Source organism: Bacillus paramycoides (genome assembly GCF_038971285.1).
GTDB lineage: Bacteria > Bacillota > Bacilli > Bacillales > Bacillaceae_G > Bacillus_A.
The window spans coordinates 3,162,729-3,220,399 of record NZ_CP152427.1 but is presented as its reverse complement, the minus strand read 5'-3'; the positions used below and the strand labels follow the sequence as shown (position 1 = coordinate 3,220,399).

57 protein-coding genes, 4 pseudogenes and 1 riboswitch (1 of these 62 only partly in view) are annotated in these 57,671 nt (G+C 34.9%); of the genes and pseudogenes, 41 read left to right on the top strand and 20 right to left on the bottom strand.

What is annotated here, in order from left to right:
* Window positions 1-29 precede the first annotated feature (29 nt).
* Both AAG068_RS16535 and AAG068_RS16530 read left to right on the top strand, forming a co-directional pair.
* Window positions 30-788: an SDR family oxidoreductase gene (locus tag AAG068_RS16535; protein ID WP_342715034.1), complete on the top strand. Its 759-nt coding sequence runs from the start codon at window positions 30-32 to the stop codon at window positions 786-788.
* A gap of 337 nt (window positions 789-1,125) precedes the next feature.
* On the top strand, window positions 1,126-1,836 hold the full coding sequence (locus AAG068_RS16530; protein ID WP_342715033.1) for a hypothetical protein: 711 nt from the start codon (window positions 1,126-1,128) through the stop codon (window positions 1,834-1,836).
* 50 nt (window positions 1,837-1,886) lie between these two features.
* Here the strand turns inward: AAG068_RS16530 and AAG068_RS16525 are convergent, their stop codons facing one another.
* Both AAG068_RS16525 and AAG068_RS16520 read right to left on the bottom strand, forming a co-directional pair.
* The gene (locus AAG068_RS16525; protein ID WP_342715032.1) at window positions 1,887-2,819 is read right to left on the bottom strand and encodes a hypothetical protein; all 933 of its coding nucleotides are present in this window, start codon (window positions 2,817-2,819) and stop codon (window positions 1,887-1,889) included.
* Window positions 2,820-2,889: 70 nt separating this feature from the next.
* Complete coding sequence (locus AAG068_RS16520; protein WP_342715031.1) at window positions 2,890-3,366, bottom strand: XoxI protein; 477 nt, start codon at window positions 3,364-3,366, stop codon at window positions 2,890-2,892.
* Between the two features lie 265 nt (window positions 3,367-3,631).
* Here AAG068_RS16520 and AAG068_RS16515 point away from each other — a divergent pair, with 265 nt between their 5' ends.
* Window positions 3,632-4,705, top strand: a complete 1,074-nt coding sequence (locus AAG068_RS16515) for a pyruvate kinase (protein WP_342715030.1) — start codon at window positions 3,632-3,634, stop codon at window positions 4,703-4,705.
* A 43-nt stretch (window positions 4,706-4,748) separates the two neighbouring features.
* On the opposite strand, the gene AAG068_RS16510 is transcribed toward AAG068_RS16515, so the two are convergent.
* Entirely contained in the window at window positions 4,749-5,027 is a 279-nt protein-coding gene (locus AAG068_RS16510; protein ID WP_342715029.1) for a DUF1292 domain-containing protein, read from the bottom strand.
* Between the two features lie 150 nt (window positions 5,028-5,177).
* On the bottom strand, window positions 5,178-5,858 hold the full coding sequence (locus AAG068_RS16505; RefSeq protein WP_342715028.1) for an NAD(P)H-dependent oxidoreductase: 681 nt from the start codon (window positions 5,856-5,858) through the stop codon (window positions 5,178-5,180).
* 128 nt (window positions 5,859-5,986) lie between these two features.
* Here AAG068_RS16505 and AAG068_RS16500 point away from each other — a divergent pair, with 128 nt between their 5' ends.
* A complete protein-coding gene (locus AAG068_RS16500; protein WP_342715027.1) occupies window positions 5,987-6,367 on the top strand; it encodes a winged helix-turn-helix transcriptional regulator in 381 nt (126 codons plus the stop codon).
* A 58-nt stretch (window positions 6,368-6,425) separates the two neighbouring features.
* Here AAG068_RS16500 and AAG068_RS16495 read toward each other — a convergent pair whose 3' ends face one another.
* The 4 genes from AAG068_RS16495 to AAG068_RS16480 all read right to left on the bottom strand — a co-directional run bounded on the left by AAG068_RS16495 (window position 6,426) and on the right by AAG068_RS16480 (window position 11,115).
* Complete coding sequence (locus AAG068_RS16495; RefSeq protein ID WP_087984158.1) at window positions 6,426-7,025, bottom strand: hypothetical protein; 600 nt, start codon at window positions 7,023-7,025, stop codon at window positions 6,426-6,428.
* Between the two features lie 262 nt (window positions 7,026-7,287).
* Complete coding sequence (locus AAG068_RS16490; protein WP_342715026.1) at window positions 7,288-7,599, bottom strand: hypothetical protein; 312 nt, start codon at window positions 7,597-7,599, stop codon at window positions 7,288-7,290.
* A gap of 163 nt (window positions 7,600-7,762) precedes the next feature.
* The gene (locus AAG068_RS16485; RefSeq protein ID WP_342715025.1) at window positions 7,763-9,040 is read right to left on the bottom strand and encodes a histidine--tRNA ligase; all 1,278 of its coding nucleotides are present in this window, start codon (window positions 9,038-9,040) and stop codon (window positions 7,763-7,765) included.
* Window positions 9,041-9,321: 281 nt separating this feature from the next.
* Window positions 9,322-11,115, bottom strand: a complete 1,794-nt coding sequence (locus tag AAG068_RS16480) for a hybrid sensor histidine kinase/response regulator transcription factor (RefSeq protein WP_342715024.1) — start codon at window positions 11,113-11,115, stop codon at window positions 9,322-9,324.
* A gap of 268 nt (window positions 11,116-11,383) precedes the next feature.
* On the opposite strand from AAG068_RS16480, the gene AAG068_RS16475 reads away from it, so the two are divergent.
* From AAG068_RS16475 to AAG068_RS16465, 3 genes are all read left to right on the top strand, one after another.
* The gene (locus AAG068_RS16475) at window positions 11,384-13,546 is read left to right on the top strand and encodes a serine hydrolase domain-containing protein (RefSeq protein WP_342715023.1); all 2,163 of its coding nucleotides are present in this window, start codon (window positions 11,384-11,386) and stop codon (window positions 13,544-13,546) included.
* 323 nt (window positions 13,547-13,869) lie between these two features.
* A complete protein-coding gene (ybaK, locus tag AAG068_RS16470; RefSeq protein ID WP_342715022.1) occupies window positions 13,870-14,346 on the top strand; it encodes a Cys-tRNA(Pro) deacylase in 477 nt (158 codons plus the stop codon).
* 468 nt (window positions 14,347-14,814) lie between these two features.
* Entirely contained in the window at window positions 14,815-15,642 is an 828-nt protein-coding gene (locus AAG068_RS16465) for an endonuclease I family protein (protein WP_098345556.1), read from the top strand.
* 147 nt (window positions 15,643-15,789) lie between these two features.
* On the opposite strand, the gene AAG068_RS16460 is transcribed toward AAG068_RS16465, so the two are convergent.
* Window positions 15,790-17,220: a YfcC family protein gene (locus AAG068_RS16460; protein ID WP_342715021.1), complete on the bottom strand. Its 1,431-nt coding sequence runs from the start codon at window positions 17,218-17,220 to the stop codon at window positions 15,790-15,792.
* Window positions 17,221-17,420: 200 nt separating this feature from the next.
* On the opposite strand from AAG068_RS16460, the gene rraA reads away from it, so the two are divergent.
* From rraA to AAG068_RS16425, 7 genes are all read left to right on the top strand, one after another.
* Window positions 17,421-17,900: a ribonuclease E activity regulator RraA gene (rraA, locus tag AAG068_RS16455; protein ID WP_342715020.1), complete on the top strand. Its 480-nt coding sequence runs from the start codon at window positions 17,421-17,423 to the stop codon at window positions 17,898-17,900.
* A gap of 338 nt (window positions 17,901-18,238) precedes the next feature.
* Complete coding sequence (locus tag AAG068_RS16450) at window positions 18,239-20,026, top strand: DUF4430 domain-containing protein (RefSeq protein WP_342715018.1); 1,788 nt, start codon at window positions 18,239-18,241, stop codon at window positions 20,024-20,026.
* Between the two features lie 57 nt (window positions 20,027-20,083).
* Window positions 20,084-20,920, top strand: coding sequence for a DUF4430 domain-containing protein (locus tag AAG068_RS16445; RefSeq protein ID WP_342715017.1), 837 nt, complete (start codon window positions 20,084-20,086; stop codon window positions 20,918-20,920).
* Between the two features lie 22 nt (window positions 20,921-20,942).
* Window positions 20,943-21,821: an energy-coupling factor transporter transmembrane component T gene (locus AAG068_RS16440; protein WP_342715016.1), complete on the top strand. Its 879-nt coding sequence runs from the start codon at window positions 20,943-20,945 to the stop codon at window positions 21,819-21,821.
* A complete protein-coding gene (locus AAG068_RS16435; protein ID WP_342715015.1) occupies window positions 21,794-23,455 on the top strand; it encodes an ABC transporter ATP-binding protein in 1,662 nt (553 codons plus the stop codon). The genes AAG068_RS16440 and AAG068_RS16435 overlap by 28 nt, the downstream gene beginning before the upstream one ends.
* Window positions 23,428-24,129 carry an ECF transporter S component gene (locus tag AAG068_RS16430; protein ID WP_306182465.1) on the top strand — a complete coding sequence of 234 codons (702 nt, stop codon included), beginning with the start codon at window positions 23,428-23,430 and terminating at the stop codon, window positions 24,127-24,129. Before AAG068_RS16435 ends, AAG068_RS16430 begins: the two co-directional genes overlap by 28 nt.
* 184 nt (window positions 24,130-24,313) lie before the next feature.
* Window positions 24,314-25,036 (top strand): YwiC-like family protein, encoded by a 723-nt coding sequence (locus AAG068_RS16425; protein ID WP_342715014.1) that lies wholly within the window; start codon window positions 24,314-24,316, stop codon window positions 25,034-25,036.
* Between the two features lie 32 nt (window positions 25,037-25,068).
* Here the strand turns inward: AAG068_RS16425 and AAG068_RS16420 are convergent, their stop codons facing one another.
* Window positions 25,069-25,260, bottom strand: coding sequence for a hypothetical protein (locus tag AAG068_RS16420; protein ID WP_000544998.1), 192 nt, complete (start codon window positions 25,258-25,260; stop codon window positions 25,069-25,071).
* A 122-nt stretch (window positions 25,261-25,382) separates the two neighbouring features.
* A riboswitch (SAM riboswitch) is annotated at window positions 25,383-25,481 on the top strand.
* Window positions 25,482-25,581: 100 nt separating this feature from the next.
* Here AAG068_RS16420 and AAG068_RS16415 point away from each other — a divergent pair.
* The 4 genes and pseudogenes from AAG068_RS16415 to AAG068_RS16400 all read left to right on the top strand — a co-directional run bounded on the left by AAG068_RS16415 (window position 25,582) and on the right by AAG068_RS16400 (window position 27,037).
* Window positions 25,582-25,839 carry a hypothetical protein gene (locus AAG068_RS16415; RefSeq protein ID WP_000171478.1) on the top strand — a complete coding sequence of 86 codons (258 nt, stop codon included), beginning with the start codon at window positions 25,582-25,584 and terminating at the stop codon, window positions 25,837-25,839.
* Between the two features lie 253 nt (window positions 25,840-26,092).
* Window positions 26,093-26,482, top strand: coding sequence for an SWIM zinc finger family protein (locus tag AAG068_RS16410; RefSeq protein WP_342715011.1), 390 nt, complete (start codon window positions 26,093-26,095; stop codon window positions 26,480-26,482).
* Window positions 26,483-26,505: 23 nt separating this feature from the next.
* A pseudogene (locus AAG068_RS16405) lies at window positions 26,506-26,673 on the top strand (NAD(P)H-dependent oxidoreductase); the annotation flags it as partial.
* Window positions 26,674-26,683: 10 nt separating this feature from the next.
* Window positions 26,684-27,037: a group-specific protein gene (locus AAG068_RS16400; protein ID WP_342715010.1), complete on the top strand. Its 354-nt coding sequence runs from the start codon at window positions 26,684-26,686 to the stop codon at window positions 27,035-27,037.
* A 40-nt stretch (window positions 27,038-27,077) separates the two neighbouring features.
* Here AAG068_RS16400 and AAG068_RS16395 read toward each other — a convergent pair whose 3' ends face one another.
* On the bottom strand, window positions 27,078-28,424 hold the full coding sequence (locus tag AAG068_RS16395) for a short-chain fatty acid transporter (protein WP_342715009.1): 1,347 nt from the start codon (window positions 28,422-28,424) through the stop codon (window positions 27,078-27,080).
* Window positions 28,425-28,831: 407 nt separating this feature from the next.
* On the opposite strand from AAG068_RS16395, the gene alo reads away from it, so the two are divergent.
* The 4 genes from alo to AAG068_RS16375 all read left to right on the top strand — a co-directional run bounded on the left by alo (window position 28,832) and on the right by AAG068_RS16375 (window position 31,971).
* Window positions 28,832-30,370 carry an anthrolysin O/cereolysin O family cholesterol-dependent cytolysin Alo gene (gene alo, locus AAG068_RS16390; protein ID WP_342715008.1) on the top strand — a complete coding sequence of 513 codons (1,539 nt, stop codon included), beginning with the start codon at window positions 28,832-28,834 and terminating at the stop codon, window positions 30,368-30,370.
* Between the two features lie 241 nt (window positions 30,371-30,611).
* Window positions 30,612-31,169: a TetR/AcrR family transcriptional regulator gene (locus AAG068_RS16385; RefSeq protein WP_342715007.1), complete on the top strand. Its 558-nt coding sequence runs from the start codon at window positions 30,612-30,614 to the stop codon at window positions 31,167-31,169.
* A 14-nt stretch (window positions 31,170-31,183) separates the two neighbouring features.
* A complete protein-coding gene (locus tag AAG068_RS16380) occupies window positions 31,184-31,546 on the top strand; it encodes a DMT family transporter (protein ID WP_342715006.1) in 363 nt (120 codons plus the stop codon).
* Window positions 31,543-31,971 (top strand): YvaD family protein, encoded by a 429-nt coding sequence (locus tag AAG068_RS16375; protein WP_342715005.1) that lies wholly within the window; start codon window positions 31,543-31,545, stop codon window positions 31,969-31,971. Before AAG068_RS16380 ends, AAG068_RS16375 begins: the two co-directional genes overlap by 4 nt.
* Before the next feature lie 154 nt (window positions 31,972-32,125).
* On the opposite strand, the gene AAG068_RS16370 is transcribed toward AAG068_RS16375, so the two are convergent.
* Window positions 32,126-32,671: a transcriptional regulator gene (locus tag AAG068_RS16370; protein ID WP_342715004.1), complete on the bottom strand. Its 546-nt coding sequence runs from the start codon at window positions 32,669-32,671 to the stop codon at window positions 32,126-32,128.
* Window positions 32,672-32,796: 125 nt separating this feature from the next.
* On the opposite strand from AAG068_RS16370, the gene AAG068_RS16365 reads away from it, so the two are divergent.
* The 3 genes from AAG068_RS16365 to AAG068_RS16355 are packed head-to-tail and all read left to right on the top strand — an operon-like array spanning window position 32,797 to window position 34,723.
* A complete protein-coding gene (locus tag AAG068_RS16365) occupies window positions 32,797-33,036 on the top strand; it encodes a PLD nuclease N-terminal domain-containing protein (RefSeq protein WP_342715003.1) in 240 nt (79 codons plus the stop codon).
* A complete protein-coding gene (locus AAG068_RS16360) occupies window positions 33,033-33,938 on the top strand; it encodes an ABC transporter ATP-binding protein (RefSeq protein ID WP_342715002.1) in 906 nt (301 codons plus the stop codon). The genes AAG068_RS16365 and AAG068_RS16360 overlap by 4 nt, the downstream gene beginning before the upstream one ends.
* Window positions 33,935-34,723, top strand: a complete 789-nt coding sequence (locus tag AAG068_RS16355) for an ABC transporter permease (RefSeq protein ID WP_342715001.1) — start codon at window positions 33,935-33,937, stop codon at window positions 34,721-34,723. The genes AAG068_RS16360 and AAG068_RS16355 overlap by 4 nt, the downstream gene beginning before the upstream one ends.
* Window positions 34,724-34,777: 54 nt before the next feature.
* On the opposite strand, the gene AAG068_RS16350 is transcribed toward AAG068_RS16355, so the two are convergent.
* The 3 genes from AAG068_RS16350 to AAG068_RS16340 all read right to left on the bottom strand — a co-directional run bounded on the left by AAG068_RS16350 (window position 34,778) and on the right by AAG068_RS16340 (window position 37,771).
* On the bottom strand, window positions 34,778-36,037 hold the full coding sequence (locus tag AAG068_RS16350; RefSeq protein WP_342715000.1) for a serine hydrolase domain-containing protein: 1,260 nt from the start codon (window positions 36,035-36,037) through the stop codon (window positions 34,778-34,780).
* A gap of 102 nt (window positions 36,038-36,139) precedes the next feature.
* Window positions 36,140-37,339: an MFS transporter gene (locus AAG068_RS16345; RefSeq protein ID WP_048525207.1), complete on the bottom strand. Its 1,200-nt coding sequence runs from the start codon at window positions 37,337-37,339 to the stop codon at window positions 36,140-36,142.
* A gap of 15 nt (window positions 37,340-37,354) precedes the next feature.
* On the bottom strand, window positions 37,355-37,771 hold the full coding sequence (locus AAG068_RS16340) for a MarR family winged helix-turn-helix transcriptional regulator (protein ID WP_139365427.1): 417 nt from the start codon (window positions 37,769-37,771) through the stop codon (window positions 37,355-37,357).
* A gap of 189 nt (window positions 37,772-37,960) precedes the next feature.
* Between AAG068_RS16340 and phaZ the strand changes: the two genes are divergently transcribed.
* The 5 genes from phaZ to AAG068_RS16315 all read left to right on the top strand — a co-directional run bounded on the left by phaZ (window position 37,961) and on the right by AAG068_RS16315 (window position 41,441).
* Entirely contained in the window at window positions 37,961-38,863 is a 903-nt protein-coding gene (gene phaZ, locus AAG068_RS16335; RefSeq protein WP_342714999.1) for an intracellular short-chain-length polyhydroxyalkanoate depolymerase, read from the top strand.
* A gap of 60 nt (window positions 38,864-38,923) precedes the next feature.
* Window positions 38,924-39,151 carry a hypothetical protein gene (locus tag AAG068_RS16330; RefSeq protein WP_342714998.1) on the top strand — a complete coding sequence of 76 codons (228 nt, stop codon included), beginning with the start codon at window positions 38,924-38,926 and terminating at the stop codon, window positions 39,149-39,151.
* A gap of 114 nt (window positions 39,152-39,265) precedes the next feature.
* Window positions 39,266-40,462, top strand: a complete 1,197-nt coding sequence (locus AAG068_RS16325; RefSeq protein ID WP_342714997.1) for an MFS transporter — start codon at window positions 39,266-39,268, stop codon at window positions 40,460-40,462.
* Window positions 40,446-40,646 carry an NETI motif-containing protein gene (locus tag AAG068_RS16320; RefSeq protein WP_342714996.1) on the top strand — a complete coding sequence of 67 codons (201 nt, stop codon included), beginning with the start codon at window positions 40,446-40,448 and terminating at the stop codon, window positions 40,644-40,646. Before AAG068_RS16325 ends, AAG068_RS16320 begins: the two co-directional genes overlap by 17 nt.
* Before the next feature lie 336 nt (window positions 40,647-40,982).
* The gene (locus tag AAG068_RS16315) at window positions 40,983-41,441 is read left to right on the top strand and encodes a VOC family protein (RefSeq protein ID WP_342714995.1); all 459 of its coding nucleotides are present in this window, start codon (window positions 40,983-40,985) and stop codon (window positions 41,439-41,441) included.
* Window positions 41,442-41,562: 121 nt separating this feature from the next.
* On the opposite strand, the gene AAG068_RS16310 is transcribed toward AAG068_RS16315, so the two are convergent.
* Window positions 41,563-42,663 (bottom strand): S-layer homology domain-containing protein, encoded by a 1,101-nt coding sequence (locus AAG068_RS16310; RefSeq protein ID WP_342714993.1) that lies wholly within the window; start codon window positions 42,661-42,663, stop codon window positions 41,563-41,565.
* A gap of 401 nt (window positions 42,664-43,064) precedes the next feature.
* On the opposite strand from AAG068_RS16310, the gene AAG068_RS16305 reads away from it, so the two are divergent.
* A complete protein-coding gene (locus AAG068_RS16305; RefSeq protein WP_098668444.1) occupies window positions 43,065-43,397 on the top strand; it encodes a DUF3895 domain-containing protein in 333 nt (110 codons plus the stop codon).
* 79 nt (window positions 43,398-43,476) lie between these two features.
* Here AAG068_RS16305 and AAG068_RS16300 read toward each other — a convergent pair whose 3' ends face one another.
* Entirely contained in the window at window positions 43,477-44,184 is a 708-nt protein-coding gene (locus tag AAG068_RS16300; protein ID WP_342714992.1) for a DNA alkylation repair protein, read from the bottom strand.
* A gap of 349 nt (window positions 44,185-44,533) precedes the next feature.
* Here AAG068_RS16300 and AAG068_RS16295 point away from each other — a divergent pair, with 349 nt between their 5' ends.
* Window positions 44,534-44,992: a hypothetical protein gene (locus tag AAG068_RS16295; RefSeq protein ID WP_342714991.1), complete on the top strand. Its 459-nt coding sequence runs from the start codon at window positions 44,534-44,536 to the stop codon at window positions 44,990-44,992.
* 52 nt (window positions 44,993-45,044) lie between these two features.
* On the opposite strand, the gene AAG068_RS16290 is transcribed toward AAG068_RS16295, so the two are convergent.
* Window positions 45,045-45,518, bottom strand: coding sequence for a hypothetical protein (locus AAG068_RS16290; RefSeq protein ID WP_342714990.1), 474 nt, complete (start codon window positions 45,516-45,518; stop codon window positions 45,045-45,047).
* A 634-nt stretch (window positions 45,519-46,152) separates the two neighbouring features.
* On the opposite strand from AAG068_RS16290, the gene AAG068_RS16285 reads away from it, so the two are divergent.
* The 5 genes and pseudogenes from AAG068_RS16285 to AAG068_RS16265 form a co-directional block, all read left to right on the top strand.
* On the top strand, window positions 46,153-47,928 hold the full coding sequence (locus AAG068_RS16285) for an S-layer homology domain-containing protein (RefSeq protein ID WP_342714989.1): 1,776 nt from the start codon (window positions 46,153-46,155) through the stop codon (window positions 47,926-47,928).
* A gap of 297 nt (window positions 47,929-48,225) precedes the next feature.
* Window positions 48,226-48,951 carry a DnaD domain-containing protein gene (locus AAG068_RS16280; RefSeq protein WP_342714988.1) on the top strand — a complete coding sequence of 242 codons (726 nt, stop codon included), beginning with the start codon at window positions 48,226-48,228 and terminating at the stop codon, window positions 48,949-48,951.
* A 109-nt stretch (window positions 48,952-49,060) separates the two neighbouring features.
* Window positions 49,061-50,416, top strand: a pseudogene (locus AAG068_RS16275) (RNA-guided endonuclease TnpB family protein).
* 287 nt (window positions 50,417-50,703) lie between these two features.
* Window positions 50,704-51,438: pseudogene (locus AAG068_RS16270) on the top strand (penicillin acylase family protein); the annotation flags it as partial.
* A gap of 448 nt (window positions 51,439-51,886) precedes the next feature.
* Window positions 51,887-52,198: pseudogene (locus AAG068_RS16265) on the top strand (SMI1/KNR4 family protein); the annotation flags it as partial.
* 47 nt (window positions 52,199-52,245) lie between these two features.
* Here the strand turns inward: AAG068_RS16265 and AAG068_RS16260 are convergent.
* Complete coding sequence (locus AAG068_RS16260; RefSeq protein ID WP_342714987.1) at window positions 52,246-52,587, bottom strand: lumazine-binding protein; 342 nt, start codon at window positions 52,585-52,587, stop codon at window positions 52,246-52,248.
* Between the two features lie 316 nt (window positions 52,588-52,903).
* Between AAG068_RS16260 and AAG068_RS16255 the strand changes: the two genes are divergently transcribed.
* Both AAG068_RS16255 and AAG068_RS16250 read left to right on the top strand, forming a co-directional pair.
* Complete coding sequence (locus tag AAG068_RS16255) at window positions 52,904-53,731, top strand: helix-turn-helix transcriptional regulator (protein WP_342714986.1); 828 nt, start codon at window positions 52,904-52,906, stop codon at window positions 53,729-53,731.
* Window positions 53,732-54,024: 293 nt separating this feature from the next.
* Complete coding sequence (locus AAG068_RS16250; RefSeq protein WP_342714985.1) at window positions 54,025-54,264, top strand: cupin domain-containing protein; 240 nt, start codon at window positions 54,025-54,027, stop codon at window positions 54,262-54,264.
* A 792-nt stretch (window positions 54,265-55,056) separates the two neighbouring features.
* Here the strand turns inward: AAG068_RS16250 and AAG068_RS16245 are convergent.
* Window positions 55,057-55,908: a LysR family transcriptional regulator gene (locus AAG068_RS16245; RefSeq protein ID WP_342714984.1), complete on the bottom strand. Its 852-nt coding sequence runs from the start codon at window positions 55,906-55,908 to the stop codon at window positions 55,057-55,059.
* Between the two features lie 151 nt (window positions 55,909-56,059).
* Here AAG068_RS16245 and AAG068_RS16240 point away from each other — a divergent pair, with 151 nt between their 5' ends.
* Window positions 56,060-56,692: a DsbA family oxidoreductase gene (locus AAG068_RS16240; RefSeq protein WP_342714983.1), complete on the top strand. Its 633-nt coding sequence runs from the start codon at window positions 56,060-56,062 to the stop codon at window positions 56,690-56,692.
* A gap of 53 nt (window positions 56,693-56,745) precedes the next feature.
* Window positions 56,746-57,671, top strand: the 5' portion of a protein-coding gene (locus AAG068_RS16235; RefSeq protein WP_342714982.1) for an NADH:flavin oxidoreductase. It continues 205 nt past the right edge of the window; the window shows 926 of its 1,131 coding nt (coding positions 1-926); the start codon lies at window positions 56,746-56,748; its stop codon lies off the right edge, out of view.

Here is a 57,671-nt window from a genome sequence, read left to right as displayed (position 1 = left end):
AGGATTTATCCATAGATGGAGGAGAAAAGGTGAAGAAAATAGCAATTGTAACAGGGGCAACTCGTCTAAATGGAATTGGTGCAGCTGTATGCAAGGTGCTTGCTCAAAAAGGGATAGACATTTTTTTCACGTACTGGTCTCAGTATGATAAAGCGATGCCGTGGGGAATGCATGACAAAGAGCCCTTTTTGTTGAAAGAGGAGATTGAAAGTTACGGTGTTCGTTGTGAAATGGCAGAAATTAATCTATCACAGTCGTATTCGCCAAATCGTTTGTTTTATATGGTCTCAGAACGTTTAGGTGATCCATCTATTTTAATTAATAATGCAGCGTATTCTACTCATACGAGAATTGAGGAATTAAATATAGAACAGTTAGATAAACATTATACAGTGAATGTTCGCGCTACTATGTTATTAAGTTCTTTATTTATAAAACATTATGCACTGAAAACGAGTGGAAGTATTATTAACCTTACTTCAGGACAGTCGCTAGGGCCAATGCCTGATGAACTAGCATACGTAGCAACGAAAGGAGCAATTGAAGCATTTACAAAATCAGTAGCACCTGTTGCGATGGAGAAGGGGATTACAGTGAATGCTGTTGATCCTGGACCGACGAATACAGGATGGATTACAGAGGAGCTGAAGCATCATTTAGTATGGAAGTTTCCGCAAGGTAAAGTAGGAGAACCAGCGGATGCAGCACGCTTAATATCTTTTTTAGTAAGTGAAGAAGCAAAATGGATTACGGGGCAAGTTATTCATTCGAACGGTGGTTACTCATAAATATATTATGTTAACAAATGTTGAAAAACAAAAAATGAAAGAAAATAATATTTTTTTGTTTAAATAAAATGTCAAGAAAGATAAAAAATTGATAGGAGAGTATATCGTCATATGAAGATAGTAATTCTTCATGTGACAATATACTCTTTTTCTTTTGTTAGAGAGAAGGAAAATGAAGTAGAAGAAACTCGAATATTCGAATTGATTTATCAGTTTTTGTACGTATTATTATGAAGATTACTGTCGGAAAGATGGTGATTCGTATGAAAAGGGATTTTTTAAGGGGAAATCGAATCGTAAAGGGGAGGATAAATAAAGTAAACATAGGGGGATTTATATGAAAATGAAAAAGGTCGCTATCGCATCGATAACAATTGGTACAATGCTTACTATGGCAGCTTGTAGTCCATCAGCAGATAAAGAGACAGAAAAGAAAGAGCAAGTAACAGCGCAAAATGAAGGAGAAGCAAAAACGACAAGTGCAGATGAAGCGTCAAAAACAACAAAAGATACTGAAAAAGAAACAAATACTTCTTCAAATGAAAAAACAGATAAAGATGCAAAAAATACGAAAGAATCATCAGGAACAGAAAGTAACGGTAAAACGTCAACTCAAAATGAGAATGTGAAAACAAAAGAAAAAGAAACGACAGGAAAAACGAAAGATCAAACGACAAGCGGAAAAACAACAGATCAAAGTACAAGTACAAACGCAAACGGAAAAACAACGAAAGATCCGAAGAAAAGCGTAGCTGTGAAAACAAATGTAAAAGAAGTTGCTGCACTAGTTGATAGCTTAGACAAGCAATTAGCTGCCAATCCGAAATTAGAAACAGTAAATAAACTTGGAAAACAAATAAATGAAAAGTGGGATGTGATTGAGAAAGAGCTAGAAGCATCACACCCAGCTGAATATGAAACAATTGGACAAAGTATGTACCCGTTAATTGTAGGAGCGGAGAAAGAAAAGATAGATATTAATAAAATGAAGTCATTAACGACGAAAACGAAAAAAGATTTAACTCAGTTATTAACGAAACTTTCGTAGTTTTAAAAGCCTACTGTGTAAGTAGGCTTTTTTATGTTTTCTGTAAAAGTCTATTTATTTTCAATTACGATACGAAATGAACCGAATGCTTGTTGACTGACATAATCTTCTTCGCTAGTTTTATAAGGAAATGGAAAAGCGACGAACTGAAAATTACTTTCTTGACCCACTGAAGGTAATGTGAAATTGAAAATTTGTCTCGTTTCAGGTGCAACCGCAGTATAAACGACTTTTTTATTGTTAAATATTTTTACTTGTTCCCAATCTTTAAATGCCACGATTGCGTAGGTCATTTCATCTTTTGTTTCATTACCGTTTGATAAGGTTAATTGTTCGCCTTCTTTTTCAGAGAAGACAGTTTGTAAGTTCTCTTCATTGTTCGTAACAAATAATGGTTCATACAGATCATCTTTTAAAATAGCATTTGGATCTATAAAGGTGAGCTTTGTATTTTCGCTTCCCTCCTGAGTAGGATTTATTGAGTATCGCATACTTAGGATCTCTTCTAATATAACCGCCTTATTTAAGTCATTGTTTTTTAATTTATATTCAGGTTTTTTAATGATTAAAAAGGTTAATTCACTTGCATTAGGAGAAGGGTGTAAAGAGATTTTCGTAGTAATTGAACTATTCGGTTTCATATTAAAAGAATAGTGTAATACTTCATTAGCAACTTCTTCTATCTTAAAAGGTTTTTGTTCGTAATCTTCTAGGACAATTAATCCGTATTTTCGGTCTTCATCAACATTATGTATGAATGATAATGATACATTTATTTTATTATTTTCAATAGTGATTTCACTACCATTGTTAATATGTTGACCTTTAGTATTTTTCAATCCATAAGAAATAGTATTGGCTTGTTGCTCTCGCTTATTTTCTTTAGGAGATGTATGCGGTTGTATGGTTGAAGTATGGGACAAAACATAAATTATAATTAATGAAATAAGTACAACACTGATAATAATATACATGCGTTTCATAAATAGCACCTCTATCTATTTAAAATATAAGAGAAAAAAGATATGCAAGTTGCATATCTTTTTCTCTTTCTTACCAGGAAGCTTTTGTTTCGTGGTTCACATCATTATAACCACTCAATTTATAGGTATGATTACCAATAGCGTAATCATCTCCATAATAAACGCTTGTATTGGTTGCTGTAGCACTTACAAAAGATGATTTTTTTGCACTATTACTTTTTGTATTTACTAACGAGCCATCGCCATTGAAAGTTCTTGCTTTTGCATAAATATAGTCTTCGATCGTAGTTGATTTCGATTTAGCAACTGAATATGGGTTACCAAAAAAGGGAGTATACACGCCAATGTTAGAGTCATTCTTAGGTGCAGCTGCAACAGTCCAACTAGGAACATTAGATGTTTTTGCTGATTGAACAGTATCATAGTTAACCAAAACGGGCTGTTTGTCTGCAGTGCCCACCTCTGAAGCACTTGCGTTATTAGTAAAACCAAAACTTAAAACCGCTAACCCTAAAGTTGTCACCGATAAAGATTTTTTCATATTCACTAATTTTCCCACCTTTTTTAATTTTGAGTTCGAACTCAATTCATACAATATATGAAAATTTTGAAACTCTCAATAACTTGTCCCATACTTAACTTTTCTTTTACTTTTGATTCAACATTTCTTCATTTTCAATAAAGCGAATATATCTTTAATTGCTTATACAGCAAAGGAAAAAGGTTTAACTTTATAAAATTCGTGTAAATTTAAATCTATTATTTATTTTCTCTGTTATTTTAAGCTTATGTGGCAATCCTAAAGAATAAGGATGGTGACAAAAATGACAATTGATCGGATTTGTACAATTGGGCCAGCAAGTAATAATAAAGAAACGTTAGCGCAGTTAATAAACAATGGCATGAAAATAGTAAGGTTGAATTTATCACATGGCACGCATGAAAGTCATAAAGATATCATTCGTTTAGTCAAATCGTTAGATGATTCTATTAAAATTTTAGGTGATGTACAAGGCCCTAAAATAAGATTAGGTGAAGTAAAAGGAGAACAAATTACACTTCAGGCGGGAGATTCTTTTCTTTTACATACGCAACCAGTTACAGGGAGCAATGAAGAAGCAAGTGTTGATTATGAAGGAATTGCGAATGATGTGAAAGTTGGAAGTAGAATTTTAATTAATGATGGTGAAGTTGAGTTAATCGTTGAGAAGGTAAGTACGGAAAAAATAGAAACAAAGGTGAAAACAGGTGGTAATATCTCCTCACATAAAGGGGTGAACTTACCAGGGGCAAGCGTTAGTTTACCGGCTATTACAGAGAAAGATAAAAAAGATATTCAGTTTCTTTTAGAAGAGGAAGTCGATTTTATTGCGTGTTCTTTTGTGAGAAAACCTAGCCATATAAAAGAAATAAGGGATTTTATAAAAGGGCATAAAGAAACTGCTCCTAATTTAATTGCTAAAATAGAAACGATGGAAGCAATCGAGAATTTTCAAGATATATGTAAAGAAGTAGATGGAATTATGATTGCAAGGGGGGATTTAGGAGTAGAGTTGCCGTATCAATTTATTCCGCTCTTGCAGAAAATGATGATTCAGGAATGTAATCGAACGGATACATATGTTATTACAGCGACACAAATGCTTCAATCTATGGTAGATCATTCTATTCCAACAAGAGCTGAAGTAACTGATGTGTTCCAAGCTGTACTCGACGGAACGAACGCTGTTATGCTTTCTGCTGAAAGTGCGTCAGGCGAGCATCCGATTGAAAGTGTAAAAACATTACGTCTCGTTTCAGAATTTGCGGAACATGTGAAAAAAGACGGTCCTTTTGTGATGAAAGATGTACTGGAATTGCTACATAAGTCTTTGGATGCGGGATAAATAAAAAGAGGGCGGATATGCATCCGTCCTCTTGTGTTTCATTCTATTCTTCTTGCTCATCCAAAATCTTTTCAAACGCAGCAGATACTTTTTCGAACTCTTCATCATTCTCAATGTATGAGAATTCACTATCTTCTTCTACTTTTAAAAAGAAAATATCAATGTCTTCCTCAGTTTCGGTTTGGATATCCTCCACAAAGGCAACGGCAATATATTCTGCGCCTTCGACATCCATTGCTCCAAGTACTTCTACTTCTTGCTCTTCGTTATTCTCATCACTAAGAGTAAACACTTCGCCAACTTCAATATCAGACATATTCATTCTCCTCCTGTCCAGCTCTAATAAATAGAGCGTTTAAACTGCATACATACTAATATATCTTTCCATGAAAAATCAATTTCATACATAAGAAAAATCAAATTCTACTTCTTTAGTATGCGTATACAGCTATAAGGAGCGCGTGTTATCTTACTAAATCCATTCAACAATTGTATCCATAGTCTGTCTTGTTTTATCACGCTTTGGCTCTTCTTTACGGTAACCAAAGGCAACCATAACTGATACTTCAAGATTATTGTCTTTTATAATGCCTTCTTGACGAAGTAAAGAATCTACTTTCTCTTTATCAAATCCTTCTATTGGACAAGAATCAATACCGATTTGAGCTGCGCTCGTCATCATATTACCTAAAGCAATATAAGTTTGCTTAGATGCCCAATCAAATACAGCACGATCGGATTGTAATAAGTTAAAATCTGTTTCCTGGAACTTTTTGAAGAATTCATATCTAATTTGTTGAGTGTCTTCAGGTAATCCAATAATATCGTTCATCATATGTTTAATATACTCTGCATCATAATGCATATCTTTAATATTTCTTGAAAGAACAATGACAAAGTGACTAGCTGTTGCAAGTTGCCCACCAGCGCCCCATGAATGCGGTTGTAGTTTTTCTCTTAATTCTTTATTTTGTACGACAATAAATTTCCAAGGTTCATATCCAAAAGAAGAAGGAGATAATCTTCCTGTTTCTAAAATGAAATGAAAATCCTCTTCTGAAATTTTGTGCATAGGATCGAACTCTTTACATGCATGTCTGAAATGAAAGGCTTCCGTAATTTTCTCTTTTGTAATTTGTTTTGTATTTGTCATAAAAGTTCCTCTTTTCATTAATGTATTTTGTAAGTAAATTATATTTTTAAAGTAACATAGATACAAGTACGCACATTTATGTGGTATAGTATCAAAAAAGATACTATTGGTAAGGGAAGGGACTTATGATGGATTGTTCAAACGAAAATAATATAAATTACCCATTTTTAAATAAATATTCTTGTCCAGTTGAAGCGATGGTTGAGGTCATTGGAGGGAAATGGAAAGGGGTTATTTTGTATCATTTATTAGATGGTACAAAGCGGTTTAATGAATTAAAAAGATTAAAATCAAATATCACGCAAAGAATGTTAACACTGCAGCTGAGAGAACTCGAAGCAGATGGCATTATACATCGTGAAGTATACCGAGAAGTGCCTCCGAAAGTAGAATATTCGTTAACCGAGCTTGGTGAATCACTTCGCCCAGTAATTCTATTAATGATGGAATGGGCAACTCATAATATGGAGAAAGTTTTGGAGAATAGAAATACGAAAAATAATAGTTAAGAGTTGTAGAAATAAAAGGTGTTTTCCATACGTGAAGACACCTTTTATTTCTGTATTTTTACTTTTTAACTTCAACTGCTGAAGTTGGAATGGCAGCCAAGTTTGCAGTTTTACCATACCAATCAGCATGTTTAAAAACAACACCTTTTCCATATCCTTCAGTTGAAGTACGTTCCCATAGCGTTGTTGAATAGCTAGCAGTAGGGGATGCTGTACTTACAGAAGAAATTTGATTTTGCCAACTAGGAGACAAGTTTTTATAACCGCTACTAAGAGAAAAATACTCGCTACCTTGATTTGTACGTTTATAGAAGTCTGTACTACCAGGTCCGCTTCCTTCAACACCAAGGGGAGTGATTGTATTATTCAACCTTTGTTTATCTTTTTCAATAAAAGCCTCTAAACTTTCTTTGCTCGAAAATCCATAAGATAACCAGTCTCCATTTTGATTTTGTTTCGGTAGAACTAGCGTTATTTTTACGTCTTCCTTTGATGGAGCACTCAATTTGTTAAACGAATCAACAGTCTTTTCATCTACAGTTACATATTCGAAAGAGGAAATCGTATAGTCTTTTTCGGTACTAGCTGATACTGATCCTAGTCCTCCAGTTAACGATGAAACAGTTAATAATGCACCTACTACTAACTTTTTAAGCATGAATTCATCTCCTTTAAACTTAGATTTTTTACATAACTAAAATGTATGATAATTAATTTGCATTGTAAATATTTAGAATTTTATAAAAATAAAACAGAATATTCTTTTATTAGTCTGGAGTAGGGAAAGTAATTTGAAATTAAAAAAGGATTTACTTAAAAAGTAAATCCTTTTTGGGTGTTAACAATAAAGTTAGTGTGTAAATTTTGCAATTTGCTAACTGACTTCAAAACTCTACGGATTAAAGTTTCATTTTATCCAGCTATGAATCATACACTTCTTTTGCATTCTTAGAAGCAGCATCTAATAAAAGGAAAAAGGCTGCTATAAAATGTAGAACCATTTCTATATAAGGAAAGAAGGCAAATAGGGTAACGATAATACCGATAGAATGAGGATACGTATTCAGGCCTTCTTTTTTAGCCAATAAGATGGTAGTGATATGTAAAGCAATCAATAGTAGCAAAGGTATCCCATATAGGTTAACAAGACTTGGAAATATATAATAGCAAGGAATTAATAAAAGATGATAGATCCCTGTGGTCCACTTTAGTGCTTGTATGTAGGTTTTCAAAGTTAATCCTCCTAAAATCATTCATATCTATATATTACCAAAACTAATAGATGATTGGATATTAAATATTTGTGGTTTTTTAGTTAGATATAATTATTTTATGTTAACTGATTGTTTCGATAGCATTAAAATAGAAAAACCACCCAAACGAGGGTGGTTCGTATTATAAATAACTACTTAAAGAGGAAAGGGGAACCTTCACCTCACTACCTTCCTTCATATTCCGCAGCACAACAGTATCTGTACTAAGTTCTTCTTCCCCAATAATAAGCACATAAGGGATGTTTTCTTTATTGGCATAATTAAGGGCACGTTTTAATTTGCGTCCTGCTAGTTCAAGTTCAACTTTTAAGGAAGTGGTAGAACGTAATTGCTGGGCAATTTGTAAGCATTGTAACTCTGTCCCGAGTGGGATGATAAATATATCCGCTGTAGATGATATTGTTTCTTTCTGCGATAGTGCTGTATAAATAACGTCTAAACCGAATGAAATACCGACTGTTGGATAGCTCATATTATCACCACGGAATGCCCCGATAATATTATCGTATCGACCGCCGCTACCGATGCTGGATGTAATCGATTCATCTTTTAGAAAGGTTTCATATACGGTGCCTGTATACATTGTAAGTCCTCGCGCTAAAAACGGATTGAATATAGCATTTTCATTTATTCCAAGGGCGATTAAATATTGCTGTAATTGTTGTAATTCGTTTACTCCTTCGGCAACGAGTGGAGTATTGAAAGCTTCTTTAAAGTCAGCAATTGAAAGCTTTAGACAAGATAAAACGGTATTGCATATCGTATCAGCCATTTCTTCAGTAATCCCGCGCTCTAATACATCTTTTCGTACACCATCAATCCCAATCTTTTCGATTTTATCTAATGATAAAATGACGTCACTCGTTCGTTCAGTAGGGATGTTAATGGACTCGAGAATACCGTTTAACAATTTTCGGTTATTATATTGGATCGTTACTTCTAAGTTTAACGTTCGGAACAGTTCAAACGCCATGCTCATAAGTTCCGCTTCTGCCATGACTGATTCTACACCAACTATATCAACGTCACATTGAATAAACTCACGAAACCTACCTTGTTTAATTGGACCATCTCGAAATACTTTCCCAATTTCATACCGTTTAAAAGGGAGGCGGATGTTCGGATTCATTGCCACGACTTTTGCGAATGGAATTGTTAAATCGTAACGTAAGGCAAGTTCGCGTTTTCCTTGATCCTTAAGTGTATATATTTCTTTTAAAATTTCATCGCCACCGCCGTACTTGTATGACATAAGCTCATACATATTTAACGTTGGTGTCTCTAACGGTTTACATCCGTATCGTTCAAACGTATCTTCACAGGCTCTTTTAATTTTATTTCGCAGTACTTGTTCCTCTGGTAAATAGTCTTTCGTTCCTTTTACATTTTTCATTTCCATTGTAATCACTCCTTTTTTTAATGAAAAAAAGCTATGCAGGTATAAAAATACCCACATAGCTTTATGAACGCTTCGTGGGTCAACAGGAAAAGCCCTGTACCCACGAAGAAAAATTTTTCTTCGGATACACGGCGTTACGTATGATGATGAAGTTGGAAAGAAGTATTAACATTTCGCATGACAAATCTCTCCTTAACATAAGTTTTTCCAAATTATATCAGATGATTTTTGAATTATCAATATTTTTAGTTGTGAAGTGAAATGTATTCATTTCACATTGCCTACAAGATGTTTTCTGTTCGTGCCATTTTTATCGCTTCTTCACGATTGTTAACACCTAGTTTTGAATAGAGATTTGAGCAGTAATTACGGATTGTTCCTTCAGATAAAAATAGCTTAGCTGCAATAGATTTATAGCGTAATCCGTTTGATAGATGTTCTAAAATTTCCATTTCCCGTTTTGTAAGTCCGTATGGAAAAGTTTGTTTAGTTGATTTGATTTTCGCTAATTGCTCACGTTGAAGTTTCATTTCCTCAAAAATGCGTGAAGCAACTGATTGGTCAATCCAAGTTCCGCCGTTATAAATAAGTTTCAAGGCCTCCTTCATTTCTTGTGGATGAATAGATTTCAACATGTAACCTTCAGCTCCATGCTCGAGCGCAGTTGCTGCTTGTAAGGAATCTTCAAATGTTGTCATGAGTACAATCTTCATATTAGGCCAACGTCGCTTCATTTCTAGTAAAGCCTCAATACCATTCATTTCTGGCATCTGAATGTCCATTAGTACAATGTCAGGTTGTAATTGTTCACATAATATTAATGCCTCAGATCCATCGTATGCCTTACCAGCAACAATAAAATCAGTTTGGTTCTCTAAAATTTGCTCTAAACTATTTGTAATAAGTGCCTGATCATCAACGACCAATAAGCGAATGATGTCATGTACAGGTTTTGTTTGTAATGGAATATTACAAATAATTAATGTTCCCTGTTCAACATTAGACTGAACCGATAATGTCCCCTGAACTTGTTCAAGTCGCTCTTTCATTCCACTGAGTCCAAAGCCAAATTGAATTTCTTTCATTCCAATCCCGTTATCTTCAATTTGCAATCGAAGTTGTTGGTCGTAGAAATGTAGTTGAACGGATATGTTGCTCGCTTTACCGTGCCGAACAGCATTTGTTAACGACTCTTGAAGACAACGGTATAGGAAAAAATTCACTTTTTGTATTACAAGAGTCTCGTTTCCGATCATACGAAATGTAACGGTTGTACCTGTAGATTTCATAAATTCTTCTGTTAATTGTTGCAAGGATTCACTTAATGAATTACTAAGTGGATTATGAGATAGCTCATGTAGATGCTTTCGAATATCATTTAGACTATGCTGAGCAATACTGATAAGGGAATCAATTCGTTCAAACTGTGAATCCGGTACTGATGATCTTAGTGATGTGACGCCAGCGATGAGAGAAGTAAGTGTATGACCAATTGTGTCATGTAGTTCATGTGACAGTCGATTACGTTCTTCTATTAAAGTAAGCTCTTCAATCCTATTAATATGTTGCTCTAATAGTAATTTTTGCTCTTCAATAATTCGAGATTGCTTATGATACTGAATTAATATATTAAAAGAAATACCAATGGCAAAACCGAGACTACAACTAACGATTAGTTCATATGGCGGTCGGTTGGCAATCCAAGCATTCAATAGCGGAAATGCAAATCCACAAAAAATACCGCTCCATATATAATTATTTCGATTACTACATAATCCAATAATAATTACGAGTAAAATGAAAGACCAAAGTAAATTTGGAGCCACGGATGCTAAGTAAAGATAAAAACAACCCGCAGTGATAATATCGAATGCAGGGTACCATTCTGGTTTCTTATATCGAATAATTAATGGTACAAGGTAAACGACAGAAGTGAGAGAAAGTACAATCATACTTGATGTATGAATGGATGTTGGAAACATAAAATTAGCACTAATGATAACAATTAGCCAAAATGTTCGTATGAGCACAAATATCCAGTCATACCAAATCCATTCTTTTGTGAATGAGAACATAAATTAAGCACCTACTTGTATTTTAAGATTAATTATCAATGATTCAGATTCATCATGTAACATATCTTTGAAATCGTCAATAGAAGAACAGTCAACAAAGTATGTCATATGAAGCAGTTGACAGTTTGTCACATGTTTTATATGACATAGTTACATAAAGCGTCATAAATAAATTAAAACGTTTTGTCACTATGTGATTTAACAATATTGAAGGTAAGGTGAGGGAGTGAGGCAACAGAAAAATTTAAAATAATAGGAGCGATGCATAATGAAGTCATTTATCTTAAAAAAAGGAACAGCCCTTACTTTAACAGGAGCAATATTGATTGGAGCATTAGCAATACCTTCTTATGAAACCGTACATGCGGTAAACAAAAGGACATCAATTGAACAAGTTATTGATAAAGCTGCCGATGCAAAGAATATTCCAGGAGTTGTTGTTACTGTAAAAAATGGAGAGGCAAGTTGGGCATATGCTTCTGGGGAAGGTAATATTGAGAGAAATCATAAAGTAGATGCTGATTCTGCTTTTAGAATTGGGAGCACAACGAAGACCTTTGTAGCTACAGTAGTATTGCAGCTTGTGGGTGAAAAGAAATTAAGTCTTGATGATACGGTAGAGAAATGGTTGCCAGAACTTATTAAAGGAAAAGGCTATGATGGCAGCAAAATTACGATTCGCCAACTATTAAATCATACAAGCGGAATTGCTGATTACTTGACGCCAGATCTTAAAGAGAAATTAATAGAGAATCCAAGTGAGAATTATACACCGGAACAATTAATTTCTCGTGCCTTACAATTAGAACCAGTAAAAGGATGGTCATACTCGAATACGAATATGGTTATTATTGGATTAATTATTCAGAAAGTAACAGGGGAATCATATGCTGAGCAGATACAAAAACGAATTATTGATCCTCTTAGTTTAAAAGAAACAGTACTTCCAGGAAGCTCAATGGATATTCCGAAAAAAAATGCCCGTGGCTATTTAAATACGGGTGATAAATTAGTAGATATTACTTTGTTTAATCCATCGTTTGCTAATGCTAGTGGTGAAATGATTTCGACAGGAGAAGATATGACAACGTTCTTCCGTGCCTTATTAGGTGGTAAATTACTAACACCGGAAATACAGAAGGAGATGATGACTCACACAGTAGATACCCCATTAGGAAAGTATGGACTTGGTATTCACGCAACAAAATTACCAGATGGTACTGAAGTATGGGGGCATGGTGGTGGTATCCCTGGTTTTACTAACTTTGCTGGTGGAACGAAAGATGGTCAGCATGTTATCTCGATAAATATTAATGTATTAGGCGCAGAGAAACAGATTAATAATATTTTAGCTTCAGAATTTGCGGCAAAATCAAAAAAGGAATCCACTGATAAGGAAAAGAAAAGTAAACATCGAGAAGAAGTACAAAATGTAATGGATCAAGTAGTAACGAATAAAAAAATTCCTAGTGTTATAGCTGGCGGATTAAAGGACGGAAAGCGTTGGTCGTATGCGACAGGAACAGCTAGTTATGAGATGCCACGCCCTGTAGAACCGAATTTTTCGTTCCGTATCGGGAGCATAACGAAGACTTTCACTGCTTCTGTTGTACTGCAATTGGCTGAAGAGAAACAATTAAACCTTGATGATACAGTTGAAAAATGGTTGCCGGGAGTTGTACAGGGTAACGGATATGATGGGAGTAAAATTACAATTCGTCAGTTATTAAACCATACAAGTGGGATTGCAGCATATACTGATTTAGATATGCGGGATATTACATTGCCTCAAAACCCATTTCGTTATTATAGTACCGATGAGCTCATAAGTTTAGCACTTGCAAAGCCACCTGTATTTGCACCAGGGGAGGGCTGGGACTATTCAAACACAAATACTGTTATAGCCGGGGAAATTATTCGGAAGGTAACAGGAGATACATATGCGGAGCAAATTAGAAAAAGATTTATTAAACCGCTCGGGTTAAAAGAGACATTCGTAATGGAAGCAAGTTCGCACATACCGGGTAAGCATGCGAATGGATATAATATGGATAGATCAGGTCGTTTATATGATTTGACAGAAATTAATCAGTCATGGGCAAATGCAGCTGGAGATATGGTTTCAACAGTGGAAGATTTGACTACATTCTTCAGTGCACTGTTGGGTGGAAAGCTCTTAAATCAAGAGCTAATGGATCAGATGTTCACAACAGTAGATTCACCGATAGGTAAGGTTGGACTAGGAATTTATGAAGAGAAAACATCAGATGGACAATCGTATTGGGGGCATGCTGGTGGGACTTTTGGATTTGAAACAAGGGTCGGTGGACCTATTGGAGGAGAACATATTTTAGTAACTGCTATTAATGCAGTAGGTCCAGAAGTCATTACAGGCAGGGATAAAATATTTAATAAAGAGTTTAGACGTTAAATGAAAAATCGACATCGAGCCTTCCGTTTGAAGGCTCGATGTCGATTTTCTTTATCCCGCATTAACGGGCAGTAAAACCCCCACCTCAAAATTCAGCGGAAACAAAGAAGTTAGGTGGGAGTCGGGCTACCCGTAAAAGCCTGATTGGTTAGGGCTGATTAAAGTTTCACTTTATGTGATTTTAAATTTAATGGGAAATAAAATCTTTGTAGGATGATGCATAAATATATCTACAAAAATGTGAAGTTATGCAGGTGAAATGGAAAAGGGTGTATAATAAAAGAAAACTTAATGTTATGAAATAACTTTTTAAGGAGAAGCTCATGAAAAAAGATAAAACAAATGCGATGCGAATATTAGATAAAGAGAAAATTGAATATTCGATGATGTCATATGATCCAGACGATGGAAAAATTGATGGCGTATCAGTAGCTGAGAAAATTGGACGCGAAGTGAGAGAAGTATATAAAACGTTAATCGCTCAAGGGAATAGTAAAAATTATCATGTGTTTATCATTCCGGTAGATGAAGAACTGAACTTGAAAGCAGCAGCAAAATCAGTTGGTGAAAAGAAAATTGAAATGATTCCTGTGAAAGATATTACGAAAGTATCAGGGTATATTCGCGGTGGTTGTTCACCAGTCGGAATGAAGAAGTTATTTTCGACATGCATTGATGCGACTGCACAATCGCTTGAAATGATGATAGTAAGCGGCGGGAAAATTGGTATACAAATTGAGCTGAAAGTGGATGATTTGGCAAAAGTGACGAGAGCGCAGTTTGGTGAGGTAACGAAGTAAATAGTGTGATTTGAAGGGATATAGAATCCTTTTATAAATGGGAATAAAAAAAGGGATGTGTGAAACTCATTCCTTTTTTATTTGTAGAGAAAAGAATTCGTATTAGCATCGGATTTTTAATTTCTATATGAGATTCTATATATTTGTGCACAGTTTTCTTTAAATGCTTTTGAACAAATTATCAAATATGTATTATTGCATAAATAAATTACAATTTATAAGTTAATATTAAACTACTTTTAAATTGTAAAGAATATTTTAATAATCTTTATAGGAGAAGGATATTTCTTGTTGAAAGTGAAATTGTTTGGGATGTGAATAAACAAAAAGTTTAGAAGTGATACAGACTCAATAGAGTTTTGTATTAAATAAAAAGAAAAGGGGTATGGGCTTGTAAAAGTTTTCGGGGGTTAAAAAGCACGTTTTAGTTAATAGCTTCAAATTATATTTTAAAGGGGAAATGGGTATATGAAGTTTCGAAATACAAAGCTTGCTATGGTTACACTATCTTCATTTTTTATTTTAGGTACTGCATCTCTATCATTCACAGATATCATACACGGTGAAGTAGCTTCTGCATCACCACAAGAGATTACTGCAAAAAGCTATGACGATACATATTATAATAATGCAATAGGAAAAACGGGTTTAGAATTAAAGAAGGAACTTCATAATATTATTGATGATCATACAAAGTTATCATACAGTGCGGTTTGGGAAGCACTAAGAGATACTGATGAAGATCCAAATAATAAAAACAATGTGATACTCTTATATACTGGGCGTTCGCAAGGGAAACTTACGAATGGCTCAGGAGTTGATAATTGGAACCGAGAGCATGTTTGGGCAAAATCTCACGGTGATTTTGGAACGACTGCAGGAGCTGGAACAGATTTGCATCATTTAAGAGCGACGGATGTATCTGTAAATAGTTCACGTGGAAATCTGGATTTTGATAATGGTGGTGTGAATCATTCGGAAGCGACAGAATGTAAATACGATAGTGATTCTTGGGAACCTCGTGATAGTGTAAAAGGAGATATCGCTAGAATGCTATTTTACATGGCTGTTCGTTATGAAGGAGACAACGGCGAAATAGACTTAGAATTAAATGAAAAGGTGAATAACAATAAAGATCCATACATGGGCAAACTATCCGTTTTACTAAAATGGAATGAACAAGACCCGGTAGATGATTTAGAGCGAAAGCGTAATGAAGTGATTTTTACGAAATATCAACATAATCGTAATCCTTTTATTGATCATCCGGAATGGGTAAATAAAATTTGGAACTAGATTTTTAAAGGCATTCTATTTGGATAAAAAGGGATTGATCATTATGATCAATCCCTTTTTATATCTATACTAGAATAAGTGATTTTTATAGGATTGGAGAGGAGAACAGGATAGATATTTTATCAAGTTAAGTATAAAAGGAGTCTTTTAATACGGTCCCCACTCAATATTTACGCCAATAATAAGAAAAATAAGTCCGATCATAAACCAAATGAATGCAAGTGGAGCCATGAAGCGAATCCATTTTCCGTAAGAAATGCCGCTCGCTGCGAGAACGCCCATTAAAACACCGGAAGTTGGATTGAGGCAGTTCACTACTCCTTCGCCAAGCATAACAGCTTGTACTGTAACTTGGCGTGTAATGTGCATGAAATCGGCAAGTGGAGCTAATATCGGAATGAAAATAACAGATTCTCCTGTCCCAGATGAAATGAGGAAATGTAATGCAGCACTACTTACATACATGCCGATAACGCTAAATACAGGGCTTTGTCCTTCGAGAGACTGTGCGAGTTGATTAACAATTGTATCAAGTAATTTGCCTTGTTCTAGAATGACTGAAATACAACGAGCCATTCCGACGATCAAAGCACCGTAAATGAGATTTTGGCAGCCTGCTAGAAAAGTAGAAGCGATATCGTTTGCTTTCATGCCACCTATTATTCCCGCTGTAATTGCAATGAAAATAAAAGTAGTGGTCATTTCTGCGTCTGTCCAATGTAGACGGAAAGCGCCTATTAAAAATACAATTAAGGATAAAGCTGAAACGAGTAAAATTAATTTGTGACGTATTGTCCAAGGAACTTCAGTTTTCTCTATTTCTTTCTCACTTGAAAGAGCATTACTTGGAAACCAGTTATCTCCGAGTATGCTTCCTTTATTCGTTTTTTTTAAGCGTTTTACATACCAATTAATATAAAGAATCGTGGCAATTAAAAAAGAGATATAAATTGCTGTGCGTAAACCAATCCCTGAAAACATCGGAAGTTCTGCGATTTTTTGTGAAATGCCTAAAGGTGAGGGAGATAATATAGTAGCATTAAAACCAGCATAAGTGCCTAAATAAATAATTGCTACGCCGACGATAGCATCCCATTTCAATGTGCATGCAACGATGATGCCGATGGGGATAAAACCAATAACTGAGTTAACGATAATGCCAGTTGTTCCGAGAATAGAAAAGAGTGCGGCGACAATACAAATGAAAAGTAATTGCTGATTACGAAATTTGTTAATAACATGATAGATTAAACCGTCAAGAGCGCCTGTTTTTTCAAGAATGGCAATGGCTCCACCTGTAAATAAAATTAAGAAGATGATCGGAGCAGCAAGTGTCATCCCTTTTTCAATAGCGGTAAAAAAAGAAACAAATCCTACCGGCGATTGTGGAACAGAATGATAACTTCCTGGTATTGTCGTTGTAACAGTGCCGTTTGTAACTCTTTTAAACTCTCCAGCAGGAACGAAATAGGTAGCAATGGCACAAAGTAAGGCAATAAAAAATAATAGTACGTACGCGTCAGGCATTTTAAACTTTCGTTTACTCTGCTGCTTTTTTACCTCGGTATGTAATTGCATAAAAAACCTCCTTTTTCACCTGGTTAATTTTTAATATTCTGAAATTTATCTGTGAAATCGATTATAATAAAGGTTGCTCCCTAAGGCAATAGTTTTTCTGTCCTTTTCCTGCAATACAAATTCTTGCAACATTAGACAGGGAAACGAAAAGAATCCAAGAATATGTTATATAGAAAGAATAAGGAAAAGAGGGAAAAAAGATGTGGAAAACTACGGATTTATGTGATGGGTTTGAAAAGGAATTACAAATATGTCGCCAGTCTTTTCGATCTTTTGGGAAGAAAGAACAATTTTACGGGAAAATTGCAACGGTGAAAGTGAAGGATGATAATGTACTAGTGAAAGAAGGATTGCAAACACTACCAGAAGGAACGGTATTAGTTGTTGATGGCGGCGCGTCTACGAATTGTGCGTTACTGGGCGATAATTTGGCAGCTATTGCGGAGGAAAGAAAGCTGGCAGGAATTATTGTGAATGGATATGTTCGTGATTCTAGTGAACTAAAGAATATTAACATTGGTATTTTAGCGTTAGGAACGATGCCAAATAGAAGTGTAAAAGAAGGAAAAGGCGAGCAGAATATTTCATTGCAATTTGGACAAGTAGAATGGAAGCCGAATGAGTATGTGTATGCGGATGAAGATGGCGTCATTATTAGTGAAAAGAGTTTGCATCTTTAAAGGATAGTAAGTTACTATTCTTAGAAAATAAATCCGATAAAGCATGGACAAAATTCTTTGTCAATAGTAAAATAATACAGAAATTTATAATTTACAGAATGTATAGGTTTATCGTTTTACGATAACTGAAATGGAAGTAAGTAGTGCCTAGAAAAGTGAATGTTATCACAATGATACGTTCATAAACAAAATTATTTTTCCTATACAAATATAGCCGCGAATGATGCGGGTAGGAGGTGTTGCACGGTTTGTTCGACACTTACAAAAAAAGAGTGTCAATTGCACGCCCTTGAAGGGCCTTTTTTTGTGTGAATAGTAGTAAGGGAGGAAATTTTGGGATGGCAATGTTGAAAAAATGGCTGCTTACATCGTTAATGGCAGTTACACTTGTATTTGTTTCTTTTGCGAATACAGTACATATTACGTTTGCTGAAGGAAATACAGCAAAACTTGCAATTATTGGGGAATCACAAAAAGGCATTATGTTATGTCCGAAAGAAGAGCAAATTGCAGATGGGGAAACAGCTTTAAGTTTGCTGCAAAAGGTTATGGGGGACAAAGTAGAATCTGAAACGATGTCGTTTGGAACATATGTAAAAGGCATCGACGGTTTAATGGCCGGGGCTACAAGTGGTTGGACGTACGATGTAAATGATACATCTGCACAAGTTGGGGCAGATAGTTATAAATTAAAGTCTGGAGATGTTGTTGTCTTTCGTTTTGTTGCAGACTGGAGCAATATGAGCCAGGAAACATTACAGCAAACATTAGATAAATTTGGTACTTGTAAAACTGTAGAAGAACCAAAGACAGATGACCCAAAACAAGAAAAACCAGAAGAACCAAAAACAGATGATCCAAAACAAGAAAAACCAGAAGAACCAAAAACGGATGATCCAAAACAAGAAAAACCAGAAGAACCAAAGACAGATGATCCAAAACAAGAAAAACCAGAAGAACCAAAAACAAATGATGAAAAGGTAGAACAACCAAAGCAAGAGAACATTCAAGTTCCAGCAGCGCAAGTAAATGACGCAATCTCTAAGACATCTGAAAAGATGTTACAAGATGGAATTGAAAGTGATTGGGTAGCTTTAGGCCTTTCTCGTTCTGGAAAGAATGTTCCAATTGAGGCGAAATTAAACTATGTTAAGTCAGTAACTGAAAAAGTAGAAAAGCGCATTAACCGTTTTTCAGCGACAGATTTAGCTAGAACAATTATTATGATGAATGCAATGCAAGCAGACCCTACAAAGGTTGGCGAACATAATTTAGTTCAAAAATTGTACGAATCAGATAAAGTGAATTCTGTTACAGGTTATACATTTGCTTTACTTGCATTTGATACGAAGAAATATGAAGTGCCAGTGAATTCAAAATGGAATCGAGTTGCTTTAGTAGATGCACTTCTAAACGCACAACATACAGATGGCGGCTGGACTTACGATAGCGCAAGCAGTAAAGACAGTGCTAGTAGCGTTGATGTAACAGGTATGGTTTTATCAGCATTAGCTCCTTATCAAGATCGACCAGATGTGAAGCCAGCTGTAGAAAAAGCTGTTGCCTATTTATATAAAGAACAACTAGAAAATGGTGGTTTTTCTGCTGATGGACAAGAAAACTCTAATAGTGTTGCGCAAGCAATTATTGGATTATCACTTGTGAAAGATGCAGATCAAAATCGACTACATAAGGCAGTGCAAAATCTACTGTCATACCAACTTCCAAATGGTGAATTTAAATGGTTACCAAGTGATCAAAACGGTAGCGGAATGGCTACAGAGCAAGCATTCTTAGCTTTACTTCAGTTTAAAGACATTGGAAAATCGATTTATGATTGGTCAAATGTATCTGTTCCTGAAGTCGATCAGAAATCAAATGTAGATTCAGAAAATGTTGTAGTAGAAAAAGAAGTTACTGAACAACCAGAAGAACAAAAACAAGAAACGAAAGATGACAATTTAAAAGTTGTTGTCGATAACGAACCGGTTAAAAGCAAAAAATCCGGAAACGGTAGCACACTACCGAAAACAGGAGCATCTTCTCATAGTGCAGCTACAGAAGTAGGTATGGGTGTATTATGTATCGCTTCTGCATATGTATTATGGAGACGTAAAGCAGCTTAACAAAAATTAGGAGCAATTATTTGCTCCTAATTTTTAATATGAAAGGTGAGAGACAACATGAGTAAGATGAAGTGGTTTATTTCTTTAATGCTTTCACTTGGGCTACTTGCCGGATGTGAAGAGGCAGCTGTAAAGCCTGAGAAGAAAGTAGAACCAAAGCAAGAAGAGGTAGCAAAACAAGAAGAGAAAAAAGATGAAGCGACACCGGAAGAAAAGCCGGAGGAAAAACAAGCTGAACAAGAGAAAAATAAGCAAGACGAACAGAAAGAGAAACAAGAACAAAAAGTAGAAGAGAAGCCGAAAGAAGAAAAGCCACAGGCACAACCGGAAGTAAAGAAAGAAGAAAAACCTCAGGAACAGCCTGTCGCTACTAAGCAACCAGAACAACAAAAAGCACAAGAAGAGAAACAACAGCAGCAACAACCGAAAGCACCAGAAGTAAAAGAAGAAGCTAAGGTTGTGAATCAGCCGAAAGAAACACCGAAGCAGGAGCAGAAGGTTGATCCGAATAAAGAGAAACAAGTAACTGTACCAACGCCACCCACACCGGTACCAGATCCAGTACCGCCAGTGCCAGATCCAGTAATACCAAAACCAAAACAAGTCACGATCTCAGTAAAAGGTGATAAAGGGTACTTATTAGGTGCGAGAAAAATGGATGTACAAGAAGGCGATACTGTTTATAAAGTATTGCAACGTACAGGTTTAGATGTGGATGCAATGGGCTCTAAAGGTGATATTTATGTAAAAGGTATTAATGATTTATATGAAAAAGATATTACAGATACTAGTGGATGGAAATATCGTGTGAACGGTGCGTTTCCAAACCATAGTGCAGGTGTAGTAACAGTTAAACCAGGAGATACAATTGAGTGGGTGTATGTATTAAAATAAGAAAGGCATTCGGTAAAGGACTATGAAAATAAGTTTTGCTTCTTTACATCCTTTTGTGAATTTTTTCTATTATATCGGGGTGATGATACTATGTATGATGTGTCTTCATCCTCTTTTTTTAATTGGGGCAATACTATTAATCGTTATAATTAATGTGATGCAAGGGAATAGCGAAAAGATAAGAAAGATGTTACCGAGCACAATTGTTTTCTTTTTTATGGTCATTTTATTTAATTCGTTATTAACACATAGAGGTCGAACTACGTTATTTTGGTTAGGTGATAGCCGCATTAAGCTTGAGGCGATTATGTTTGGAGTAGTAATGGGATTATTACTAGTTGCGATTATGTTTACGTTTGCTTCGTATAATGATATTATTTCAAGTCATAAATTTTTATATTTGTTTTCTAGAATTTCACCGAAAGTAGCATTGTTAACGATGATTACAGTGAGGTTTGTTCCTTTATTTATGAGGCGATTACAGAAAATAACACTCGTCCAAAAGACAAAAGGTGTACAAGTAGATGCAGGTTCCATAGTGGAACGGGTGAAAAATGGTATGCAGTTGCTGCAAGTATTATTAATTTGTTCGTTAGAAGATGCATTGCAAACAGCTGATTCTATGCAAGCGCGTGGGTTTGGTGTAACGAAGCGTACGACATATATTCGGTATAGAATGGAAAGACGCGACTGGTACACACTCAGTTATTTAACGATTCTATTTATAATTGCTATTATATGTAGTACGTATGGCGGAGGAAAGTTAATCATATATCCGAAAGTCGAATCTATTCTATTTCAGCAATACGATGGAGTGATGTTTGGTGTATTTATGATGTTTATTAGTCTACCAATTATAATGGAAGGAAGGGAATGGATATGGTGGCGCATGCAGAAATAAACAATTTATCATTTGTATATGCTGATGAAAACGAATATGCGTTACAGCATATTTCTCTTTCTATTCAAAAAGGAGAGTTTATTACACTTGCCGGCGGATCAGGATCCGGGAAGACGACTTTATTAAAACATTTTAAAAAGGAATTACTTCCAATTGGTACACGCTCAGGAGAAATTTTTTATGATGATGTTTTATTAGAGGAAGTACCTGATTTATTATCTGCACAAGAAATTGGCATGGTATTTCAAAATCCAGAAAATCAGCTCGTAATGGATACGGTCATTCAAGAATTAGCATTTTCTTTAGAAAATATCGGATTACCATCACATATTATTCAAAAACGAATAGCAGAGCTTATTAGCTTCTTAGGATTTCAAGATTTATTGCACCAATCTGTTCATACGTTATCTGGCGGGCAAAAGCAGCTTGTCAATTTAGCTGCGGTATTAGTTATGCAGCCGAAATTATTATTATTAGATGAACCGACGGCGCAGTTAGATCCCATTGCTGCGAAAGAGTTTTTAGGATTGTTAAAACGTATTAACGAAGAACTTGGCATTACGATTGTGTTAAGTGAACATCGTTTAGATGAAGTGATCCCACTTGCTACGCGCGTTATTTGTATGAATAATGGTCAAATCGTGTATGATGGAAATCCTAAAACGGTTATCGCGAACATGTGGGAAGTAGAAAAATTCCGTCCATTTATTCCGCAAATTCCAAGATTGTTTTTAGAGTGGAATGCAAAAGATATTCCCTTTACAGTGCGAGAAGCGCAAATGAAACTGAATAATTTTTCAGAGATATCATATGTGAATGAGCCAATAGCACAAAGTGAAAAGCACGAAGTTATTTTAAGTGCAGAGCATATTTCGTTCCAATATGAAAAAAATAGTCCACTTATTTTACGAGATTTAACTGTATCGATTGAAAAAGGAAAATGGGCAGCTCTCGTTGGGAAAAATGGTACAGGTAAGTCTACACTGTTAACGCTTTTAGCTGGATTGCAAAAAGCGAGAAGAGGGAAAGTAAAGTGGAATGGGAAAGTGATACATAAAATTGATTCGAAAGAACGATTTAAAAGTATTGGGTATGTATCGCAGCATCCATATTATCATTTTACATTTGATACAGTGTGGGATGAGGTGTATGAACGTGCACGTGAATTATACGGAGAACGAGGAAAAGAAATAGCAGAAGATGTGCTAAAACAATTTTGGTTATATTCGCTTAAAGAACGCCACCCGCATGATTGTAGCGGGGGAGAACAACAATTACTCGCGTTATGTACAACGTTATTATCAAAGCCGACTTTATTATTACTTGATGAACCGACAAAGGGATTAGATCCATGGAAGAAAGAACGAGTAGGAGAGCTATTTAGGAAGTTGCAAAAAGAAGGTACAACAATTGTAATGGCAACGCATGATATTGAGTTTGCAGCGAAATACGTTGATCAATGTATGATGTTATTTGACGGAGCAGTTATTATGAATGATGCACCGAAAGAATTTTTTAGTGGTAACTTCTTTTATACAACATCTATTAATCGATTCATTCGAAAAGAGTTGCCATATGCATTAACGTGGGAGGATGTGTACGAAGCGTGTCCAAACGATATGTTGCATTCATAATATGTATTTTTGCAGTAATAATAGGCACATTACTCTTTACGACACTTATCATGGACGGTTATTACATGTTAAGTAGTTTGTTTTTATTAGTTGTTATTATGTTACCGTTCTATATTCGTTTTGAAAGAAAGGCGTTTGTTTCACGTGAAATTGTTCTCGTTGCTGTGTTAGCAGCAATTGCAGCAGTTAGCCGCGTACCATTTTCTCTTTTACCAAGTGTACAGCCGACTTCTTTTGTCATTATCGTTTCTGCGATTGTGTTTGGGAGTGAAACTGGTTTTATGATCGGGGCAACAGCGGCCATCGTATCTAACATTTTTTTAGGACAAGGTCCGTGGACGCCGTGGCAAATGTTTTCTTGGGGCATGATTGGTTTTATAGCTGGATTATTACGTAATACATTTTTAATGAAAAAGCTATGGGGAAGACTTCTATACGGATTGTTTGTTGGATTTTTATTTGGCTGGATTATGAACTTATGGGGGCTTCTCGGGTTTATACGTGAGGCAACGTGGGAAGCTGTTATTTCGTATTATATCGCAAGTTTTTATTTCGATTTGAGCCATGCGATTTCAAATGTTATTTTCTTACTATTATTTAGTACGTCTTGGATTACGATTCTTACGAGATTCAAAAAGAAATATGGCATATTAGATAAGCATAACATGGCATAGAAAAGCATACTCATATAAGGTAGGGTCGCGACTTACATATTCGTTTGCCTCTTTCATGCTTCTTACATATTGTAAGGAGCATTTTTTATTGTCAAAAAATTGATCCAATATACTTCCGTTATTATATAAGATTATTTGTATAATAGTAGGTGAGAAATGTTTTCGAAGAGGAGGTGTATAGTTAATGAAGTTAGTTATTCCGAAGCAACACGGTGCATGGGCTATGCTCGTTATACCATTTCTATTAAGTGTCATACTTGGGAAACCTACTATGTATCATGTTCCGTTGTTTTTAGCTTGGTTCTTTATCTATTTAGCTACGTATCCATTTCTTACGTACATAAAGCAAAGACGAAAAAAAAAGTATTTACATGCTGCAATTGTATATTTTATCATCGCATTTATATTTGGGATGATTTCTCTATTATATGAATGGCGCATTCTTTTATTCGTAGTATTCATGATCCCATTATTTATAGTAAATATGTATTACGCTCGTCAAAAAAATGAAAGAGCATTACTAAATGACATCAGTGCAATTATTGTTTTCTGTATTGGTGGTTTAGTTAGTTATTATTTTTCAATGAAACTTATAGATAAAACAGCATTATTTATTGCGCTTATTTCATTTTTATATTTTTTAGGAAGTACGTTTTATGTGAAAACGATGATACGCGAGAAAAATAATCCGAAGTATCGCCTTATATCATGGGGTTATCATATTCTATTAACAATCATTGTATTTGCTATTAATCCCTGGTGCTCCCTTATTTTTATACCGAGTGTCATTCGAGCAATTATGTTGTACGGTAAAAAGATTTCTATTATAAAAGTAGGGGTTTTAGAAATTGCTAATTCTGTATATTTTTTAATCATAACGGCAATAATTATGAAGTATGCCATTTGAAAAAACTTCCCACCTTATGATGGGAAGTTTTTTCAATCTTGTTCTAAAATGTGAACGGTGTAATCACAGCGTTGAATAGCTTGTTCGATCGCATAAAGAGATTGTTCAATACGTGCGCGATTAAAGTCTTTTTCAACAGTTTGTAGTGCTGCTTCTAAACAATGTTTTGCTTCTTGTAATGATTGAAAAGAATCTTGTACATATCCGCGAGCATTTTCGTGCATTTCATAATCCTCCTTGCATGTTCATATATGTATAGTATGAACAGTAAGAAGCAAAATATAATTTGTTATATTTGTTTGACAATTAAAATGAAATTACGTATAGTAAGAATTAAGTGAATATTTTCTTATCCAGAGAGGTGGAGGGACTGGCCCGATGAAACCCAGCAACCGCGATGCAGGTGCTAATTCCAGCAGAACAAATTTGTTCTGGGAGATAAGACGAAGATATATACGTAACTTCTTCTTATCGGAGAGGTTTTTTTATTGCAAAAAAACCGATTACGAAAATTTATATTAAGAAGAAAGGGGTTGCGAAGTACTGTGACACTCGAAAAATACGTAAAACTGCGTAGTACAGTTTATGAATATATGATAGAGCAAGATAAGCCAATATCATTGTTAGATATTCAAGAACATATCGTTTCGCATCATGAAGGAAAATTCACGAAAAAGATGTTACATCAATTTTATTTATCAAGACTATTAGATGAACTGAAACTGGATGGGAAAATCACATTAGCTGATGAATATCTCTATACTGAAAAAGGGGTATTTTATAAGGCGAGAAAAGGGAGCTAAGCTCTCTTTTTTTTGAAGTATGTAGAGTAAAAGACTGCTTAAGCAGCCTGATACAGGGAATGGTGTTGAGTGTGTAGTGTCAAAGATTGAATATGCCTGAAAGAGGCAATTCATATCGGCTGCAAATGAAAAGAGACACCTTCGCCGAATAGGTGTCAGTCGTTTTGTCATATAGGCTTGCTATTTGACAGTTATTAGAATAACATGCAGGGGTTGTGGAAGTCAAAAGGGAATTAAAGGAAGAGGTGCTATTATGTACGCTTACTTATTACATGATATAACAAAATGGATTCCTAAGTACATTATGGATCAAGGGTATGAATATTATGAAGAAGGACATGTAGATGATGTTGAAATACAAGGCAAGAAAATATTTGCTTTCGTTACTGGAAATGCAGGAAACTATGAAGTGATTATTGATCTTGAAGACTTTACAGAAAGTAGCTGCGAATGTCCATATGAAAACTATTGTAAGCATATGGCGGCAGTTGTTTATGATATTCAAGGTGCTGGTGAGAGTACAGTGAAAGAGAAACTGAAAGATTTAGAAAAGGAAGAGTTACTTACCGTATTAAATCGTTTATTACAAAGTTCGAAAAACATGCAAATTGTAGAGCAGATGTTAAAGAAGGGGAAACTTTAACTTATAGAGGGAGTTGTTTTGTAGTGAATGTATTAATTGTATACGCTCATCCTAGTCCTTCAAGTTTTAACGCAGCGATTTTAAAGCATGTGCAAAAAGGGTTACAAGAAACAGATCATTCAGTTACGGTACTTAATTTATATAAAGAACAATTTGATCCCGTCCTTGTATTTAATGAAGAGAAGAAAAGGCTCGTACGTTATGAATGAAATGAAACGTATTATAAATTGTTGTAATTATGATAATAAACTTTTTCGTACATATATTAATTGCTTAATCCAATTGAAGAAATGTAGTGAAACGTTTCAACAAATACAGATTCAATTAAGAAATGATTATTTAATAAGAGGAATTTGTGAAAGAGAAGTGGATGAGTTAGTAAGAGGAAGTAAAGAGTATGAAGCGTATTTTCTCCCTAAAGCGTTACAATGGAATTTCCTTAAGAAAAATCCACATTTAATTGAACAAGTATGTGGAGATTTTTTTGCATTTGAGGCATTACATCTTACGGAGATAGAGTGGGAGAATGTGATAAATTGCATGGGAAATAAATAATTTATTATGTAAGAAAGCTAGTATAAAACTAGCTTTTCGTTTAAATAAATAAGAAACATAGACTAATGATAAATCCTGCATATAGTAAGTTAACAACGCAAAATCCCATAATGTCACGAGCACCTAAACCAGCTATCGCTAATGCGGGTAATGCCCAGAAAGGTTGAATTAAATTTGTCCAAGCATCGCCCCACGCAATTGCCATTGCTGTTTTTGCTGCAGGTACACCAAGTTCAGCGCCAGCAGGAATCATAATTGGTGCTTGCACGGCCCATTGACCGCCACCAGATGGAACGAAAATATTAACGATGCCAGCACTTAAAAAAGTAAAGAGCGGGAAAGTCGTTTCGTTTGAAATGCTAATAAAGAAATTCGAAATAGCTCCTCCAAGTGAAAGTCCTTCACTATTTGCTCCAATCATCATCCCCATAATTCCTGCATAAAACGGAAATTGAAGTAAAATACCAGAAGCACTTTTCGTAGAATCTGAAAAAGCGCGAATATATTGAATCGGAGTACGGTGGAAAATAAGTCCAGCAATTAATAACATAAAAATCACGATATCTAGCGTAAGGTTAAAGCCTTTCGTATAAAAGTAATTGAAAATATAGATAAGACCTAACAAGCCAACGCAAAGTGTAATAATGATGCTATTTTCCATTTTTTCAGCGAACGTATTGTTTCCTACTTCTTGAGCGGCAGCTTCTTCATGGAATACGCTAGGATTTACAGTTATCGTATGTTTTTCATCTGGATGCATCGCTTTATTAATGAGAGGCATTGTAACAAGAAAAATAATAACTGGTACAAGTGCGTATGGTGAGAATAACGTTTCTGTTATTGGAATCGCTTCTTTAATACTTCCAGCTGTCGTTTTAATTAACGTTTCACCGCCAGTTGCTAACGTAAGAGGAATAGAAGCAGAAAGCCCCGCATGCCAAATGAGAAATCCAGAGTAGGAAGAGGCAATGGCTAGTCTATAATCTAATCCTTCCAACTGCCTTGCTACTTCTTTTGCATATAATACAGATACAACAATACCAAATCCCCAGTTTATGTATGCCCCTAGTAAACTAACGATTGAAATGGCAATAATACCTTGTCCATTCGTTTTCGGTAATCTTGCAGCTTTCGTTAATCCTTTTTTAATAAGAGGCGCGTTTGCTAAAGCAGATCCTGTCACGAGTACAAGTGCCATTTGCATAGAAAAGGCGAGAAGTCCCCAAATACCATCACCCCAATGAGTGATCATCTCGACCGGCGTTTGGTGAGTCGCAAACATGCCGAAGAAGATAACAAAAACAGTTAATAAACATGATAAAATAAACGGTTCTGGCAAGAAACGTTGCACTAAGGCGACGCAACCATTTGTAAAAGAACGAAACAAAATAGATCAACCTCCTTATGTATGTTTATTACAATTATTCGAGGTTGTTTCGTTCATAACCTTTTGAATTTAGAAAATTCTGATATTTTTGTAGGGATTGAAATATTGTCAAGAAGAGTAGTACCACCATTACCCTGACAGAAAAAGTTGCTTTTCCTCAATATGAAATATTGCATATAAAAATGAATTGATGCAAATGTAAAAGCTTATTATAATGAAAGCATAAATATACAACACATCTTAATACAGCAAAGAGGAGGAAGTTATATGGAAATCGCGATGGCAGTTTTAAAATTTTTAGGTGGAGTAATTCCTTTAGTTCAAGAACTTTTAAAAGCGTTTATGTAAGTTTATTAGTTAGCTATCATGTATTAATCCTTATTATATCTTACTAAAAAAAGAATGGGGTGATTTTTCTGAACATTAAGAAAAATACCAAAAGCAGAAAGTTCGTTACATGTTTATTAGTTAGTCTATGTACTCTTAATTATTCATCTATTTCTTTCGCAGAAACACAAGCCAGAAATGCAGCTGATATAACTAAAAATTTTAGTAGCATTGATACTGGTATCGCGAATCTTAAATATAATAATCAAGAGGTTTTAGCTGTAAATGGTGATAAAGTAGAGAGTTTTGTTCCGAAAGAAAGTATCAATTCAAATGGTAAATTTGTAGTAGTGGAACGTGAGAAAAAATCACTTACAACGTCACCAGTCGATATTTCGATTATTGATTCTGTAGTGAATCGCACGTATCCAGGAGCTGTACAACTTGCCAATAAAGCATTTGCAGACAATCAACCGAGTTTATTAGTGGCTAAGAGAAAGCCTTTAAATATTAGTATAGACTTACCCGGCATGAGAAAAGAAAATACAATCACTGTCCAAAATCCGACATATGGTAATGTGGCTGGAGCAGTAGACGATTTAGTATCTACTTGGAATGAAAAGTATTCTGCAACACATACGTTACCTGCAAGAATGCAGTATACAGAATCTATGGTTTATAGTAAATCACAAATCGCAAGTGCTCTTAATGTTAATGCGAAATATCTTGATAACAGTCTAAACATTGATTTTAATGCGGTGGCAAATGGAGAGAAAAAAGTGATGGTGGCGGCATATAAGCAAATATTCTATACCGTAAGTGCTGAACTACCTAACAATCCATCCGATCTATTTGATAATAGTGTTACTTTTGATGAACTAACTCGTAAAGGAGTAAGTAATTCAGCTCCACCTGTTATGGTCTCAAATGTAGCTTATGGTAGAACGGTTTATGTAAAATTAGAAACCACATCTAAGAGTAAAGAAGTACAAGCTGCTTTTAAAGCTTTACTTAAGAATAACAGCGTCGAAACGAGTGGACAGTACAAAGATATTTTTGAAGAAAGTACCTTCACTGCTGTCGTATTAGGCGGAGATGCGAAAGAGCATAACAAGGTTGTTACAAAAGATTTCAATGAAATCCGAAACATCATTAAAGATAATGCTGAATTAAGTTTTAAAAATCCAGCATACCCAATTTCATATACAAGCACTTTCTTAAAAGATAATGCAACTGCTGCTGTTCATAACAATACAGATTATATCGAGACGACAACTACAGAATATTCAAGTGCTAAAATGACACTTGATCATTACGGTGCTTACGTTGCTCAATTTGATGTATCTTGGGATGAATTCACATATGATCAAAATGGGAAAGAAGTATTAACACATAAAACATGGGAAGGTAGTGGCAAAGACAAAACGGCTCATTACTCTACAGTTATCCCTCTTCCGCCAAATTCAAAAAATATAAAAATTGTAGCAAGAGAATGTACAGGTCTTGCATGGGAATGGTGGAGAACAATTATTAATGAACAAAACGTTCCGTTAACAAATGAAATAAAGGTTTCAATTGGAGGAACAACATTATATCCAACTGCTACTATTAGTCATTAAGTTGGAGTGAAGCGCCCTGTTTATAGGGCGCTTTTTAGTAGTGCTTAGTGACTGATATTTTCTATACATTCATTTGATTGTTGAATATGAAGGTATGATCCTCATCGATCTCATATTTTACCTTTTTTGAGTTGTTGAATCGGAAAATTCAAAATAAACATTGTGCATCTTGTGTTAAATATTGTAGAATGAAATGGTACTAAAAAAACTAAATTGGTACCAATGGTTTAGGGGGCGGATTATGAAACAAAGAATAGTAACAGAAACAAGTCATCAAATTCAAACGAAGGGGTTTACATTTACAATTAGTGACTTAGCAAAGCAATTAGCTGTGAGTAAGAGGACAATTTATGAGCACTTCTCTTCAAAAGATGAAATAGTAGATGAAGTTATTCGTCATGTAATAGAAAGTATTCAAGAAAAGGAAAAAAATATAGCTGAAGATGATACGTTACAAACAGTTGAAAAAATAAGACTCATCTTAATTTGCATTCCACAACAATTTCAATTCATGGATGCACGTTTATTAGTAGAATTAAAAAAACATCATTATAATCAATGGTTAAAATTAGATCAGTTTTTACGTGAAGGATGGTCTACTGTAATCGGTTTATTAGAAGAGGGAATGAGGGAAGGAAGCATTAGAAAGATTCAAATTCCATTTTTTATTGAAGTATATTTGGGAGCACTGAATCGCATATATGATCCTATGTTTATTGAAAAGAGTGATTATACATTAGGGAGTATACTTGAGTCTATTATGGACATGTTGATCTATGGAATCTCTAATCCGGAGTAAAAGGTGGGAGAATAGTGCAGTGGATTTATTTATGCTTAGCAATTTTATTTGAAGTAGCGGGTACGACTGCGATGAAACTATCTGATGGATTAACAAAACTTGTACCAAGCATACTTATTTTTGTATTTTATGTAGTAAGTTTTGTATTTCTGTCATTCGCATTAAAGGGGATGGAAATGTCTGTTGCCTATGCGGTTTGGTCAGGTATGGGAATTGTAACGATTACAATAATTGCGTTCTTTTATTTTGGAGAAAGTATCAATGTAACTAAGATACTAGCAATTCTCTTTATTTTAATTGGAGTTGTAATTTTAAATTTTAATAGTACGGCACATGAAGCGAAGAAAAAAGAAATGGTGGAGGAACGTATACATTGAATCGATTAAAGTATTTTTTCTTTATTACTGATCTTGGGTTTGTTGTATATTGGCTCATAACAATTTTTCATATGATTCCGCAAGAATATTTGTTTAAAGATTACCAAGATCCTATTTTAGTAGCATGGAACTGGTCTTTTTTACCCTTGGATTTGTTAATCTCGTTAACGGGATTTCTAAGTTTGTATTTACATTCTAAACAAAAACATATTTGGAGCCACTTTGCGTTCTTATCATTAATTTTAACTTTTTGTTCAGGATTACAAGCGCTAGCATTTTGGACAATCCGTTTAGATTTCGATATTTCTTGGTGGATTCCTAATTTACATTTATTAGTTTACCCATGCTTCTTTTTAAAAAGTGTTTGGAGGGAGTGTGGATGGTATGAGACGAATATAAGAAAAGAAAGAAAAGAGTTCATTTAATATAAGAAAGACAGGATCTTTAAGCACATTCGAATTTCTAAATCAGTTTTTTCGCTAGCCATAGATTAGAAGTCAAAACAATTTCCGAAATGAAGATAGCCGATGGTTCCTATGTTAAGGAAGCATCGGCTTGTATTATGTATATTGAGTTAGTTCACGTTTCTGGAATAATTGTAATAGCGACGGTCCGAACAGGGGTCTCTTTTTCGTCGCCTTTATTTTGGGTATGGTAGTATTTATTCATTAACTCGTTAAGTTCGTTTTGAAAGCTCATAAAGTGTTCTTCATCGAGCTTTAAGTCCACAACAGAAAAAGTAGCACTATCTTCTTGATTGTTTTGTTCCTCTAATTTCTTAAGGTAACTTTGATATTGTGTCATAAGTGATAACTGATAATAAGAAATGTAGTTTAACTTTTCATCATTAGATAATCCTTTCCACTCACTTCCTTCAATTTTTGCATCTTCTTCATTGATTGCGTAATATTTTTCAGAAACAGATTTCACCTTTTTTTCTTTAATTACATGGACGATACCAGAATCAACCATAGTTTGTAGCTGTCTATATAGTGTTGCTTGTGGCACATTTTTAATGATTTTTACCATTTCTAATGGTGTTAGTCCATCTTCCTTATTTCTCATTAATACTTGGCAAATCTTCATTCTTACTGGATGCATTAAGATTTCAACTTTATTACTCACTATATCACCTTATTCATTATTTATTCTCATTATAAATAATGAGAATAATGTTTGCAATACATCTGCTCTTGATTTATCATTATTATTATCAATAATGATAATGAGTTTAGGAAGGAATGATAAAAATGCAACTACATTATGGATGGAATGATCTTAAAGACATGGATATTATGGCGTTTCTCCCAATCATATTGCCGGTTATTGCAGTGGGAGCAGTTTTAGTTTCCATTGCGTTAATTGATTTATACCGACATAGAAATACAAGAAAAAATGTACTTATATGGACGCTAATTATTCTTTTTGTTAACGTATTGGGACCTATTCTGTACTTTGTTATAGGGAGAAAGGACGGTGAGAAATTATGAAATTAGAGATTAGAAATGTAACAAAATCATTTAAAGGAAAAATTGCTGTCAATACTTTCTCGATGGAACTGCAATCAGGGGAATGTGTAGGGTTAATTGGACCAAATGGAGCAGGGAAATCTACATTAATAAAAGTGATTTCAGATATTATGAATCCAGATGTTGGCGAAGTCTTATTGAATGGGATAAAAATATCAAAAATGAAAAGGGAAATTGGCTACTTACCGCAATACCCTAATTTTTTTCATTGGATGACGGCGCGAGAAACCCTTATGTTTATGGGGCAACTTTCAGGGATGAAAAAAGAAGCATTGGCAAAGTCGATACCAGAAATTTTGGAGAAAGTTGGATTAAGTGGAGAAGAAGGTTCAAAGGTGAGTACCTTTTCTGGGGGAATGAAACAAAGACTCGGTATTGCACAAGCATTACTGCATAAACCAGCGCTTATTGTCATGGATGAACCGGTATCTGCATTAGATCCAATAGGTAGAAGGGAAGTATTGAATTTAATTGAAGAAATAAAAAAAGATACGACTATTTTATTATCAACCCATATATTGAGTGATGCAGAAGAAATCTGTGAACGATTTGTCATGATTAAAGATGGAACAAAGATAGAAGATACAACAATTACTGAGCTTTTACACCGCAATAGTGAAAATAAATTAATCATTGAAATTACAGCTAAAGATCGAGAGTGGATTGACGTTGTAAAAAATTTACCGTATGTGAAGGATGTAGAAGTGATAGGACTTAAAGTCAAAGTGAAGGTTGAGAGTATCGAAATAAATAAAATTATGTTACTGCAAAATGCAATCGAACATAAAGTGGACATTGTTAAATTTGAAATGAGCAACGATACTTTAGAAGAAATTTTCTTGAAATTGGTGGTGCAAAAATGAATAACTCAATGATATTGATAAAAAAAGAATGTGTTCAAATGTTACGTGATTTTAAGATCATTTGGCTACCAATTGTTTTTATATTTTTAGGGGCAACACAGCCAATAGTAACGCATTACTTACCATCCATTTTAGGAGCATTAGGTGGAGGGCAGGGAATTACCATCGATCCAAGTATGACAGCACAAAAAGGAGGCGAAGTACTAGCGAGTACTTTGGGGTCTCAGTTTGATCAGCTCGGACTTATGATTCTAGTAATTTCTATGATGGGTGCCATTCAAACAGATAAAGCTAACGGTATGTTAGCCTTTATTTTAACAAGACCTGTTACGGTTACGTCGTATATAGCTGGGAAAATAGTATCAAATTATGTAATAGTAGCGCTTAGTGTAATGATTGGATACTTTACCTCTTATCTATATACAAACTATCTTTTTACTGTTGTTCCGTTTTCGTACATGATTACTGGATTACTATTTTATTTAATTTGGGTTCTTTTTATCGTATCTTTCACAACTATGATAAGTGCTATTTTTCACAGTCAAGGTATGATTGCGCTAATTTCAATTGCTTTTCTTTTAGCTTGTAGAATAATCGTCGGTTTGATTCCAATAGTAGATCAGGTTAATCCAGCCAGTATGAGTAAACATGCAATGGAAACGTTAGTCACGGGGGCAGTAAATTCAAATGCAATAATTAATGGATTACTAGCTATAGTTTGGATTTTATTGACACTCTTCGTAACATATTATTGGATTACGAATAAAAAGTTTAAGGATGAATAACCATGATGGGGGGAATGGATTCAAATAAAACACCTTGGCAAGAAAAAGCTTCCACTACTGTGGAAGCTTCTCTAAATGATGGGCAATATCAATATACATATTTGAGTAAACTGAATGGATTTCATTACTTGGCGTAGCGTTAGATGAGAAGTGGACAATGACCATATTTGCTTTCGGATCAATGTAAAGTGTTTGTCCGTAACTACCTAACACTTCAAACGCACCTTGTTCATTGTGCGGTATCCACCATTGATTATGATAAGAAATGGAAGCGCCAGGGCCAACTGCAAGTTCACCTTCTTGGACATTTTTTATATCTTCAGTAATAGAAGAAGGGAGAATTTGTTTTCCGTTATATTCTCCGTTGTTTAATAGTAATTGTCCGAATCTAGCCATATCTCTAGCAGTCGCATTTAAACCAGCACTTGCTTGTTCTACTTTCGTTTCATCTGTAACGTAATACGCGTTTTCTTCCATACCAATTTGAGACCATATGCGCTCGCTAACATTTTCAGCTAATGATTTACCAGTGATTGTTCGAATTACCCAAGCGAGCGTTTCCGCTGATCCATTATCGTAAGAAAAATCGGAACCAGGCGGTGCAGTTTCTTCTGCTTCTCGTAACATATCATAAATTCTCATCGGACCGTCGTAGTTTTTACCTCTAGGTAAAATATTGCTAGCTAAATATAGTTGTGCATCTTGATTTTCTAACGCTGGATGTTCATATCCGTGAGTAGGGTACTGTGCAGAAACTTGCATGTCCATTAATTGCTGAAGTGTGGCATTACCAAACGGTGTATTTTTTAATTCTTTTATATATGTATCAGCTGTTTTTTCTAAATCAATACGGTTTTCTTCAGCGAGAGATTGTATAATTACCCCTGTAAAAACCTTCGCTAATGACGCCATACCATGAGGCTCACTCTCGTTATATCCATTGAAATATCGTTCATATACAAGTTGTCCATTGTGTACAACGACAAAAGCATCCGTTTTATTATCGTCTAAAAGTTTTTTTAGAGGAGTTGTATTTCCAAATCTACGTTCCACAGCAAAATCGTCTAAGTTTTGCAATGCGGTAGAGAAGTGGAAAACGTGATCCGGGTTATTTTTCACCTCGTTAATCAAAGTGAATTCTTTCATATGTGTATACGACCAACGTAAGTATGGGTCATCTAACCAATTTTTCTTCGTCACGTTATTTTTCGATGGAATTGTTTTATTATGTTTGAAGTATGTAAAACCGAGCCCTGTAATTACAAATATAAATGTGATTATGAGTAAGAGTAGGGGAGATTTTTTAGGTTTCATAGGGGGTCCCTCCTTTTTTATTTCTATTATAAGTATACGCTTCTATTGAAAGAAATACAAAATAAGGAAAGTAAACGGGGAAGTTTACTTTCCTTATTCATGTTAAGCGGAAACTTTTCCATCTGTATGTTGTTTCTTGAATTTTTGTTTTCGTCCGTGTAATCCATAATAGAGAAGTAAAGTAAACGCAACGATAATAGCTGCGATAAAATACATATTATGGTAACTTGATTTCGCTGCGACGATACCTAAAATGAAAGAACCAAAGCCAATACCACTATCAAAGAATGAGAAGTACGTAGCTGTCGCAGAACCACGTCGGTGGTTTGGAGCGGCAGAAATCGCAATCGTTTGGAAGCTAGGAATTAATGTTCCGTAGCCTAAACCGATTAACATACCTGCGCCAAGGAACCAAAATGAAGTTTGTGCTTGGCTTAAAATGAACATCCCAATTGTGAAAATAATGATAGCTGGGTAAACAAGTACATTTTCACCGAAGCGATCAAAAATCTTACCTGTAAATGGACGAGAAATTACAACAACAAGTGCGTATAAAATAAAGAAGTAACTTGCAATGTCAGCTAAACCGAGCTCTTTTGCATAAATAGGAATAAAGGATAAAATGCCACTATAAGAAAAGGCTAAAACAAATCCTGTAAGAGCAATCGGAATAGAAGATGGTTCAAGTAAGTCTTTCCATTTCATTTTTTCTTGTTTTTGTTTCTTTACTGGTGCTTCATGTGGAATATTTACAAGTAGTCCTAATAAAAATGCAAGCAATGAAAATACGGAACAAACGATAAATAATACTGTAAATGAAAAATGAGAAATAATTGTTAAACCTAAAAAAGGACCAATTACCATCGGCAAACTCATGAATACGCCGAAATAGGCAAGTGCTTCGCCGCGTCTATGAGCTGGCGCAACATCTGTGACAATCGTACCAGTTGCAGTTGTTGCCATACCGAACCCAATACCATGTAAGAAGCGAAGGGCAAGTAATAAAAATAAACTTTGCGCACCGAAATACATAACAGTAGCGGCTAAAAATAAAGAAAGTGAAATAAATAATATTTTCTTTCTTCCTAAATCATCGAGCCATTTTCCTGTAAATGGTCGACATAAAACGGATGAAATAAGAAAAACAGTTGCAACTAAACCAATTTCCTCAGGTTTTCCTTTTAGGCCGTCTATTACATAGACAGGCAAAGTAGTCATAAGCATATAAAATGTTAAAAAGAGAAATAGACTACTAAAACAAGTTCCGAGGAAATCCTTCGTCCAAAGTTTCTCACTTTGCATCGTCATCCCTCCAATTTAATCTAAGTTTTTAATAATTTGTTGTAACACTTGAAATGCTTGATGTAACTCATCTTCGTTAATACCTTCTAGCGTCTTTTCTTCGAAAGTATCAACTTCTTCTTGCCATACCGGAATCATTTTTATCGCTGTTTCTGATAAAGAAATAAGCTTCTCACGGCGATCTTTTCCTTCTGTACGAATAATCCATCCCATCGTTTCCATACGTGTTAACGTACGAGTCATCGTTGGTGATTCAACATTTAAATACTGGCATAGCTCTGTTTGCGTGCAAGAACCAGTTTGATTGATGCGGAAAATAACAGCCCATTGCGCACTAAATAACCCAGTGGGAGATACGCGCTCATTAAATTTCTTCGTAAACTTGCGAGAAGTCTGGCTGACAATGTGGAAAAAATGTTGTTTTTCGTCCATGTATTTTGATCCTTTCAAATTAGTTACCTAGCTAACTATATACTTTTTCATTATAATTGTCTAGTAATAGACATGTTGATTTATGTAAAAATTTCGTATAGGTTTTATGTTGCGAACGTATATTCTGCATGCTATTCTTTAATTAAGTAAAGAATTTTCTTTCTATTAAAAAGAATGGGGGAACTTGTGATGATTAAGCCTGCAACAATGGAGTTTGTTTCACTATCGAACGGAGAAACGATTGCGTATCAGGAAGTTGGAAGGCAAAATACAGAAATTCTTGTACTCATTCACGGGAACATGACGTCGTCACAACACTGGGATTTAGTTATTGAAAAGCTGCAAGATCAATACCATATTTACGCTCTTGATTTAAGAGGATTTGGCCAATCAACATATAATCAATCGATAGATTCATTACAAGACTTTGCAATAGATGTAAAACTATTTATCGATCAATTGAAGCTAGAGAAATTTTCATTAATGGGCTGGTCAATGGGCGGTGGTGTTGCGATGCAATTTACAGCAAATCATCCAACGTTTGTCGAAAAGTTAATTTTAGTAGAATCAGTTGGCATGAAGGGATATCCAATTTTCAAAAAAGATATTAACGGGCAGCCAATCGTATCAAGTTTAGTAAAGACGAAGGAAGAGGTTGCACAAGATCCCGTACAAATTGCTCCAGTGCTAGACGCGATAAAAAATATGAATAAATTATATTACCGAACAGTATGGGATTTATTAATATATACACATAATCAACCGGAACCGGATCGTTATGAAAAGTATTTAGATGATATGTTAACGCAGCGTAATTTCGTAGATGTAAATTATGCGCTCATTACATTTAATATTTCAGATGAACATAACGGGGTTGTAGGTGGAAATAAGCAAATTCATCATATTAAAGCTCCAACACTCGTCATACAAGGTGACAGAGATTATGTCGTACCGCAAGTAGTCGGTGAGGAATTAGCAAAACATTTACCGAATGCAGAGTTGAAAGTGTTAGAAGATTGCGGACACTCACCGTTTATTGATTGTTTAGATGTATTTATAAAACATGTAGAGGACTGGTTAGAAGAGAAATAATCCCCGAAATGAGATGTATTGCATATACTATAACATTGTAGGTAAAAGGGGAGGTTATCCATGCATCATCCGTTCTTAATTGCGCATTCGCCATATAATCATCACTTATATACAAAAATAATGATAGATCCGCTGTATATGCAAGTTTCACCATCTGTAGTTCCGTTACAACTACAGCAGCCACCAATAGCTCATGCACATCACTACTTATATGGACCATCATTTTATGAAAATCCATATTTCAAGCATTTTCATTACAATGTGAAAGCACAAGTTTGGGAAGGATAAGAAGCTAAAAGAATCATTCTTTTAGCTTCTTTTTTTATTTTGAATATTCGTACACGTATTTGAAGAAACAGTTTATAATGAAAGGTGGACAGCGTGAGAAGGAGAGGGAAAGGGATGTCAATACGTTTTACATTTTGGATTATGGTTGGGATTGTAGCAATCTCGGGTTTGTCACAAGGGATGCTTTTACCGGCCATTGCAATGATTTTTGAACAAGAAGGGGTTAGTTCAAGTATTAATGGTATTCATGCGACGGCACTATATATTGGGATATTAGTTATTTCCCCGTTTCTTGAAAAACCGATGCAAAAGTTTGGAATGAAGCCAATTATCGTTATTGGTGGGTTTCTCGTTATTATTTCATTATTCTTTTTTACACAAACTTTTTCATTTTGGGTATGGTTCATTCTTAGATTTGTAGTTGGAGTCGGAGATCATATGCTTCATGTCGGAACACAAACATGGATTACGACAACAGCAGACCCAAGTAAAATAGGGAGACAAGTATCGATATACGGTGTATTCTTCGGAATTGGTTTTGCCGTTGGCCCGTATTTAGCAAGCACTGTGCAGTATGGTCTTGCAACGCCATTTATTATATCTACTATACTTTGTCTAATAGGTTGGCTATTACTATTACCAACCAAAAATGCATTCCCGGCGAAAGATGAAAGAGAAGTGAAGGGTGAATCATCATTTTCTCGTTATAAACAAGTTGTTGGATTAGGATGGATTGCGTTACTAGGACCACTTGCATATGGCGTACTGGAAGCAATGTTAAATAGTAACTTACCAGTATACGCGCTACGTAAAGGATGGTCTGTTTCAGAAGTATCCTTCTTATTACCAGCATTTGCAGTTGGGGGCATTATTACACAAATTCCGCTCGGTATATTAAGTGATAAATACGGAAGAGACCGTATTTTAACGTGGACGTTCAGCATAAGTACGGGAATTTTTCTATTGGCAGCAGTATTAGACCAATATTATTGGATTGTCTTTGCCTGTATGCTATTAGCGGGTATGGTCATTGGATCGTGCTTCTCATTAGGCCTTGGATTTATGACAGATTTATTACCGAGACACTTATTGCCAGCAGGTAATATATTATCTGGAATCGCCTTTAGTTTAGGAAGTATACTGGGACCTGTATTAGGAGGCGTATTTATAGAAAAAATACAGTATACAAGCTTTTTTATTGCGGTTATGATTATAATAGGAATTCTCGCAATGTTATATATCGTCTACATGAAGAATCAATTCGCATCAAGAAAAATAGAAAGTAGGTTAGGGCATGACAAAACAACCTAATAAAAAGAAATTTGAAGTACTCGAAAACGAAACAATTACAGATTGCTTAGCACGTATGGAACAAGAAGGCTATGCACCATCTCGTCGTATGGAAGAACCAATCTTTCATGAAGTGAAGAAAAACCGCAAAACAGAAGTTGAACCGTGCGGTAGAAAGATTGTCTTTGAGGGGAAATTGAAGTAATACAAATAGCAAATTCTCTTTATAGTATAGAGCCACCCAATTCATTTGAGTTGGGTGGCTTGTTTTTTTACGGATCAATGAAAGACTAAGCTAAACGACCTTCATTTTTAAAGGTAGTATGGAGAGGAATTAACTACATAAAAATGTAAAAGTAAATTGAAGGATGTTTAATTTATAGAATTTTAGCGTTGGAACAAGAATGAGAAAGCTGGACTATGTATACCTTTGTAGCAAAGAACAATTATACAAAAGTAGGATGCTTAAAAATATATTTATTTGTATGATAAAAACAAAATGTATTTTAAAAATGAGAAGGTAGAGGAGGGACAATATAATATGATACAAAGCATATACGAAACTCATTTACATGTAAGGAATTTAGAAAAGGCGATAGATTTCTATCAAAATAAGTTAGGCTTAACAGTAGCAAAAAAACTATCGAAAAGACGGGTTGCTTTCTTTTGGATAGGAGAAAATAAAGAGCAAATGCTCGGTTTATGGGAAGTACATAGTAATGAAGATTTTGAGACGAAACACTTCGCTTTCCGTGTAGATTTGGAGTTTTTAAAGACTGCTAAATTTTGGTTAGAGGAGCGTGGAATAGAAGTAGTAGGGAGTCAGGGGAAAGGGAATGAAGAGCCAATTGTTCAAAGGTGGATGCCAGCTGCAAGCATATATTTTCTAGATTGTGATGGAAATAAATTAGAGTTTATTTCTATGTTACATGATGATCCAGATGAATTAGAATATGCAACGTATTTAAGTGAATGGGATGCAGAGCATCAAGAAAAATAAAGTTTAAACAGTAGGAGTTATATAGTTTTGGATTATATTAAATAGATAGAGACAAATAAAATCCCTCAAGAAAAAGCATGTTCTTGAAGGATTTTTTATACTTTATATGGCTTGTAACGTATTAACGATCTTCAGTTTTAGATATTTCAGCGCGTTGAATATAACCATCAGAGAAGCTGAAATAAAGAGAATAGCTTCCTCGTTTATATATAAAGCCTTCACTAGTCATATCCTCTCCGATTAAATCGGGCTCACCAAACCATTCTTTTAATTCGTGGATAGGGATACCCATTTTCACCCATATATATCTTGCGTCCGAAGGGTACATATCAATATAATAATCTCCGTATACCGCTGTATTAGGTGCATCACATTCTGTACAAGGTGCTTGCTTCAAAACATCAGGTACTCCAAATTCTTTTTTTACTTCAGATATATCTTTACGCAATGTATTTAATGTAAATGGACCAAACGTCCCATTCTGTAAAGCGGTTGTTAACATTTGTTTCAATTCTTCTTTTGAATTGATGTTGAAATTATAATCTCTGTTTTTTGCTATTGCATTATATAAAAATTGTGCATACTGCTCACGCTTTACAATCGTATTTCCAATAAAATTACCTGACTCGTCACCTTGTGCTATGCGGTTACTACGCACTGCATTTACAGATTCATAGGCCCAATGACCTTTTGGTACATCTTTAAAGTTCCCTTGTCCTTTTAATTCTAAATGAAATGCTTTTTGTAATACTACTGCCATCTCATAGCGAGTTAATACATCATCTGGACGAAATGTACCTGTGCCATCACCTTTCATAATTCCAGCTTGTGCAATGGCCTTAATATCTTTTTCAAACATATGATTTGTAATATCACTAAACATATTCTCTTGTTTATCGTCTGCTTTTAAACCTAAATATCGATTGACTAAAGAAGCTACCTGTCCTCTAGTAACATTGTCCCCAAAACCAAATTTCCCATTTCCATATCCCTTATAAATGCCTGCTGATGCTAAGTAATCGATAGCAACTTTTGACCAGTGGTCCTTTGGTACATCTGTAAATACATTGTCATTATTGCTAACTTCCGTATAGCTCTTTTCGTTAACGTTTGTTTTCGTAGTTGTTTCTGCGTTTACCGTGCCTACCATCGTTGTAGTGGCTAGTGCTGCGGTTAGTACGAATCCAAAAATTTTTTTAACTTTACTTGTTTTTCTGCCCATTTGTGAACCCCCCTTGTTATATGAAACGAATTGAATAACCTAAAAATGTAATATAATTTAATGTTTACATCGTGATTATAACATGTAATTAATGGAAATTTACCGTAAATTTCTATGGGATAAATGTCTATTTTTCTAACTTGCATGAAACTTGATCAGCTTATTTATAAATCAATTCAACAAAAGCATATAAACTCCTTTTCGCTATTTGTGAACAGTAAAACGCGTCTTTTTTCAATCTACGATAGAAGACAGAACGTATATTTGGTATAATCAAAACATACTATATGAAACGATGTACATGAGTTTGAGATTTATGTAAAAAGGAATACATAACAATAACTACGATATAGGATTCAGTTCATGTTATACAAATTAATCGTTAGAAAGGAAAAGAAGTAATGAATCAAATTTCATTTGAAGATTTATTTGAAGAAGAAAACGAGAAAGAAAAGGTGGAGGTAGCTGAAATTCCAGTACCTTTATCGCCATTGCAGAAAGATATATTGGAATTAATGGATTCTGAAGAAATAAGTGCTCTTGAGCTATGCGAACAATTAATACGAGCTGGAAAAATATCAGATGAAAGATTCACAACGAATAAGCCTAAAGCATATGGAGAAGTATGCTTATTATTAGAAGGCTTTGTTAAAGAAGGAAAGCTGATTTTTGTTAAAAGTGATGAGAAAAGAGATAGGGTTTATAAATTGAATGAAGAAATGTTTAACGGATAAGGTGTGCAGGGGGAATTCATTCGTTTTTCTCATCAAAAAAGGTGTCAATCTTGCTTAGATTGACACCTTTTTTAATCATCTAACATCTAACATATTTACGCTTGAAACCAAGTCTGCCTCTATCAAGTTCTTTCTGAATACTCTCTGCAGCATTTAGCAAACTGCTCTTTTTATTTTCACGTTTTACTTCAACTATACCAACTTCTTTTGCAATCTCGACTGCCTTTTCGTGTAGTGGCACATATGAAATTGCTACCGTGTTTAAGAAATTATTCATAGCGGATTTAGTTCGTTCTGGCGAATCATGAATCGTATTTTTTACCATTTCAAGCATAGCGACAATTTTGCTTTCGGAAAATTCATTGTCTTTGCGATTTCCTAAAAGCCAACAGTAGCAACTCCAGCCTGCAGACATTCGTAGCTCGTCTCCACTTGCAATCCATTTGTCAGCAACATCTTGTGCAATATTTGATTCTGATAAAGTTACTGCCACTACATAATCGGACAACATATAAAAATACGCTCCGTCTATCCAGCGATCAAAATCCGATTCACTCATAGCTTTCGGATCCGCAATAATGCCTGCAAAGTACATAGCATCGTAGTTACCTGTCGCATAAAGTTCTTCAGCTAATTCTTGATTTAATTTTATTTTTTTAGCGATTGGTTTCATAGCACCTGTAGCTACTCCGAAAACTGGCTCGTGCGCACCGTTAGATATGTACATTTTTTTCGTTCTTTCCTTGCCTAGGGCTTCAAGCTCTTGCATAACTGTTTTAAAATCCAAAGCTGTGCACTTCCTTTCTTAATATAAAGACCATGTTAATTGTGAGCATCTAGTTTATATTTTTTATCATGTTTTCCATACTTTCTAATTTTAAGTCTTATGTGAGTAGGATGTCTACTTTCTATAATTTGTAGATAATGCAGTTAGTGATTTTAAAAGTCTAGCTATCTATAATTGGAAGGATACTATATGAAAGTAAAAGGGAAGGAAATACAGAGGTATAGCTTATTACATAAATTTGGGGGATGAAAATAATAGTTTACCTTTGGCTCTTTCTCGATATTATCATGTTATTATTTGGTAAGGGGATAAATGGAATTTAAAGTTAAATATGTGAGGTTGATTCTAAATGAAAAAGAAATTTACTAGAGTAGTACTAACTACAGTGATACCAATTAGTCTTATCATGGGTTGTGGGAACACTGAAAAAACTAAAGCACAAGAGTCGAAAGCGGCACAATCGGAGAAAAAGGACTATACGGATTACTCATATGGAAGCAAAGGTATATTAGTAAGCGGAAAAGCGAAAGAACGTCAACAATACGAGGTTGGATATATGGATGATAACAAATTAATTGGGGTTGACGAAAATATTGAGGACTGTATTGTTTTAGACAATAAAGACGAAGCAGGTCTCGTTTGGAAGCAAATAGAGCGTGGATCGATTATTGAAGTGCAATATGGTAAGGACCGCAATGATATTGTAGGCGTACAATTAGTAGGAGACCGTGAGTCATACGAAATTAGTGATAAGTTTGATCGAAATACGGTAAACGAGATTGTTGAAAACGTTAAAGGGAATTTGTAATAAAAGCTAAAATGAAAAAATATTTAAGCTTACTATTAATAAAGTCGATTCCTTATTGAGATAAGAAATCGACTTTATTAATTATCTTTTTTTGGAAGTTGTCTTTCCAAAAATTATAGCTATTATCAATAACGTCTTTTAATTTGAAATAGTTTTCCCAAGTATCTTGCACATGGTAGAGAGTTTCTTCGTCTATAAAAACGTCTGAGTAATCACTTATATATTTCCATTTCTCATCATTATTAAAGTAATACATCGCGAATTGGTTGCCTTCTTCATTTAACATGTCGTCTGCCAAAACACCATCCCAGTTCATATAAATTTCTGTGCCAGTCATTTGTCTAAGTTTAAACTGTTTAATTTCGTCTTGAGACTCTTCTTCAAATTCTTCACTAAATAAATGATGTTCAATTATCCATCCTAAAAACATACCGGTATGTACAAAAGCTTGATCGATTGGTAAGTCCTCAGGAAAATCACCTTCATAATGGTACTTCGCTTTATCGTAAACAATCGTATCTAACAATCAGTTCATCCCCTTTAACTAACGTATTATCTAATAAGCTCGTACTGTTTGTTTTAATAGTTCAACTATGTTTTCAAGCCATTCTAGCGGTGTTATTTCTAGTCCTTCAAAATATATTCCAGCTACTGAATATCGTATGTACTCCCGTTTTTCTTCATCATTTTTTTGTCTTCTTCATTGCAGTTATCAATATGAGAAAACTTTTCCAAATAAAACTCCTTTCAATGTAAAAGGTTACATCTATATTATCGCAAGAATATAAAAATGTTAATATTTTCAAAAAGAAAAAGTAGAAAGAAACAGGATTTATTTAATAGATACATAGTAGTTATGAAAAATTATAAAGGTCCTTCTTGTTGAAGAAAATCAGTAAAAGGTATCCTAATCTATTTTTGAGAAGTAGTAGTGTGTAAGGGGATAAGTGCTTTTGACGATAATTGCAATTGGTTATAAAATAATGTCTGTTAAGGAATTTTTTAGAAACTATAATTCGCCTGCTGGGATAAGGTGAAGTGTTTATAAAAAGGCGGAATAAACATATTTTTATACATAGTAGATTCATAGTCTTTCACGAATGAGAAAATAAAGGGAGGTTAGGAGACTTACACGAACTGTGTAGGTATTTCATACAGCAATGAATATTAAAAAACGAGTAATCATACTATCAACAAGTTTAGTAATGTTAGGGAGCGCACCTTTAGCAATATCAGCAGAAGAGAGTAAAAACCTTCAAACTGATCAACTTCGTATCGCGAAATGGGAGAGTGGAACGGGTGGATTCAGTTATTCTGATTTCAATCTAGAAACTCCAGACCACATGCAAATTAACGAAGCGGAAGTATCAGAGAATGAGAAAATTCTCTTAGAAGAATATAAACATAAACATGATGAAACAGAAGAGTTACATAAAATGAAAGAAGCGAAAAAAGGTCAAGTAGCGGATGAAGAAGCGATTTCAAATATTGAAAAGGCATTTGAACATGTAGACGGTCGAAATGATGGTTCTACTCGTGAAATGAAGCCGGTTGAAAAGCCAAGAGCTATTCAGTATAGTGCATCGATGACTACAAAGAAATATGGAACACTTGCAGGTGTACCGTTTGTAGAGTGGATTGTTCCAGCGGGAAACCCTGATATTCGCCCTGCCAATCCGATGAAAGCACGTTACATTACAATTCATGAGACTGCAAACACAGCTCGCGGTGCAAATGCTGAAAATCATGCGAAATATTTGTATAAACAAGCAACAGAGGGTACGTTCCGAACAGCCTCATGGCATTTTACAGTAGACGATAAACAAATCTATCAGCACTTACCAACAAATGAAAACGGTTGGCATGCAGGAGATGGTGATGGTTCAGGAAATAGAGAATCCATCGGTATTGAAATTTCAGTTAACCAAGATGGGGATTACAATAAAGCGTTAGAGAATGCGAAGCGACTTGCAGGATATTTAATGAACAAAGAAGGTATTAGCGCGGACCATATTTATAGACATCAACAATGGAGCGGAAAAAACTGTCCTGATATTTTAATTTCTCGTGGGAATTGGACTGGATTCGTACAAGGTATTCAATGGTATGAAAATGTTAACACACAAATTGACTCGCCTTTGCAAGAAAGAAACGAGCTATTTGATTCAAATGAATTTAATCCAGCTGAACCTAGCATGGAGTTAGTCGTTAATGGTGACGGTATAAACATACGTAGCGGTGCAGGACTTGAACATCAAACTGTTCGTAAAGCTTCAAACGGGGACCTTTACAAAGTGTTAGCAGTTAAAAATGGTTGGTACAAAGTAGGAAATGGAGAGTGGATTTTCTATAATCCAAGTTGGATTAAAATTAACTACAATGTACCAAAAGAAGAAGTACAAAAGCCAAAAGATGATATTACAGGTGGATGGTTTGAGGGACATATTCGTAAACTACACAGTCTAGGTATTATGCACGGGGAAGGAAATGGTGTATTTGCGCCTTACCGTAATGTAACAAGAGCTGAGTTTGCGACATTAATCGCCAATGCTCTTAAACTGCCAGAAGGAAATAAATCATTTGTAGATATAAACAAAGCGCACCCATCACTTCATGACGGTATGAAACGTAGTGCAAGTGCAGGAATTATTAGCGGTCGTGGTGGAGGGGTTTTTGACCCGAACGCACCAATCACTCGTGAAGAAGCATCTATCATGATTGACAACGCATTACAGTATAAAGGTGTTACAGGTGAATTAGTCGCATTACCATTTAGGGATAAATATTTGATCACATATAAACAACCTGTTCAACGATTATACAGCTTACAGGTAGTTACTGGTGTTGGAAATAATGAGTTTAATCCTAAAGGTACAACAACTCGTGGTGAGGCAGCTGCCTTGTTAGTGAAGATGTTAGATGCAAGTCAAAAATAGAAAGAATGGTAAAGGAGCTATCCAACATGATAATTTGGAGCAGCTCCTTTTTATTTTAGCCTCTATGAAGCCCCTTCCAAGCCCCTACCAAGTAATAAATCACTAAGAAAAAACAAAAACAACTACAAGAACAAAAAAGCGCGAAAAAATAAAACCGGTGTTGTAATAGTTGAAAAATTTGGAATTCAAATGCAAAAACAAGGGCCTCATTCCTATATGTATATTGAAGGGTTGAATTCTGTCTTTTTATGAATAAAAGGAGGAGGGAAACATATGGCGGTGTACCGTAATGTGTAGGTGAACTTTTGGCAAGATGAATTCATATTAGATTTAACGCCAGAGGAGTGTTATTTTTACATATACTTGTTAACTGGTACGAAAACGAAGCAATGTGGAATTTACGTATTACCGAAACGTTTAGCAGAACTGGAAACAGGCTACAGTATGGAGACTGTTGAAAAGCTGTTAAATAGGTTTGTTGCATATGGGAAAATTTTATACGATGCGGAAACGAAAGAGTTATACATACTAAATTGGTTACACTATAACCCTATTTTAAATACGAATGTAAAGAAGTGTGTGTTACGTGAGTTAAAGACTGTAAAAAATAAAGAATTCATACATATGTTTTTACGTAAATGCCTGGAAGAAGAATGGAAGATTCCATTGTTATTAGAGCATTTTGGCATGCCGAAAGAAGAGGATAATAGTAGTTTACAAGAAGTTGCTGAGGAGAAGGAAGAAGAGATAGAAGATGATACTTCGCATAGTGAAGTTTATAAGTTTTACGAACAACATATAAGTAATCTATCTCCATATATCGTAAAGGAATTAAAAGAGTGGATACAAAAAGTTTCAGGAGAGAGAGTATTAGAGGTTCTGAAGATTGCGTTTGAACAGAATAAGCGAACATTTACTTATGTGAAGGGGATTTTGAGGAATTGGTGTAGCAAATATGGTGGAGAGAAGTGTGTAATGGGAAGTTTAGAGAGAAGGAGAAGTGTTTTGAGTAGTGTGTTTTAATTTACATTAACTTAACAGGGAATGTATGTTCGTTTTTTGCTGGTTTTATGCTATACTACCATTAAATAAGGGTATTTTAATAATCCCTCTAAGAAAGGTGGTGAATACAATGGTTAGAAAGAAAGCAGTGAAAGTATTACGTAAACAAAAGAAAAGAGAAACAATACAACGATTCACGCAGAAACAGAATATTGGACGAGCTTGTCTCACTGCAAAAGAATTTCGTTTACTTCAACGTATGTCACATAGTTCAAAAGCGTTGCAAAATGTTGGATTGTATACCATTAAACAAAGTTATTTGAACGATAATAAAATGGCTACGATAAAAGAAGTGGATACTGCTATGCAAGCCGATATGAATTACTGGGGTATTCAATCAAACTCTGTTCAAGCGATTCGTAGATCTTTATTTACAGAAGTGAAGAGCTTTTTTAAAGCAATGGAACAGTGGAAGAACAAACCTGAAACATTCACAGGTCGTCCTAAGTTTCCGAATTATTCTCGTTCCACTGACAAACGAATTATTGAAATCTATCAAGTGCCAAAAGTGGATGAGAACGGGTATTGGATAATCCCAATGAATGTTGCATTCAGAAAAAAATTCGGTTCCATTAAAATATGTATGCCCAAAAACTTAAGAAATAAAAAAATCTCCTACATTGAGATTGTACCGAAGCAAAAAGGTCGGTTCTTTGAGGTGCATTACACATATGAAATGCACGTTTCTCAAATGAAGAAGCAATCCACGACTACGAGTAACGCTTTGAGTTGCGATTTAGGTGTAGATAGGTTATTAAGTTGCGTAACAAATACAGGTGATGCATTTTTAATTGATGGAAAAAAACTAAAATCCATTAACCAGTACTTCAACAAAATGATACGTAATCTCCAACTGAAAAATGTGGAAAACGGACTTTCTAAACGAATTGTAACGAATAAAATGGCTGTACTTTGGCATAAACGAGAAAGGCAAATAAATGGTTACATTTCACAAACGGTAGGCTTGTTGTTCAAAAAAGTGAAAGCATTCGATATAGATACTATTGTCGTAGGGTATAACGCAGGTTGGAAACAAAAATCAGATATGGGGAAAAAGAATAATCAAACATTTGTTCAAATCCCATTCCATAAACTGATGGCAGCGATTGAGAATAAATGTATAAAAGAAGGCATCCAATTTTGAAAACAAGAAGAAAGCTATACTTCAAAAGCTAGTTTTCTTGATAAAGATCCAATTCCTGTTTGGTCTAAGGATGATAGGACTCATTATCACTTTAGTGGCAAACGAATCACTCGTGGTTTGTACCAAAGTAAAGCAGGAACATGTATTCATGCGGATATTAATGGTGCGCTGAATACATTGGAAAAATCAAGAGTTGTAGAATGGGATGACAATCTCAAAGTGAAAACGCCGATTCTATTAGAAGTGCAAAAACGTAAGGCTGTTGCTTCGTGCATAGCTTAGTGGGTGCGTCAACCATCCATGTGTACTCGACTTGTCGGGGCTTGTAGCACACGCCGGAGTCATCTGAGTGGTGGCTTCTTCCACAAGGAAGAATTACTCTTTTTCGAAGGGGTGGTGCAAGTGGGAAAACAATCATTCGTTGCCAGTACCAACCAAAAACTTACTTGAGGTGTTACCATAAGGTGGCATGGATGCTAGAGCATCAAACTGTCTAGCGATAGACGAAAAGACCTAGTGTTCTAACTCAAGCCCCCTCTGAAACGTTTCAACTCAGTGGGGGTAGTTGACACGGGAAAGAGTTTGCTCCTATATTTTTAAAAGAGTTAAATAAAGCACCTTTAAATGAAGTAGAGAAAGAGGGCGTAAAACAATTAACGAAGTGGAATTTTTACGATAGTAAAGATGAATCGGCACCGTTAATATTCCATTTATTAATGAAAGAGATTTCAAATACGTTATTTTCAAAAGAAATACCGAAAGATGTGATGGAGTTATTTGAAGGGAAGTCACAAGTCGTTGATGAATTGATTCGAAAAGAAGTAGCAGGAGAAAAGAGCGCTTGGTTTACGAAGTACGGGGGCTTCACGAAAGTTGTGCATACATCGTACAAGAATGTAATGAAGAAATTACAGAAGGAATATGGCCCCGATGTTGCGGAGTGGAAGTGGGGCGATTACCATCAACTTGCTTTTACACATCCAATCTCAAAATCATCTAGTATGTTAGTACTACTTGCATTTAATCGTGAGAAACCAGTTCCAATTGGCGGAAGTCAAGTTACCGTTCAAGCAGCGAGTTACGGAGATAACGGTATTGTCAATCACGGAGCGTCTTGGAGATTCGCAATTGATACGAAAGATATGTCAAAAGGTTATCATATCGTAGGGCCAGGACAATCAGGACATTTTAGAAGCAATTGGTATCATGATCAAATAGATAATTGGGTAAATGGCACGTATCATACGACTACATTGAATACGGAGGGGAGAGAGGGGAAGGTGTTAAATTTAGAGCCGAAGTGATAGGGTGTTTTTGTTTGTGGAGGGGACTAGTAATAATCTTTTTGATAATGAAAGCTTATCATTTAGAACATAACCCAGTTCTTAAATAATTTTAACAGCCAGCCTACTATCATTTAATTTGATAGTAGGCTGTTTCCATATTCGATGTTTACAATCGTTGCCTACATAGACTGTTTTTAGATAGGAGAAGCTGCAGGGGGGATTTGTAGTATATAAATAACACCTCCTAGTCTAGTGCTAGTTAGGAAAAGTCGGTTATTTAAGGGGTTTGTGCCATTTTTTATTTAGAAATCTTGAAATAATTAAGATTCCTTGGCAGTAATGAAAGAAATATAAAATAAAGCATATTTATAACAGAAACAGCCCCAATTTCTCATTAGGAATTAGGGCTGTTTTTATGATGGACATACTTTCACTTTTCGGAACGGATATTTTCAAATGATAATCATTTGATGTACCAGGACAAGATGAGAATGTATTTAGTAATCTCTTAACTCTGCATATAGAAGACGAATATTCAATTGTCCAAAACTATAACAGTGTAAAAGATAGGTTGGTAGCTAAGGTATATCCTTTTGCTAGAGATTCATTCGGTAACCTTTTATGTTTCGATTATCGAAATAGCACTGAATCATCAACAGTAGTATTTGGGGATCATGAAGAAGAAAACATAGAGGAAGCAATATATCCTGTTTGCTCAACATTTACAGAATTGCTTACTAGTCTACGTGATTTCGAAGAAGAAGATCGAGGGAACTAAAAAACGGTCTAGAATTCTAGACCGTTTTTTTATGATTTACTAATTTTTCAACCATCATCCGTTTTCTCTAGTTCAATTACGATTACTTTTTTAGCATTACCTTTATATACAGCATCAACAGTTACTGTAGCAATTTCATTTTTCTCTTCGACTTTTCGAATTTTATAGCTTTTAAGATCCTTGCTAACCGATTTCATTAGGTCTGCATTTCCACCCGCAAAAGCAACAATTTTCTTCGCTTTAGGAGTGAATAACTCGCCAAAATCTTTAACATTTCCTTCTTTTGCATCTTCGAAATACGCTGTAGCAACTTCTTCAGGATTACGATTATTTCCACATGCTGCAAGTGCTGTAACTAATAAAGCTATTACAACTATTAACATGATCATTTCAGTTTTGAGGGGAATTAGTTAACAAAGACCAGGTATTATTTGCAACAGAACCGTCCCTTTGTACCCCTTGTTTCGTCATTTTTCTAGGCCATCCAACTTGACAAATGTTTTTTTTTATCAAACTACAATGAAAATCATTATCAATAATATGGGGAGGATACTTTTGTCTATAAATGAAAAACAATATATTTATAGGTTAATAACCAGATCTTGTTAAGTCGTATGTACTATTTTTAGTTTAGCGTTGCCCAGAATGTACACTAATTAATCTCGCGAATTACAAGAAAACTATTATTGAAATGAGGCGTGCATTGTGAAGTTGGACGTGAATGAGTTAGCAGAGTATCTTGCCAATAATCCTTTCCGAGTAGAAGGAGTATATCGTTATGCTAAAAATCCAGGTGTGCCTTGTGCTGAGTCTACAGATTCTTTCCCAGGATTTGTATTTCCACTTACAGGGAAGACGCAATTTCAATTTAATGGTACGCTGTATATCCTTTCCCCAGGAAAAGTTATACATGGGGGTGCAAAAATGACATTAGCCCATAAAATGCTTGGTGAAATAAACTGGGAATATATTCTTGTTTTATATCGGATAAGCAATTCAGAACGAGAAGACTCTGGCTTTACTCATCAGCATTTTGAATTATTAACAGGACAATCTCCTCGTCTTGTCGAATTACTTATGCGTCTTTGGGATGTGTATAATCAGCGTGGAGGCATTTCGATGTTTCAGGCCGAAATGCTGTTTCGCGAAGCGTTGAATGAAGCTTTATTAAGTGTTGTCAATAGAGAAAACAACTATGAGTCGCATACTTTATTCGAACGAATATCTAGTTACGTTCATGAATACTATTATAAAGATATTACAATACATACGCTTACAGAACAAAATAATGTTAATCGAAATCATCTTTCTTACGTGTTTAGAAAGCATGCAGGTATGGGGCCAGCAGAATATTTATTGAACTATCGTATAAAGATGGCTCAAAAAATGTTATGTACAAGTGGTGTGCCTGTACAACAAATTGCGCAGGCTGTTGGAATCGCAGACCCTTTTTATTTTAGTAGAGTTTTCAAGAAGCGAGTTGGCATTTCGCCTACTAAATCTCGCGAGAATTTCATCAATAATCCATACTAATGTCAACAGGGGTCCATTCTTATTTGAAAATCACTGTTCTATACTTATGGAGAGTTAAAGGAAACATTGGATTGAAAGTACCTTCATTGAAATCACTTCTTTGTACTATCTGAATGAAAAGTTCTCGCCTGAGCATTTTCTTTTTAAGCGTAATGACGACTTTTTCACTTAGATTACTGTAATATAGTGGAATTTAAAAGTGAGGAGGGATTATTATCCATTACCAACCTATTAAACTAAATGACGAGTTATCTAAAATTAACGATTATTGGTATCCACGAGTGATTGGTGAAATGAATGATGATCAAATTCAGATTTTTAAAGCTAATGGAGATTTTATATGGCATGAGCATCCTAATACGGATAAGCTATTTATTGTGTTTGAAGGGGAGATGTTCATCGATTTTCGTGATGGACAGGTGAAAATTTCTAAGGGCGAGATGTTTATTGTCCCGAGAGGCGTTGAGCATAAACCTTTCACTGAAAAGGAATCCCACATCATGTTGGTAGAGCCTAAAAGGGAAATGGATTGATAATTGTATCTAATGTTTCGTTGGCAGATAAGAAAGTGCAGATACAATTGAGAAGTTAGGATTTAAATGCTCTATTATGGAACAAAGCATGCATCTTTAATTGATACCCTATTATAGAAATATTATGCAGTAACCTTTTCCTTATTAATTCGCCCGTATTCCTATTCTAATATCTAAAATAAAAATACATCACTATTAAATAGTGATGTATTTTTATTTTAGAAAGAATCGTTGTACGTAGCTGTACGAGAATAAAGTTCTCTTTAATTAATAGATTTTGTATCGAAAATCTTATTTAATATATATAACTACAAAGATTTATTTATAGCAAGTACTCATTTTAACATCTGTATATCGAGATGAAAAATGCGTATTTTTTTAAATAGAGGCATCAAAGTGGATAAATATCATATTCTGAAACAACTCTTGAGTAAGAATTTTTTTAAAATTAGTTGGTTCCAAATAATAAATACTAATAATCTTATATAAGTTTATTAGTGGTGTTTTTAAAAAGAAATACTAGCAAAAATTTGAGTTGTCTTGAATATTGACAATAACATTTTAGAATTTATCCCAAGAACCTCCTTAATGTGCATATGAAAGAAATGAGGAAGGCGAATTTTATAAGATTGAAAATTATTACTGAGAACGTTATTTAAACTGTTAATTGAAAAAGGAGCATATTAGCTCCTTTTTTATTTCTATTACAATGTTAATTTTTGGTTGTTATTAATGCTTTAGATAATTCGTATTCATAAAGAATTATCTAAAGGTTACTTGGCTAATAAAAGATTATTCCCATCCCTTAGCATGTTCTCTTATCAATTCAATCATTTTTACAATAGCTGGTGAAAGCCATTTATCTTTGTGGTAAGCAAGGAAAGTAGAAATGGAAGGATGCTCTGGTGATACTTCTTCACCCGACAATTTGTTTGTGAGCAGCTCTTCTTTTACGGAGAAATAAGGAACGAGTGAAATACCAAGTCCACTTCTAACACATTGCTTTATAGCCTCAATACTTTGAAAGTCGAGACTCTCCTTTACATCCATTTGCTTGTAATTTATATAGTGTTCAAAAACAGATTTATAACTGCATGATCGTTCGGTATATAGTACTGTACTAGAGTCCTCACTGTCGTTAGGGCGTATTAGAACCATCTTTTCTCTTTTCAGATTTTCCGTAAAAAGTTCTGGAAGGGATAAATCATCTTTCTCTAGTATCAATGCAAGATCAATATCTCCATTTTGTAAGTATGATGTAACATCATAATTATCGATTGATTTTAAAGAGAGATTAACCTTCGGATATAATCTCTTATATTCAAGTAGGATTGGGGGAATACGGCCTATTGTGAGTGATTCAGAAATACCTATAATAAGATTTCCTATCGGTTCATCATTGGTGTTTAAAGCTTGTGAATATAAATCAATGATTTTGGTCGCATACGATAAAAAGTGGTGACCATATTGAGTCAGCACTACTTTTTTACCTAGTCGATCAAATAATGGTTTTCCTAATTCTCTCTCTAGTTCTTTAATATGTGTGGTAACGGACGATTGAGCATAACCCAGATGATCAGCTGCTCTTTTAAAGCCATCTTTCTCTACAATCGTTTTAAATGTGACCAGATGTCTGAGTTCCATATTGTTTCTTCCTTTCTTAGTTCAATTTTATTGAACGTTACGTTCGAATATATCTATTTTACTAATCGGACACTGTATATTATTATAAGCACATAACAAGTTTGTTATCAATAGTAACAAATTAATTATGTTAAGGAAGGCGGTATTAAACATGACGGTAAAGATAAAGGTATATTCTGATTACGTTTGTCCTTTTTGTTTTCTAGCTGAACAGCCATTGGAGGAAGCGATTAAAGGAAAGGATGTAGAAATAGAGTGGATGCCTTATGAATTGCGTCCTTTCCCGAATGAAACTCTAAAGCCTGAAGGTCACTATCTACAAAACACTTGGAGACAATCTGTTTATCCTATGGCAGAAAGAATGGGAGTTAATATAGTACTTCCACAAGTTTCTCCGCAACCATATACTCATTTGGCATTCGAAGGTTATCAATATGCGAAGGGAAACGAATATAACAAACGTATACTAAAAGCCTTTTTCCAAGAAGAACAAGATATGGGTGATATTAATGTACTGACTAAGCTAGCTCGCGAAGTCAATTTAAATACCGATGAGTACCGTTCAGCTCTAGAAACGAGAAAGTATCGGGAAGCACATCAACAAGCACTTCATCATGCATATGAAGAAGCAAATATCTCGGCAGTGCCCACTTTTATTATTGGCGATACAAAAGTATCTGGCATTCGTTCCAAAGAATCTCTTGAAGATATTATTGCAGAAGAAATTAGTAAAAAGCAGTCTGATTTTCCAGAGGGTATGGCGTGCGGAATTAATGGTTGCTAATTTAAAAATCGACAATATTAAATATAATTTTAAATACAGAAGGAGTTTATATTATGACAAACAACAATTTACTTTTCGAAACCGTGAAATTAGGTAGTATTACGATTGACAATCGCGTGGGTGTTGCTCCAATGACACGCACAAGCGCTACACCAGAAGGTGTAGCCACTGACGAAATGGTTAATTATTATGCGAAATTTGCTCGTGGAGGATTTAGTTTAATCATAACTGAAGGAACATATCTAGATGATGCTTATAGTCAAGGATATTTCGATCAACCTGGTATCATTAATGACAAACAAATTGAGGGTTGGAAAAAGGTTACAGATGCTGTTCATCAAGAGGACGGAAAAATATTTCTTCAATTAATGCATGCTGGTGCCTTATCTCAAGGAAATTGTTTTGTAAGGGGCACAATCGGACCATCAGTGGTTGAACCCAAAGGACAACAAATGAAGGTTTATGGTGGTAATGGTAAATTCCCAGTACCTAAAGAAGCAACAAAAGAAGATATTAAAGTGGTAATTAAAGGGTTTGCTGAGGCTGCAAAGAATGCTAGAGAAGCTGGTTTTGATGGCGTTGAAATCCACGGTGCTAATGGGTACATCCTAGATCAGTTTTCAACTGATTATACTAATAATAGAATTGATGAATATGGCGGCACTACTGAAAATCGTGTTCGTTTATTGGTGGAAGTTTCAAAGGCAGTGCGTGAAGCGGTTGGAGAAGAGTATCCAGTAGGTATCAGAATTTCTCAGGGGAAAATAAATGACTATTTCCATAAGTGGGCTGATAAAGAAAAAGATGCTGAAATTATTTTTGGTCAGTTAGGACAAGCAGGACTAGACTTTATCCATGTAACAGAATTTGAAGCATGGCAACCTGCATTCTCTGAAGACGAAGGAACAAGCGCAACAGATTCAGCATTTGGAACTGGATCTACTCTTGCAGCATTAGCTAAAAAGTACAGCAAATTACC

Coding starts and splice junctions, on each gene's coding strand:
- AAG068_RS16530 (WP_342715033.1), top strand. CDS start 1,126: ATGAAAATGAAAAAGGTCGCTATCGCATCGATAACAATTGGTACAATG.
- AAG068_RS16525 (WP_342715032.1), bottom strand. CDS start 2,819: ATGAAACGCATGTATATTATTATCAGTGTTGTACTTATTTCATTAATT.
- AAG068_RS16515 (WP_342715030.1), top strand. CDS start 3,632: ATGGTGACAAAAATGACAATTGATCGGATTTGTACAATTGGGCCAGCA.
- AAG068_RS16510 (WP_342715029.1), bottom strand. CDS start 5,027: ATGAATATGTCTGATATTGAAGTTGGCGAAGTGTTTACTCTTAGTGAT.
- AAG068_RS16505 (WP_342715028.1), bottom strand. CDS start 5,858: ATGACAAATACAAAACAAATTACAAAAGAGAAAATTACGGAAGCCTTT.
- AAG068_RS16500 (WP_342715027.1), top strand. CDS start 5,987: ATGGATTGTTCAAACGAAAATAATATAAATTACCCATTTTTAAATAAA.
- AAG068_RS16495 (WP_087984158.1), bottom strand. CDS start 7,025: ATGCTTAAAAAGTTAGTAGTAGGTGCATTATTAACTGTTTCATCGTTA.
- AAG068_RS16485 (WP_342715025.1), bottom strand. CDS start 9,040: ATGGAAATGAAAAATGTAAAAGGAACGAAAGACTATTTACCAGAGGAA.
- AAG068_RS16480 (WP_342715024.1), bottom strand. CDS start 11,115: ATGTTCTCATTCACAAAAGAATGGATTTGGTATGACTGGATATTTGTG.
- AAG068_RS16475 (WP_342715023.1), top strand. CDS start 11,384: ATGAAGTCATTTATCTTAAAAAAAGGAACAGCCCTTACTTTAACAGGA.
- ybaK (WP_342715022.1), top strand. CDS start 13,870: ATGAAAAAAGATAAAACAAATGCGATGCGAATATTAGATAAAGAGAAA.
- AAG068_RS16465 (WP_098345556.1), top strand. CDS start 14,815: ATGAAGTTTCGAAATACAAAGCTTGCTATGGTTACACTATCTTCATTT.
- AAG068_RS16460 (WP_342715021.1), bottom strand. CDS start 17,220: ATGCAATTACATACCGAGGTAAAAAAGCAGCAGAGTAAACGAAAGTTT.
- rraA (WP_342715020.1), top strand. CDS start 17,421: ATGTGGAAAACTACGGATTTATGTGATGGGTTTGAAAAGGAATTACAA.
- AAG068_RS16450 (WP_342715018.1), top strand. CDS start 18,239: ATGGCAATGTTGAAAAAATGGCTGCTTACATCGTTAATGGCAGTTACA.
- AAG068_RS16445 (WP_342715017.1), top strand. CDS start 20,084: ATGAGTAAGATGAAGTGGTTTATTTCTTTAATGCTTTCACTTGGGCTA.
- AAG068_RS16440 (WP_342715016.1), top strand. CDS start 20,943: ATGAAAATAAGTTTTGCTTCTTTACATCCTTTTGTGAATTTTTTCTAT.
- AAG068_RS16435 (WP_342715015.1), top strand. CDS start 21,794: ATGGATATGGTGGCGCATGCAGAAATAAACAATTTATCATTTGTATAT.
- AAG068_RS16425 (WP_342715014.1), top strand. CDS start 24,314: ATGAAGTTAGTTATTCCGAAGCAACACGGTGCATGGGCTATGCTCGTT.
- AAG068_RS16420 (WP_000544998.1), bottom strand. CDS start 25,260: ATGCACGAAAATGCTCGCGGATATGTACAAGATTCTTTTCAATCATTA.
- AAG068_RS16410 (WP_342715011.1), top strand. CDS start 26,093: ATGTACGCTTACTTATTACATGATATAACAAAATGGATTCCTAAGTAC.
- AAG068_RS16400 (WP_342715010.1), top strand. CDS start 26,684: ATGAATGAAATGAAACGTATTATAAATTGTTGTAATTATGATAATAAA.
- AAG068_RS16385 (WP_342715007.1), top strand. CDS start 30,612: ATGAAACAAAGAATAGTAACAGAAACAAGTCATCAAATTCAAACGAAG.
- AAG068_RS16365 (WP_342715003.1), top strand. CDS start 32,797: ATGCAACTACATTATGGATGGAATGATCTTAAAGACATGGATATTATG.
- AAG068_RS16360 (WP_342715002.1), top strand. CDS start 33,033: ATGAAATTAGAGATTAGAAATGTAACAAAATCATTTAAAGGAAAAATT.
- AAG068_RS16355 (WP_342715001.1), top strand. CDS start 33,935: ATGAATAACTCAATGATATTGATAAAAAAAGAATGTGTTCAAATGTTA.
- AAG068_RS16350 (WP_342715000.1), bottom strand. CDS start 36,037: ATGAAACCTAAAAAATCTCCCCTACTCTTACTCATAATCACATTTATA.
- AAG068_RS16345 (WP_048525207.1), bottom strand. CDS start 37,339: ATGCAAAGTGAGAAACTTTGGACGAAGGATTTCCTCGGAACTTGTTTT.
- AAG068_RS16340 (WP_139365427.1), bottom strand. CDS start 37,771: ATGGACGAAAAACAACATTTTTTCCACATTGTCAGCCAGACTTCTCGC.
- phaZ (WP_342714999.1), top strand. CDS start 37,961: ATGATTAAGCCTGCAACAATGGAGTTTGTTTCACTATCGAACGGAGAA.
- AAG068_RS16330 (WP_342714998.1), top strand. CDS start 38,924: ATGCATCATCCGTTCTTAATTGCGCATTCGCCATATAATCATCACTTA.
- AAG068_RS16325 (WP_342714997.1), top strand. CDS start 39,266: ATGTCAATACGTTTTACATTTTGGATTATGGTTGGGATTGTAGCAATC.
- AAG068_RS16320 (WP_342714996.1), top strand. CDS start 40,446: ATGACAAAACAACCTAATAAAAAGAAATTTGAAGTACTCGAAAACGAA.
- AAG068_RS16315 (WP_342714995.1), top strand. CDS start 40,983: ATGATACAAAGCATATACGAAACTCATTTACATGTAAGGAATTTAGAA.
- AAG068_RS16310 (WP_342714993.1), bottom strand. CDS start 42,663: ATGGGCAGAAAAACAAGTAAAGTTAAAAAAATTTTTGGATTCGTACTA.
- AAG068_RS16305 (WP_098668444.1), top strand. CDS start 43,065: ATGAATCAAATTTCATTTGAAGATTTATTTGAAGAAGAAAACGAGAAA.
- AAG068_RS16295 (WP_342714991.1), top strand. CDS start 44,534: ATGAAAAAGAAATTTACTAGAGTAGTACTAACTACAGTGATACCAATT.
- AAG068_RS16285 (WP_342714989.1), top strand. CDS start 46,153: ATGAATATTAAAAAACGAGTAATCATACTATCAACAAGTTTAGTAATG.
- AAG068_RS16260 (WP_342714987.1), bottom strand. CDS start 52,587: ATGATCATGTTAATAGTTGTAATAGCTTTATTAGTTACAGCACTTGCA.
- AAG068_RS16250 (WP_342714985.1), top strand. CDS start 54,025: ATGAATGATGATCAAATTCAGATTTTTAAAGCTAATGGAGATTTTATA.
- AAG068_RS16245 (WP_342714984.1), bottom strand. CDS start 55,908: ATGGAACTCAGACATCTGGTCACATTTAAAACGATTGTAGAGAAAGAT.
- AAG068_RS16240 (WP_342714983.1), top strand. CDS start 56,060: ATGACGGTAAAGATAAAGGTATATTCTGATTACGTTTGTCCTTTTTGT.